The organism is Anabaena sp. FACHB-83, from assembly GCF_014697485.1.
Lineage (GTDB): Bacteria > Cyanobacteriota > Cyanobacteriia > Cyanobacteriales > Nostocaceae > Nostoc_B.
In genome coordinates this window covers 1-57,671 of the sequence record NZ_JACJRY010000035.1, presented here as the reverse complement: position 1 = coordinate 57,671, position 57,671 = coordinate 1, and the positions used below count along the sequence as shown (strand labels likewise).

Genomic DNA, 57,671 nt, shown 5'->3' with positions numbered 1-57,671 from the left:
CTAATACGATTTTGGATTATATTGGTAAGCTTTTGGGCAATCCATCTGTTGCGATCATTTTTTAAATTCCTATAAGTCAGGACTTACGCAAAATCATGAAAAAACGAACCGCAAAGGGCGCATAGACGCGATAGCGGCTTCCCGCAGGGTAGGACACGAAGTTAAGAGGATTTGATAGGGTTCTTGCGTAAGTCCTATAAGTGTTAAAGTATCTTAAATTAACTGATTCATCCAAGCCATTCCATAGGGTTGATTTGATAATAGCGTTGCAACAACTCATAAAGCTGTGAGTGCTTCTCTAACAATTGCTGTGGCTTTTCAAAAAAAGTCTCTGTAGCTACGGCAAAAAATTCGGCGGGATTGGTCGCCCCATAACTATCAATTACAGTTTTGATATCTTGTTGCATATCGTTGCAGAGTTGTTGATATTCTGCTGTCATTACCTGCGTCCAAACAAGATAATCTGATTTGTTAGGCAAAATCGGCACACCTTCAGCTTTACCATCTTCTTGGTCTAATTGATGGGCAAATTCATGCAGCACAACATTATGTCCATCACTCCAATTTTTGGTGTCTCTTTGCACCTGTTCCCAAGATAAAATTACTTGGTCTTTAACCCAAGATTCTCCTAGCCGAGCATCACGTCTTTCTTCGACAACATAATCACTTACTGCTACAGTTTGATTAACAAAATAAGTACTGGGATAAATCAAAATTGACCGCAGTTTAGGAAAGTATTCACCGCGTTCATTTAACAGGAGTAAACAAGCAACAGCCGCAATCGTAATTTTCATTTCTGCTGTGACTTGCAAGCCTTGACAGCCAATAAATTGTTTTTCGGCTAAAAATACTTGAATATGTCCTTGAAGTCGTCGGCGTTCTTGGGGAGTTAGGCGTAAGTAAATCGGGAGATTATTTTCAATAACGGCACTCCAAAGGGGCGGAAAAGGACGCTTTTTAATGCGATTGCGCCGCCGTTTAGTCAAAATGGGACTGATAAAAATTGCGGTGACAATCAATCCCAGGATGAGAAAAATAATAATTGCTGCACCCATTGATTTTGTATGATGCTGTGCCACTGTTAGTTAGTATAGCGATCGCACCAGCGAAAAGATCCGCGACTTCTCAACAATTCGGAAATCTGAGTACACAACTGCCGTAAAATTAACATCTATCTGGCATCTGCTAACCTTTGACACCCATGCTTTGCGACTATCTAGTACAAATCCTGACCGCCCGTGTGTATGATGTTGCCCAAGAAAGCCCTTTGGAGTCTGCCCCGAATCTTTCCCAAAGACTGAATAACAAGCTGTTATTAAAGCGGGAAGATATGCAGTCGGTGTTTTCTTTCAAGCTGCGGGGCGCATACAACAAAATGGCAAATTTACCGCCAGATTTGTTAGCACAGGGTGTCATTGCAGCTTCGGCGGGAAATCATGCCCAAGGTGTGGCTTTAGCTGCTAGTCGCTTGGGAACAACTGCGATTATTGTGATGCCTGTAACCACACCCCAAGTGAAAGTGAATGCAGTTAAAGCTAGGGGTGGACAAGTTGTTTTGCATGGCAATACCTACGATGACGCATACACTTATGCGCGACAATTAGAAGCAGAAAAAGGTTTAACTTTTATTCATCCTTTTGATGACCCTGATGTCATTGCTGGTCAGGGAACCATCGGCATGGAAATTTTACGACAATATCAGCAACCCATTCACGCAATTTTTGTGGCTATTGGTGGCGGTGGTTTGATTTCGGGAATTGGGGCTTATGTTAAACGGTTGCGTCCCGAAATTAAAATTATTGGTGTGGAACCTATTGATGCTGATGCCATGAACCAATCTTTAAAAGCCGGAAAACGGGTGCGGCTGTCGCAAGTTGGTTTGTTTGCAGATGGGGTAGCAGTGCGGGAAGTTGGGGAAGAAACCTTCCGTCTGTGTCAAGAATATGTAGATGAAATTATTTTGGTGGATACAGATGATACCTGTGCCGCAATTAAAGATGTTTTTGAAGATACCCGTTCTATTTTAGAACCTGCGGGGGCATTGGCGATCGCAGCTGCTAAAGCCTACGTCGAACGCGAACAAATTCAAGGACAAACCTTAGTGGCTGTGGCTTGCGGTGCAAATATGAATTTTGACCGTTTGCGGTTTGTTGCTGAACGCGCCGAATTAGGCGAACGCCGCGAAGCCATATTTGCAGTCGCCATTCCTGAAGAACAGGGTAGTCTGCGGAAGTTTTGCGAATGTATTGGTCAACGCAACTTAACTGAGTTTAATTATCGCATCGCCGATGAGAAAGAAGCCCATATTTTTGTCGGTGTGCAGATTCAAAACCGCGCCGACAAAGCCAAAATGATCGAAACCTTTGAAAATTGTGGCTTTAAAACCATCGATTTAACCGATGATGAACTCACCAAATTACACTTACGCCACATGGTAGGCGGACATTCGCCCCTCGCCCACAATGAATTACTTTATCGCTTTGAGTTTCCTGAACGTCCCGGTGCATTGATGAAATTTGTCGGTTCTATGAGTCCCAACTGGAATATTAGTATGTTCCACTATCGCAACAACGGCGCAGACTATGGACGCATTGTTGTGGGGATGCAAGTACCACCCCACGAAATGCAAGAATGGCAAGCCTTTCTCGATACTCTTGGTTATCAGTACTGGGATGAAAGCCAGAACTTAGCATATAAATTATTTTTGGGATAGTACTACAAGGCAAAAGTAAAAAGTTAAAAGGCAAAATTAACAAGGCAGTTTTCCTGTCGTCTGTTTGTCCCGATAAACTAAACTTTCGCTAAAATCAGGGTGTTTACTTATTTGTGGTTAAGTTGTGGCTACTGTATCTTGTCCTCGTTGCCATCAACTCGTTGAGAGTCAGGCTATTACCTGTCCTTATTGCCGAACAACACTTAAAGCTTTTGGTCATCCCGGTATTCCCTTACATCGCGCTACCGGGGACGAATATTTGTGTGATAGCTGCACCTATCACGCTGACGACACTTGCAACTTTCCCCAGCGTCCCTACGCCAAAGACTGTACCCTTTATCAAAATCTGTCCGAATACCAATTACAGCAAGAACAACAGCGTCAAGACAACGGTTTTTCTACAACTTTTCAAAGTTGGATAAAACGCAATCAAACTTGGCTATTATTACTGGGTTTATTAATTATTTGTTTATTGATAGCTTTGTCAACATCTTAAGAGTTTGATGAAACTATTTTTTTACTATCAACAATTTTCACCCCAATGAGCTAAATTAATCTAGCCCCTATAGGACTCATATTTGATTTCTGAAAAAAATCAGTACACCTACAAAATGCTCTTTTCTACTCCCTACTCCCCACTCCCTACTCCCTGCCTTTACAGATAATTTCAACAATCAAAGCGGATTCCTCTAGCCCCTATCAACTTGTACTACACTCAACCGAAAAACGCTGTATCAGTAATTTAGCAATTTCATCTGGTGAATGAACAATAAAGTCTGCACCATGATTTTTTAATTCTTGCTCAGTTCCATAGCCATAAGTAACGCCAATGGTGGTTAAATTATTAACCTTAGCTCCGATGATATCATGTTTGCGATCGCCCACCATAATTGTACTCTCAGGCAACAGATTTTCCTGAACCAAAATATAGTGAATTAAATCAGATTTTACACTCCGCGTTCCATCCAGTTCACTACCATAAACCTGCTCAAATAATGTCGATAAACCAAAATATTCAATAATGCGCGTTGCATAAATATTAGGTTTAGAAGTCGCCACAAAAGTTTGATAACCAGCCAAGCGAATTGCCTTCAGAGTTTCTATAGTCTGCGGATACAGAGTATTTTCAAATAACCCAATTGTGGAAAACCGACTACGATACAAAGTAATTGCTTGTGTAAGTATTGTCTCATCTGAGGTCTGTAATAACTGAGAAAAACTATCTTTTATTGGCGGGCCAATACACCAATTTAATTCATCAGCTTGTGGTGGTTGATAACCAAGTTCAGATAAGGCAAACTGAATACAACTAGTAATTCCTAACTTCGGGTCTGTCAATGTTCCGTCTAAATCAAATAAAATAGTATTAGCAAGCATATTTTTTCTTTATTGAGGATATATTTCAGAGGTGCAAAACTCATGATGCACTATGTTTTTCTGCACTTAGTAACGCAATTCCTAATGTCACCACACCAATTCCTAAACTCTGAATTACAGTTAAAGTTTCGCTAATTGTTGCCCATGCGACTAATGCTGTCAAAGCTGGACTACTAGCACCAATCATTGCAGCTTTAGTAGCACTAATCATCCGAATACCCAAATTATTCAAAGTATGTCCAGCAAAGCTGACGATACCCGAAAAAATACTACCAATCCACATTGGTGTCCAATCAAGTTGACTACTAGAAATAGGCCAAAACAGTAAGCTAAGACCAGAAAGCACTAAAGTAGAAGCAAAACTAATCCAAGTGAAGGGAACTGGATGAAATTTTTCTAAACATTTTTGGGCGATAACACCATAGAAAGCGTAAACAATTCCAGCACCCACACTGGTGAGAATTCCTAAAGTAATAGCAGAACTACTATAACTATTAGAAGATGGCGGAATAGTTAGAACACTACCTACTAAAATAATACCCATCACCAGCCAACGAAAACTTGTCGGGCGATCGCCAAAAAATTTCCAAGCCAAAAGAGCAGTAAACACAGGATAAGAAAAAAACAAAGTAATAGCAATTCCCGTCGGAATCAAACCGATCGCAATGTAGAGTAAGGCAATATACACAAACATTAATACTCCACAGCCAAAGGCTTGGCGCAAAATATCAGTACGATGATATTTAAAGGCATCTTGTAATTCTTTCAATGCCGATGGATATAACTTGAACGCTACAATTGCCATCAGTGGAACCACTAGCAGCATCCGCATAAACATCAGCAAAAATGAATTTGGCAAGTCTGGTTTAACATATCCACCAAGTAAAAATAAGCCGAGTACGAGATGTTCTGAGAATAAAACTCGCACAGTCACGTTGTGAAACGCTAAAACAAAAGCAGATAAAATAACTGTCAGGATGCCTAGCACGCTCAAAAGGTTCCTCAATGACAATCTGATTGTAGTGCTGAAGCCGCTATTTTGCTTGACTGACAAATTCCCAGGCATAATTCCGAGAATTGATGAGGGTGCGATCGCTTATTTTTTGCATTAACCTTGATACACTCCTCGTTTTTTTGTCAATCTCAAGTTATAATCCAGTGTCAGAAATTTAGGAAGTCGCCAAGGACTCCCGAAGATAAGAGTCTATCCGCACTTAACAGATTTGGATCTTGTCAAAGTTGACTTGTCAAAACCCTGAATCTCAGTTTGGTGTTAGCTTTGGCAAATTAGCCATTAATAGAGATTAACTTCTTCCTTAAGAGCCTAAACTGCGATTGTCTTCATAAAACCACGCTGTTAAACTAATTTTACTTTAGTGAAACAAGCATGAATTTAAAAAACCTCATTAATTATGCTCGGTACTGTAATTAATATATAGTTTGATTAAGTGGTTTTTGCATAAATAATTACTAATCATTCAATTGACTTATCCTGGTATTAATTTTTTGTAAGAGTTCAGAAACCAGAATTAATGATTCAGAATACTGCATTCTTACATTTTTTGCGCTTTTAATGAGAAACATACAATAAAATAACAAATGTATATCATGGCTAGTTCACTACAGTTTCACTGTATAATTAACAGTCGTTGTGATGTACCTTTAAAGCTGAAAGAAACTTATCATCGTTCAGGAAGATGGTATCCAGAAGAAACTAATCAACCAAAAGATGTACCAGCAAAACAAGTTATTAAAGCATTTGCTTCATCTGGTCGTATAGCTTCTTCGTCAGGCACAGAAGGATATGTAATTTACCAATTGGGAAATGACTCAAATTCCTGGATAAAAATCTATTGGGATGTACCTTGGCTGACTGGCTCAAACAACAAATTTAAAGTAGAAACATCTCATGAAGACATCATAGTTCAGACCGATGGTTTTATCGGCTCTGGTTCAGTAGAAAATATTCTCTTAAAAGTAGTTGATTTAAGAGATTAAGCAAAGATAGCTAACAACTAGTTATTGCAAATATCAAAAATAATTTCTAATGTCGCCATAAATTACCTATCTCTTATTGATGAGAGCTAAGAACTTAAATATGCAACTCCAAGAACTAACGACGAATAATATCAGTCCTCTGAATAATTGGGATGTAATTAGTAGAGGCTACAATATTTTAGAAGTTGACCCATTACATTTAGTTGATAATTCAGGTTTGAGAATGGTATTCGATTTAGAAGCTACTGTTCCAATCCTAGACGGTAGTGGAATCAAGTCCTCGGAAGTTTTGCATATTTCCGAAAGTAGTGGCTTATTAGATGCTACAACAACAGTAATCTTTTCTGCTTATGATATTCAATCTTTCTTACACCAAAATATCAACTTTAATATTAATGATTCCATAGGAGAATTATTTGCTTATAGCCGCAGTAGTACCTATGAAAATATCATTCAAGAAACAGAATATAACGATAATATTTTAATTTACACTAAAGTAAGTATCAATAATTATAGGCTTCAGATTGATAACGCTAAAACTCAAAAATTAAACAGCTATTTTCAGAAAATAGTAGCAGATATTTATCATAAATCATCTTTACTAATTAAAGAGTTTGGTACCCACTATGCCCATACAGTTTTTTATGGTGGACAAGCATATCATAAATTAATTTTTGCAAAAGAAGACTACATCTCAATGGTTGGGAATCATATCAATATCAAAGATGAAGCCCAATCTACTTTTGAGATTTTAAAAGCTGGAAAGTTGATTGCAACCGCCTCAAATTTAAATCAATTTTTTCGTAATCAAATTGAAAATCAAGATGAGCAAATAAATTATAGTAGTAGGACGCAATCTCAAAATTTTTATGATTGGGTTAAATCTGTAAAAACTGCTCCTGTACCAATTAAATTAGAATTATTACCCATCTATAATTTATTAACAAAAGAATATTTTCCTGAAGATAAAAATATTGAACAAAAACAAATATATCTCAAAAACGAAATAGATAAATACATCATCAATAATGGCCATAATCCATCACAATCCGTCATCCGATATGGTGATGAAATTGAAATGAGTATTACATCTGAAGGTCAGCCTCACTATCTCTGTCATACAGATAAAGTTCAATATACTAAGACTGAATCTGAGTTGCAATATCTCAGTGGTAATCACTTACAAAAATATAGATGGAAGATTCTTGCAACTAAGCAAGAAGATTTTAATCAACCAGTAAAAAATAATGATTTAGTTGTCCTGCAAAACCAAGCCTCGAACCTTTATTTAGATGCTAAATCAGGCAAAGATGAAATATACTTTCCAGGTGAGGGTTTAACTTCTGCCAATCAAAATAATCCTCAAGTAGTTAGTGCTAAATGGAAAGTTGATCAGCTGAATTTAGCTGAACGGCGAGAAGTAGTAGATGGAGATTATTTAAGATTACAAACTCAATGGAAAAATGATGACGATGAATATGGTTATTTAAAAGGAGAAACTAGCCTCACTACTGATGAAGAACAAAAAGAAAGAGTATTTTCTTTTGGCAAAGGTCGTCATCAAAGTGGTTGTTATTGGAAAATCAATAAAGTTGGGCATTGTAACAAATATACAGCAGCAACATCTAACAAAAATAAAAATCACAGAATTACTAAATCATTACAGTTATACTGCACAATTAATAACCGTTGTGATTTACCATTAAAACTGCAAGAATATCATTATGCGGAACAATGTTACCCAAATCATAAGTCTAGTCCACCAAAAGATGTCCCAGCAAAACAAGTAGTTCAAGTATTGGCGATGTCAGGTACAGAAGGCTATGTGATTTACCAACTGGGAAATGACCCAAATGCCTGGATAAAGATTTTTTGGGATCAAATTAGTGGATTTCAAGTAGAAACATTCCATGAAAATATTGTTGTTCAGTGTGATGGCTTTATTGGTTCAGCTTTGGTAGAAAACGTACTTCTGAAAATAGCTGATGTTAGATAGTATATTTACATAACATTTGCTCTATCCAATCAGCATTAAAGACAAATTGATAAATCCGGTTATGAATTCGCAGATTTCCTTGCTGCTTGACTACTAAACCTGATAAAAGCAGTTCTCTTTCTTCTAGGCTATCAACTGCAACAATTGTTCCTTGATGCCAAATTTCTCGATATATGGTTAATCGGGTAACAGTTTGTGATTCAATATTAAGCAGGCGATCGCGGATAGTTTTTAAATGCTCAGGTTCGTCTTGAGCCTCCCAATTCTCAATCACTTGTGTTTGGACTAAGTTTTCTATCCAACTAGCTTCACTACCTTGGGGAATACTGGTTGAAGAATTACGAATGAGTTTACAGAGTTTTTGCGTCAGAAACGGTTGTCCACCTGTCCAAGCTAAAACTTCCTTTAGGACATTCTGAGCATTACCCACTCGTTCTGTTAATCCTTGTAGTAATGGTTGCGCTTCATGTAATTGAAAGCCACTTAATTGAATAGCTTGACCAATATTAAAGGGGGTGCGCTTCTTATCCAGAATTAATTGCGAAGGATGTGCTACTCCCAGCAACACAAAAGTCAGGCGTTGATATCTTGGCAAATCAGCTCGTTTATTATAAAAACTTCGCAATAGAATAAAGAAGTCATCGATCGCAAAATTCAAATTGAGCAGACTGTCAATTTCATCGATGAAAATCACTATGTTTTGTTGAATATTCTCCAATACTATTTCATCAATAAACTTACTCAAATGCTGTACTGGTGATAACAATTCATGTTCCCGCCACCAACTACGAATATTCACCTGAGCTAAAATATTTAAACTACTGGCTAACATATAGACAAAACCTGCATACCACTGCTCTAAAGTTAGCTGCTGATTTCCAATTTCGGAAATATCCATAGCCGCACAAGCAAAATTTTCTGCTTGTAGCCTTTTCATAATTTGGACTCGCAAGCTAGATTTACCCATCTGTCGAGCATTGAAAATATAACAAAACTCTCCTTGTTTCAAAGCTTTGTAAAGATGTCTATCAGCTTGGCGGACAACATAAGTGGGCGCATCTATGGGTAAACTTCCGCCTACTTGATATTCATAAGTAAGAGTTTGTTCTGTACTCCTTAATAAAGCATTTTCAATGACTAATTCAGCTTGAGTAGCTTTGAGAATATCTAAAGTTTGACTTAACTCCTTAGTTCGCTCCTGCACTTTAGCTTCTAAGTTACGGTTAGACTCTGCTAATTGTTCTGTGGCTTGTTGCAAAGCTGTATTTTTCTGAGCCAGTTCTTGGGTGAATTTAGCTCGCTCGGCTTCTGCCTGCTGGCGTTGTGTGATATCTTGAAAAGCTGCGATCGCATAAATAATTTCACCTTTATTATCAAAAATTGGCGTTGCTAACACCTCCAAAGGAACAACTTTATTCCCCTGCTCCAATTTCAGATCATCAATCACAATACTTTCACCATGTAAAGCTCTGATAATTGGCTGCGTCTCCGTCGGATAATGTTTGGCTGTACCTTGGAGATAAGCTTGATATATCTCAGTTAATTCTGTAGTTGGAGATTGATCAACAGCTAAAATTTTTCGTGCAGTTTGATTTGCATAATCAGCCTCTCCTTGGGGATCAACTACAAATATACCCACTGGAACAGCTTCCAAAATCTGGGTTAACTTTTTCTCACTCTCCCGTAACGCTTCTTCTGCTTGTTGACGCTCTTGAATTTCTTGCTTGAGATTTTGATAAAGTTGAGCATTTTGAATCGAAATTGCCGCTTGAGAAGATAAAATTTTCAATACTTCTAATCTTTCGGCAGTGAAAGCACCAACAGCCAAATTATTTTCCAAATACAATAAACCAAAAAGCTCACCTTGATGCAGAATTGGTGTGCATAATACAGATTTTGGTTGGTTTTGCAGTATATAAGTATCTGTAGTAAATATTCCCTCATGAACTGCATCAGTTAAAATCACATCCTCTTGAGTTCTCACTACATAATTAATTAAAGAATGCGGTAATTGTTGACTTGTTTCTGCCAGCAAAGATTCATAAACTACTACCTTGGAATTATCTACAACACCCTTCGCTTGAATTAATAGCTTTTCTTGCTGCTTTAAAATCAAAAACCCAGTTTGAGCGCCAGCATTCTCAATTACAATATTCATTAACTTTTCTAGTAAATTTTCTAAAATAATTTCACTAGCAAGTGTTTGAGAAGCTTTAATAATTGTTGTAGCATCTAATAATTGTGAACTACTACTAGTAGTAGAAGAAGTAGAAATATGATTTTTAGCTGATGTTAATTTTTTTTGGGAAACAAAGAGTATCTGTGAATATTTTGCTTCTAAATCTTTAACCTTAGCAATTGCACCCCAGCAGATATAACTATAGTGGGCTTTTGTCATATAAGTCCGGGCAATTTCTTGTCTGCCTAACCCTAAATAAAACTTAGCGGCTAATTCATAAGTCAGAGCTTCATCTTGAAGATATCCATTATGTGTAGCACCTGCAATAGCTAAATCATAAAGTTCCATTGCCGACAATGTTTTTCCCAATACCCTAGCTTTTTCTGCCTCGACTAATTGATATTTATGTAGATGATTCATCGGGGCATGTTCCGCCCAATATTTCATGATTTCTTGGTTTTTTTCTACTTGAATAATGTATGTTTCTTGTTCATGTATTTCCTGTTTTTGAGCCAATAACGCTAAAGAATAAAACCAGTTATGATATCTAAATAACACACTTGTTTGCATGAATAGACTATATTGGAATGTCAATTCTACAAACTCTAAACACTCGTCATATTTTTCAAATAAATAACATAGCCATACTTTATAAGCATAAACATCAAATAATGGCAAAGTATTTTTAGTAGATTTAACAGAATTAATAAATTCATCTTCATCTAAAATATCGCCAGTTAATTGCGTTTTGACCACAGATGAATTGCGTAAATTGTCTACTGTCTGAGCGCAGGTTTTAATGAGTCCTAGTTGATGTTTTTGTTCAAATTTACTGACAAACTCTATATATTCATTTTGAGTTTGGGCAACAGTATCTAAATGTTGTGCAGCAAAAAAGATATGACAACAATAAAAGTTAGCCGCATGGCAAGCATATTCAATATCTCCCACTTCTAAACCACTTTCAATTGCTTCATATATCGGATTGATAGTTGCTTGAATATGCTCTTTATGATGAGTCAAACTAATTGCAACTGTTAACAAAGATTGAGATTTATATTTTTTAGCATTTAATTGATCTAAGAGTTGCAGAGCCAACTGTCCCATCTGATAGCCTAAATTAATATCCGGCACTGACCAAGCCATCAATTGACCATAGGCGGCATAAGCAAATATACATGGTGGAGAATTGCCGTATTGTATCGAAAGCTCAATCATTGTGTGCAGAATGGGAATTGTGATGCTGCTTTCGGCAAAACAAGCAGGAGGCCAAAGCAACATTAAAATTTCCATTGCTGCTAATTTATATTTATCAGTCATCAGTGACAGGTGAGATAACTGCTCAATATCAATTGCTGGTGATGATTTTACTAAAGTAACACCCAGCATTTCTAAAAGTTGCTGACCAATATCTAAAACAATATCTACTTGATTTTTAGCTAAATAAATTTTAATTTTTAGTTGATAAAATTTCACCCCATCAAGAAGATGACTAATTTTTTTGATGGCTTGATTGCATAAAAATAAGGCTTGCTCTAAATTAATATTGATGTATTCTGCCTCTGCTGTTTCTAGATAAAAATTCCAAGTTAAGGTATATTGACTTGTCCAACTATCAGGACTTAGCAGTTGTAGACCAATATTTAAGTATTTCACAGCCGCTTCATAGGCTGTAGCGGCTTTTGCCTTTTGTCCAGCTAGGAGATTTAGTTGCGCTAATTCATCTTTTTCGATTTGTGTTTGTAGTAAATCAATGCCAAAATTCAATTGATTGACTAGGGCAAATATATTATCTTTTTGGGTTTCTGGTGAAGTATTTTTAAGGAGTAGTTTCCCAATTCTTAAATGAGTAGTTTTTCTTTTGGTTTCAGGAATTAGAGAATAAGCAGCCTGTTGCACTCGGTCATGTAAGAATTTATAATTAATTTTCGTATTGCTCAATTTCAGGAGATTTGATTCTTTCTCTTCAAAGACCAAAGGAATTTTATAATTGGAAGATAAGGGCAGAATCAAACCTGCTTGCAAAGCACTCCATAAATGATTAGCGGTGATAATCTCTGAATTGTCATGGACTGCTGATAAAACTTTTAAATTAAATTGATTACCAATACAAGCTGCCAACTGCAACAGTTTCTGTGTTTCTAATGGTAATTTACGAATATTTCTGGCAATTAATTCGACAATATTATAGTCAGTAATGCCTACTGTTTGAATTTCCTGAATATCCCAATGCCAACTGTCTGTAGCTACATGATATACCAAGAGATTTTCGCTATATAAACTTTTGAGTAATTGAGTTAAGAAAAATGGATTACCTTGAGTTTTATGAAAAACCAATTCGGCTAATAACTCAATTTTGTTAGTTATGCTCCCTTGATTTAATGTATCTTCTATCAGTTTTTGGATATGAGTCAGCAACAGAGGTTTTACCGTGATAGTATGCACCACAGTATTTTTTTGCCGGATTTTTTGTAGCGTTTGAATAAATTTATGAGTCGGGCTAACTTCGTTATCGCGGTACGCACCGATTAAGAATAAATATCGGCTACTGTCATCTGTCATCAACAGCTTCAGTAATTTTAATGATGCAGAATCTGCCCATTGTAAATCATCTAAAAAAATGACTAATGGATGTTCTGGTTGACAGAAAACATTGACAAATTGTTGGAAAACGCGGTTAAATCGATTTTGAGATTCAATGGTACCCAATTTAGGGACATCTGGTTGTGAACCAACAATTAATGCGACTTCGGGAATCACATCAATCAGCACTTTACCATTAGCACCAAAAGCCGCTAATAACTTCTGTTGCCAAATTGCTATTTGCCGTTCATTTTCTGTTAAGAGTTGACGAATTAATTCTTGAAAAGCTTGAATGAAAGCTGCATAAGGAATATCTTGTTTAAACTGGTCAAATTTACCTGCAATAAAATACCCTCTGGCTGCAACAATAGGTTTGTGAACTTCATTGACAATCGATGTTTTTCCAATACCCGAATAACCAGAAACTAGCATCATTTCTGTTGCGCCTTGGCTAACTCGCTCGAAAGCATCCATCAATGTGCTAACTTCTGTTTCTCTACCATAAAGCTTTTGCGGAATTAACAGTTGATTACCGCGATCGCGCTGACCAGGTGTAAAATCTTTAATGTCTCCACCTGCTTGCAACTGTCTAAGACAAGTTTCTAAATCAAATTTCAACCCCTCTGGACTTTGATATCTATCCTCAGCGTTTTTCGCTAACAGTTTCATCACAATATCCGACACAGCCTGCGGAATGTGCTGATATTGCTTGGGTGGGATGGGTTTTTTGGCAATGTGACAATGAACTAACTCTAGTGGATCATGATTGGTAAATGGTAATTTACCTGTCAGCATTTCATATAAAGTCACACCCAAAGAATAAAAATCGCTACGATAGTCAATCGAGCGATTCATTCTCCCTGTTTGTTCTGGTGCGATATAGGCTAAAGTACCTTCTAATAAGTTAGGGTTGCCGATAGTCGGCTTTTCTAAAAATAGTCGGGAAGATAAACCAAAGTCAGTTAATTTTACCTGTTCACTTGCTACATTGATAATAATATTACTGGGCTTAATATCTTTATGAATAATTGCCGCTTTCTCTAAATCAATTAATGTTTCTGCTAAAGCGATCGCTATTTGTAAACACTCTGTAACTGTTAATTGCTTAGATATCAAAATTTGACTTAAAGATTGACCACCAAAATCTTCTAAAATCAGCGCAAAAGCATTTTGATATTTTTCTAATTTGTAAGCTTTAACAACCCGCTCACTTACAAAATCTTTGAGAATTCTATATTCATGGCGTAAGCGAGTAATTTCTTCTAATGTAGGATATTCCGACTTGAACAGTTTAATAATTACTGGCTGCTGTTGTCGTTTTTTTCTACCTCGATAAACAACTGTAGCTGTACCTTCATGGATTTTGTCTACAATGTCATATCCTGCTATCTGAATCATGATTTTGAGTTAAAATAAAAATATAATATAAGTATATATCTATAAATATTTTGCCTTTAGCCCCGACGAATGGAATTCGCGGCTATAAAACAATACAGTTCAGTTAAGGCAAAAACTTAGACTTGTGTAGGTTGGGTGGAGGAACGGAACCCAACATTCACGCATACTTTGTTGGGTTCCGCTATCGCTCCACCCAACCTACTATTCTCTTAACTGAACTAAAAACTATTTACCCAAATACGCTTCTAAAACTTGGGGGTTGGATTGAATTTCTGTGGGAGTTCCATCAGCTAAATTCTGCCCTTCAGCCAATACCCAAACCCGATCGCACAAGGACATAATCACGTCCATATTGTGTTCAATAATTAAAAATGTCAAACCTTCTTGGCGGTTCCAGTTAACAATGCGATCGCATATATCATCAATTAACCTGGGATTCACCCCGGCGGCTGGTTCATCCAACAAAATTAACTTGGGATTCGTCATCAACGCCCTCCCCATTTCTAATAGCTTGCGTTGTCCACCAGACAAACCCCCCGCATAGTCTTGGGCTTTATGCGCCAACCCCACAGACTCTAACAAAACCATTGCCCTCTCTTGCAATTCCTTTTCTTCTTTAGCGACTACGTGGGGTTGGAGTTGCACTTGCCAAAAACTTTCGCCTGTTTGTTTTTGCGCCGCCAATAGCATATTTTCTAACACCGACAGCCGCGAGAGAGTCCGCGCTACTTGGAAAGTCCGCACTAGTCCTTGCTGGGCGATTTGGTATGGTTGCAACTGCTGAATTTGTTCACCATCAAAAATTACTCTTCCTTTATCTGGGCGGATAAAGTTAGAAAGTAAATTGAATAAAGTAGTTTTACCCGCACCATTGGGGCCAATCAACCCAGTAATGCTACCTTTGAGAACTTCAATTTGTGCCTCATTCACTGCTTTGATACCGCCAAAGCTTTTGCAAAGTCCAGAGGCTGCTAATAGGGGAAGTGGCGGTGATTGGTTATTTACCAAGGGTGAGTTCCTCCTTTTTCCCTAAAATACCTTGAGGTCGCCAAATCATTAGCACCATTAAAATTAAACCAATGACCATAATCCGAAATGCACCCAGCCGCGCTTCATCTAAGGGAATGATTCTGGGTAGAACTTCTCTGGTAATGGAATCGTAGGCAAAGTAAATAACTGCACCTAAGATTGTGCCGATGTTATTCCCAGAACCGCCTAAAATTACCATAATCCAAGCGTCGAAAGTGAGTTGGGGCTGGAAGTTATCAGGATAAATGGCGCTTAACTGCCAAGCAAAGAACGCACCCGCCACACCTGCGATCGCACCGCCTAACATCAGAGATTGAATTTTGTACCAAAAAACATTTTTACCTAAAGCCTTTGGTACTTCTTCATCTTCGCGGATTGCTTTTAATACGCGACCCCAAGGCGATCGCAATAAAATTTCTAACCGCCAAAAAACAAACGCCAACACCAACAGCGACAACAACATCAAACCTGCTTTGGGGTTGTAGTTATACAAACCAATCACACCAGAAATATAAATTGCGGCTGTCAACAAACCCAAAACAATCCCCACACCTAAACGCGATGCTAATTCCTGCTTACTGCTGGTTTTTTTAGCAGTATCCGCCACCAATAATCTTTGGGCTGTGCGAATCCATCGCCACAATGTGAAAAAAGTTACAGCCGCCAATAAAGTCAGCAACCCAATCATCATCAAACGAACTACTAAATTAGGTGCTGTCGAGAATGGGATAACATAACTCTGCACCCCAAACGCCCCAGATACCCAAGTATCACCCACAGGTAACTCTTGGTTATTCACCACCAAGCGAATCAGTTCCCCGGTACCAATAGTGACAATCGACAGATAATCTTCCCGCAGGCGCAGAGTCGCAAAACCAATAATTAAACCCAACAAAGCCGCTACGATCGCACCAATAACTGCTGATATCAGTAAAGGAACGCCTTTTAAACTTAACAATACTGTTGTGTAAGCTCCCAAGGTCATAAAAGCAATATGACCAAAGTTAATCAACCCCGTAAAGCCCCACTGTAAATTCAGCCCCAAACCAAACAGGGCAAAAATTGCCGTCGAAATCGCCAAAAAAATTAAATAATCAACCATAACAGTTAACAGTTAACAGTTAACAGTTAACAGTAAACGCTGAACAGTAGACAGGGAAAGGTAAACACTTTTCCACTGATTACTGATCACTGTCTACTGATTACTGTCTCAAGATACTACCTCTTCCCGTTCACCATTGCCAATTTTTGGGAACAATAGCCTTGACTTTTGGAACATAGTTTATTGATATATGAACTTGCTGCGTATAAGAATCCATCATTTAATCGAACAATTGAGTGACGAAGAACTCCAAAGCGTCTGGGAGAGTGTTCACGCTTTACATTGTGACTTTTATATGCTCAAAGCCATACAAAAAGTCAAGCGATCGCAGCAACCTTGGGATATTTTGACTCAGGAAGAAGCGATACAAATTTTAATGTTTTACTGATGCAGTGATAAAAAAGGGATTAGAGGCCAGAGATTAGTCCCTAGCTAACATCTTATTCCCCTAAACCCCTACACCCCTATCCCCTTATACCCTCAAAAGAGGTGATGCCTAGTGAGTGTGGAAATGCGCTATGCCAGGTCTTTTTTAATGGATCTGAAGAGTTTAGAACCTGCTGCTTATCAGCGAGTGTACGATTTTGTGTTTTTTGAATTTGGAGAAAAGTGGCAGTTGCATGGTCTTCCTGAACTGCGACAGCTAGACCATGAAGGCATTTTTCACCGTTTTACCTTGGATGATTATTTAATTGGGATTGAGATTCGGGGAGAAATTGTCAAGTTTCTGCGAGTCATACCTATGCCAGATGTTTAGGGCAGAGCATTGGCTCAACACTTAAAACTGTATAAGGCTAGGCAGGGATGCACCTGAGCTTACATTAAACTTGTCATGGAAAAACAACTTACCTGAGATTTCCCTATGGATGCGATAGCACTTTGGCAAAGATACCAAGATTGGTTATATTTCCACGAGGGATTGGGACTATATGTAGATGTAAGCCGGATGGGTTTTGATGATGCCTTCGTGGAGTCATTGCGTCCGAAATTTGACAAAGCATTTGCTGATATGGCGGAATTAGAAAAGGGTGCGATCGCCAATCCCGATGAAAACCGTATGGTTGGACATTACTGGCTGCGAAACCCTGATTTAGCACCCACGCCAGAACTCACCCAAGAAATTGTCCAAACACTCGAACAAATTGAAGCCTTCGCCGAAAAAATCCAAACCGGCGCAATTCATCCGCCCAAAGCTAATCGTTTCACTGATATCATCTCCATTGGTATTGGTGGTTCTGCCCTCGGCCCCGAATTTGTCGCCGAAGCCCTCGCCGCCGACTTTCCTCCCCTCAAAATTCACTTTATTGACAATACCGACCCCGCAGGTATTGACCGCGTTCTTAACCAATTACGCAACAACCTTGCCAGCACCTTAGTTTTGGTCATCTCCAAATCAGGCGGTACACCAGAACCCCGCAACGGCATGATTGAAGTTAAAAAAGCCTACGCTGGCCACAATCTCGATTTTGCTCAATATGCTGTAGCCATTACCAGTCCTGGCAGTAACTTAGATAAAGTTGCCCAGTCTGAAGGTTGGTTAGCCACATTCCCCATGTATGACTGGGTAGGCGGTCGTACCTCCGAAATGTCTACAGTGGGTTTAGTCCCAGCCGCACTGCAAGGCATCGATATACGTGCCATCCTCGACGGTGCTAAAGAAATGGATGATGCTACCCGCGTTGCTGATATCAAAAAGAATCCAGCCGCGTTATTAGCATTGTCTTGGTACTACGCTGGCAATGGTAAAGGCGAAAAAGACATGGTTGTTCTGCCTTACAAAGACAGCTTGGCACTGTTCAGCCGCTATTTACAGCAGCTAGTAATGGAATCTTTGGGTAAAGAAAAAGACTTAGACGGTAATATTGTCCATCAAGGTATTGCCGTTTACGGTAACAAAGGTTCCACAGACCAACATGCTTACGTCCAACAATTGCGTGATGGTGTACCAAACTTCTTTGCTACTTTGATTGAAGTTTTAGAAGACCGTCAAGGTCAATCCCCAGAAATCGATCCTGGCGTGACATCTGGCGATTATCTGGCTGGTTTCCTCCAAGGAACACGCAAAGCCCTTTATGAAAATCAGCGCGATTCAATTACTATAACGATTCCTCAAGTTAATGCCCGCACAGTCGGCGCTTTAATTGCCTTGTATGACCGTGCCGTTGGTTTTTATGGCAACTTAGTAAACATTAACGCTTATCACCAACCAGGAGTAGAAGCAGGTAAAAAAGCCGCCGCCGCTATTCTGGATTTGCAAACTAAAGTAGTTACTGTTTTACAAAGTGAAAAAACACCCCTTTCCTTGTCAGAAATTGCCGAAAAAGTGGGTGCTAAAGAAGAAGTAGAAGCAATTTACAAAATTCTGCGTCACTTACACGCCAATCAACGGGGCGTAGTGTTGCAAGGCGATTTTGCTCAACCAAACAGTTTAAAAGCTTCTATTAGCTAATTTGTTCTAAAATTTCTAGCTCAACTACAATCAAGCATCCTGATCTGAAGTCATACCTTCAACGATCAGGATGCTTAATTGTATGGCAAATAATGAGTAATGAGTGATGAGTCGGAAATTTACTTATTACTCACTACTTATTACTCATTACTTACTTCAAAAGTGCTGAATCAAAAAGTACAAATTCCTAACCTCTAGCCTCTACTCCCTCGCCCCTTTCCTCACACCACACTCATCAACCTTTGAGTAAAGTAGCTCTTAGGTAAAAAGCAGCGATCTAGGAAAAATGGATTGAGGATATTTTCACTGACAAGATTATCAGATTTATGCACATGACAGAATGGTGGTACTATTCCCCAATCTTCGGCTAACCAAATCCAATATCCGATTTCAATTCTGCCGTAATTTGAAGCTGTGAAAATTTCTCCCACACTATTATTGAGAGATACTAATTCTGGCGAACATTTAACTTCAGTTAATAGCCATGCTAATTCTTCAATAGAAAAATGAAACCGATGCTCGGTAGCTATTTTAATAAACTGTTGTGGATTTTTAGCAGCTAGTAATTGTTCTTTTAAAGATGGGATTTTCTGTGCAGTATCCAACAAATCCCAAATTTGTTTTCTGGTAATTACAAACCATGCAACTGCTTCTTGAGTCAATTTGTACCCATTTTCTTTAGCCAATATCAGAAACTCTTCAATGCTATCGATTTTTTCTAGTTGAGTACTGAGAAAAAAATTCTGCTCTACTAGTGATAAAAAATCAATAATTTTCTGCCATGTAAAATGGTCAAATCTTGGCAGTAATTTGACCTTCTCCTTCCAATAGAAATACTTATCCTCGCTCAAGAATAAATTCCAGAGTTGATAATACATAATGTTATTGGTTTTAGTTTTAATAATTGTTAGGGATAATTACCAGTGTAATAAGTATAAGTTGAGTTTATCGACAGTATTAACAAAACTAATTTCTGTAAATGAAGTTACACAGTAGCTAAGTATAAATTTTTTGTAAATTTTAGAACAAGTTAACTTCATATTTACGGACACTACAATTTTTTGGGGACAGGCGATCGCTCTCCCCTCCATCCCTAATAACCTAAAAAAACCCAAAATTCCGTCTTTATCGAAGAATATAGACGTGTCAAACCCTGATATCCCTACACCATTTCTTAAAAGACCCTCTAGGCGGGTAAATCCGATTAATAGCAAGCAATGTAATTTTTTAGCCTATGAACAGAACTTAAATACGCAGAGATAATTGATTATTTTAAGGTAAATTCATATACAGGTATACTATAACTCTGTCATCTGCCATAACAACATTAGGACTTACGCATCAAAACGAAAAATCAAGGGTTTTGGTGAGGGTGTAGAGGTACAGGGGTATAGGGGTGTACTGATTCAAAATCCTTACACCCCAAACCCCACCCAATCTCCACAGATAATCTTTGTGCGTAAATCATGAACATATTTCTAGAGAGTGAGTGCTATTTCTCTCAAAGGCAGGAGTAAATACTGCAAAGATTCCTTGATAATTTTTACTATGAGCTTTTAATAAGCAAGTTAACAAATCTATTTAGTAAAAAATATAGGAGAGTCATTATTATGGTAAACGGCTTTTTTCAAAGAGCGAAAGAGTTTTTCACAGGCTCAAATAATAATGAGTTTGACCAAGAGACAGATAAAAGTAATGTGCGTCCAGATAGCGAAGATGATTATCTTGAGCCAGAAGACCAAATTTATGAAGGCTTAAGTCCAGCTAATCAAGAACCCTCTAGCGACACGCCTGATGAGTACAGCAATATTAGTCCAACTAGTGCAGACCCTTTTGGCGATCCGGCTGATGAATATGGACGCAAGTAATAACTAATGTCGTGACGATAGATTAAACTGGTGTTGATTTTAGGCGGTGGTATTGATTATCACTGCCTATTTTTTTGCACCACAGAGGCGCAGAGAACGCAGAGTTTTAATATTACTTGGGGTTGAGAAGAAAGTAGAGGCGATCGCCCTTACTTTTTTATAATAGGAAATGAATACATCATCCTATTAATATGGCTGAATCAACCGCAAAACAACCTGCACGCCAAGGCCGAATATTTCCCGAACGAACTTTATCACCTGAAGAATTAGCTAGACGCAAAGCAGAAGATGAAGCATTTTATCAGCGTTGTCGAGCAATTTTTGAGCGCGTGCGTCCTGAGTTGATTAAGGAACATTACGGTTGGTATATTGCAATTGAGCCAAATAGTGGTGATTATTTCATTGACCCTGAAAATATACAAGCGCATAAAAAAGCATTAGAAAATTACCCAAATGCTGACCACTGTGTTTTTTGCATAAACGAAACAGGAAGCACTGGCAGAATATGATTCAGGGCAGCTTTGGAGAAAATGGGCAACTATTTTTTGTGATTGAGTTAATTACTGAAGATGGGTTAAATTTACCTGTAGATACCATGTTAGATACTGGCTTCACAGGCTTTTTAGCTCTAAACCAGCAAGATATAGAGAGTTTAGGCTGGTCTTATCTTGGTAGAGATACTTTACGAACTGCACAAGGCGAAACCTCATTCAAGGTATATTTAGGAAAGTTAATATTAGACGAAAAAGAGTATGAAATCCCTGTGTATGCAGGGGATGAGATTACAGAATTTTTGTTAGGTTCAGAGTGGTTAAAAATCTTGCCATTGCTTGTTAATTATCAAGCCGGCATTTTGACCTTGGGATAAAAGAGATGTTTGAAAGATAATGGTTACTATAGCAATCTTATTTGATTGGTGAGAATCGAGAGGCTCAGATCCCCGACTTCTTGAAGAAGTCGGGGATCTTTGGGTTCACAAATGATTTAGCAATGCTATATAGCATTTAGCTATCTTGAGTATATTTGTAACTCACGCAGAAAATAAAAGCGATCGCTCCTCCAATCCGTTCCTTTTTCTCTACCTAAATAGCCTGTTAACGGTGAAGAAAGTTCTATCAAAATTTCGTGCATTTCTTCGGTTTTGATTGGACGTGGTGGATTCGAGCCAAAATAAGCACCATGTAAAGCGTCTACACCTGCGGATTCTGTGCCTGAATTGTGTAAATAGTTTTTAACTAAGTTAACTAAGTGCGATCGCAATTTTATGGATTGTTCTACTTTTTCAAGATAATTATTGACTTTTTCTTCTGCTAAACCAAAAGGAGCTTGTTGTAAACATAGTTTTAGCTCTAATAAATTAATAGAGTTTTTATAATATGTTTGCAGTTCAACTAATTTTTGTAGAGTCTCAGGACTAATAACGTTCATATGATTTTCGGTTGCTGTTCTCAATGCGTAACTATTTAGTTCTCCAGCCGCTACGATTAATTTAATAGAATTATCATACTGAAATTTACCTAAATGGTTCATACCTATTTTGAGCAATTGAGCCGGAGTACCATCAGGAACTTTCTCAGTTTTAGTTGCTTTACACTCTCCTACCATTGAGAAAGGGTTTTCAGTGTAAAAATCCATTCCTCCAGCTCCACCAGTTGCATCTGGATTAAGCCCTAAACCAGTAAAACCTAATTTTATCAGTCCACGACGTACTAGCTTTTCAAATTGATGACCATCACTAGAATTACCAACTTCAGCAATTTTTTTAATCCAAGTTAAGTCCGTATCTAAAATCTGATGAGATTGATAAATATTCCACCCTAAAAATACTTTAATCTCATCATCTAAATTTTTCGCGGCTGGGTTAGTAATTGCTATTGAAGCTAATGCACTTTGCAATTCTTGTAATTCAGGGTGTAGAGGTGGTTCTAATTTTTCTAGTTGCTGTTTGCGTTGGGTAAAAGTGCGATCGCTTAATACTGGTAATTCTTCAGTTACAGTTATAGAAGATTGTGAACTAACAAATTTACCTAGTTTATCTTGAATATTTGAGTTAACTGCAAATTCTTGATAACTAGCTAAATTATACACACGTAAATAAGCTAGAAAAATATGCTGCTGCTGTTTAATTATCTCCTTTAAAGCTTCTGGAGAAAAGATGGTTAATTGAGACAAAATATCTAATGGCTTAGTTTCATCTAAAATTTGGCAAAATTCACATTTTGCCCAAGATTTAATATTAGATGTATGAGTAGCATCGAGATTACTAACAGGTAAGATATTGACCCGATAGTATTTCTCAAATGGTAATGCAATAGATAAACTTTGTGCTGGATAAAGAGCAAATCTCTGCCCAGGACGAATAAATATCTTGGGCATAGCTGCTATTGTTTGCCCCTGTATTAAAGCTTCAATTTCAGGGGCAGGTAAACACAAAGCTGTTGGCAGTGAAAACAGCTTATTCATGCTTTATTAGTTATAGAGTTAGTTGTATATTATCAGCGATAGAAATGCTTTGAGGTATTCTCATAGGTAATTCATCATCAGTCAAATTATCTGGTTCTTGACCAGAAGGATCACTGAGTATTTCTCGAATCAAAGGATTGTTGATTGCTAATTGTTGCTGCTCAATAAAATCAAATACTTGTTCTTCTGTTAGTTCGTAGCTTTCGCTGTTGTACCAAACAAAATAGATAGCTAATAGAGCTTTAACATCTTGACTTTGAAAGCCTACCCATTCTCCACCTTTATCTTGTAAAAGTACTCTCAAACGTTCTCTAGCTAATGCAGCATTTGGGCTAATTGTTTTAGAACGAACTAGGCAACCGCGAGTTAGGTCAAATCTTTTGTAGTCGATTAGTCTATCTAATGCAGCACCTATAAACCTACCATCTTTCTGAACTACACTTACTCCAATTCTCACTTTCCTATTATTACCGATAACTTTGAAATCAATAAACCTGTCACCTGATGCACCAGTTTCAATACCAGATAAGTCCTCAATGGCTTCAATGGCAATTTCTTCTACAGTTTTATCAACCAAGCTCACAAAAGCCAACCAGATAGCATCACTAATAGTTGTAGCTTCTTCCATTAATGAATCAATAGAAGCTTCTACGTTCGATAATTCATTATCGAAATATGCTTTAACTGGGTGTGGAGTGATTATTGGCTCGGATTCTGTATCTATAGAATTTTTATCTATTTTTCCACCATTATTAATAATAGGTGTATTAATTACAAAATTGTCTGCACACCATTTTAAAACTGACCTTAAAGTTGGTCTTCCTTTCCCAAGTTCTTTAAGTTTATTTTCATCAAATGGATAAAGAGGATGTGGTGGATTTTCTTGATTATCTTGGTAAAAATCTTTTAGCCATGCTTGGACAAGAGCAAGCACATTATCAGAATTAAGATAATTTAATGCTATCGGTTGCCTGTCAGATTTTTCACTTGCCAATCTATCAATTACTGCATCAGCCTGTGGTAGTGTTCTAATTTGCTCATTCCATGTTTCGGGATACATTGATAGTAATAAAACACCTCTTTTGAGACTGTTGTACAAGTCCTTGACTAAGTTAGCGACAATTTGAGGTGCGGTAAATCCTGTGTCGGAAATATCTGCAATATCTAATTCATCGAAACAGATTACGGGAACTTTATAATTGCTAGTTATATCTAATATTTGGCGTACATTACTTAAAGCCTCAGCTTCTTTATCATCATTTTTGGAGTTTGGCAGACCTAGAGAATCAGCTTGTATTTGTGTAATTTCTAAACCTGATAACCAATAAGTTGCATACTGAGCATGTGGATTAGAAAGTGTCTACAGAATAGCTCGAATAATATAGGGGTTAGTAATCTCAGGCTTAATTTTCAGAACTGCTTCTGTTAAATCATCAATTATCCTTGGTGAATTTTTTAACAAATTTGGGTAGCCATTGATGTATTGCCGTGGGGTATAGTTACATTTCTTCGCTTCATTAATTAAAGCTGCTGCTATTTCTTGCCACTGCATCAAATCTTGACTGCCAAAAGCTCTCAGGCTAGAAGCAACAGTTTGCAAAAATTGAGATTTAATCTGATTCAGATTGTCATACTTACCCATGTAGATAAATAAAGCTGTATTTTCTGCTTGTAAGCGATGGCGAATGCGACTAATAATATGGCTCTTACCCAATCCTTTTTCAGCAGTTATAGTAATGCCTACAGTCTCACGTTTTCCTTGGCGGATCTGTTCAACTGCATTAAACACTGCATCAGAAGCATGAGCATTAATTGAGGTAACATCGGGATAACTTTTTCCCCATATTTGTTGCGGTCTGACAACAATATGTCCGGCGAATGGATTTTTATTTCTAATCAGTTCATCAATGGTAGATGTGGTAGCAATCATAGTTTTTGAGATGATATTTATTGAGTGAGGAGTACAAAAAATTTATGCTTTCAACAGTCTGGCGTAACAGCGTAATCCATCTAAGACTGTGGTGATAGAATCTTCTATCTTGTCTGGTGCGCTATCTTCTACACTTCCGCCTTGTAGTTGCAAAATATCGTCAGCTTGCATTTCTAGCAGCCAATCATTAAATTCTGTACGGCTTAAGCGATCGCCTACTTGTCTTCTAATCCGATAAATTGGAACTAGATGATTGAAGTTGTATTCATAATTCAATTTGTCGTAGACTTCCAGCACGACTAACTTAAATTCTTCGTAGGAAGCGATCGCACCCTTGTTAGGTTTTTCTGGTGCGGGTGTACTAGTAACTGTGCTATTAATTCCACCAATCCATTTAACTAGTGCATTTGCAGTCCAACTCCCAACAATAGTTCCGTCAAATCTAAACTCGGAACTTCTCAAACCCTCACCTAGAACTTCTAAACCCTTGGGAGAAGCAAGAGAATAGCCCGTTTTGGAAATTGCGATCGCGCCTTGCTTCCGTAATTCCTCGAATACACTTTGGTAATCTGCTGCTTTTTTACCTTTGGAAACAATACGCTTAGTCAATAAGCCTTTTTTTACTTCCTGCTGCACTCCTCCCAAATCCCACAAAGCCAAAAGGAGGCGAGTTTTCGTCTGAGCTATATTTTTGGTTGGCATATTGAGTATTTTTTCTGACAAAAAACATCGTAGCGACTGTTTCTTTTTAAATGATTCCGAGAGTAAAAAATAACCGCGTAATTGCTGAATATTGACACAGAATATCGCTGACTTATAAAAAAAGTCGGGGTTCTGAGCAAGATTTTTATAAATTAAATAATATTGTTATATATGTCAATCAAATGACACTTCTTAAAAGTTACTCATAGAATAAATACTTTTGAAAAATCTATCAGCAATAAATATGAAGCAAAATTATGAAATTCCAGCTATAGCGTTTTCCAGTCTGCCGAGTTACAAATTTATCTGCGTCCATCGGCGGTTAATTATTCTTGCTCGGACTTCACTACAACGAGAAAACCTATAATATCTCTTGCGATCGCAATATTATTTGTCTTATTGTTGAGATAAAATTGTGAAATAAGTTCACGTATAAATTGTTTTTTCTAGGGAAGATATCTAAATCATGAACTACCAAAATATTATTACTATCGAACCCGGAAAGCGGAGCGGTAAACCCTGTATTCGGGGAATGCGAATCACCGTATATGATATTCTCGAATATCTTGCAGGAGGTATGACAGAAGCAGAAATTTTAGAAGATTTTTCAGAACTGACATCTGAAGATATTAAAGCCTGTCTTGCGTTTGCTGCTGACCGTGAGGAAAAGTTATTTGTGGCATCATTGTGAAAATGAAATAAGCGATTGCTATTCTTATTTCACTGCTAAAATTTCTTGCGATCGCTCGATATTTTTCCGCACAGATTTAGCAGAATTATGCAACGCTGCTATTTCACTTTCACTTAAACTTAATTCTAAAATACTTTCAATTCCACCGTAGCCTAAGCGACAAGGCACACCAATTACTACATCTTTTAAACCATATTCGCCTTCTAAATAAACCGCAATTGGCAATAGCCGCGATTGATTTAATAAGATTGACTCAACCATCATACTTGTCGCCGATGCAGGGGCGAAAAATGCGCCACCTGTTTGAATTAATTCAACAATTTCTGCACCACCATTGCGGGTTCTTGCTATTAAACTTTCAATGGTAGCTGCGTCTAATAATTCTGTAATGGGAATGCCGTTAACGGTGGCATAACGAGACAATGGAACCATTAAATCGCCGTGGCTACCTAATACCATCGCCTTCACATCCGCAGGTAAAACACCCAATTCTAAAGCGATGAAAGTTTCAAAGCGGGCTGAGTCTAACACGCCAGCCATACCCATAATGCGATCGCGTGGTAAACCTGTGGCTTGCCAAGCTAAATAAGTCATTACGTCTAAAGGGTTGGTGACGACAATAAAAATTGCATTGGGCGAATGTGCGATCGCATTTTTCGCGGCTTCGACGACAATCTTGGCATTAGTTCTCAGCAAATCATCCCGACTCATTCCCGGTTTACGCGGTAACCCAGCCGTAATCACCACAATTTCAGAATTAGCCGTATCAGCATAATTATTCGTCCCGATAATCTGACGGTTATGCAGTTCTATTCCTCTAGCTTCCATTAAATCCAGTGCTAAACCCTGCGGCATACCCTCAATAATATCGAGTAACACCACATCTGCTAAATTCTTCTCAGCAATACGTTGGGCGAGAGTACTACCAACTCTACCAGCACCAACAATGGTGACACGCGGTAAATGGCAAGGAATCGGAGAAAACATAATTAATTTGTAATTTTAGGTTTTAGGTAATCCAAAAATACTTTCCTCTCCCTCACTCCTGGATAAACTGCGATCGCCAGTTTGTCACACCCAGTATTTTGGCAATATTTTAGCGCAGAAGTTCTGTAAAAATTCAAAAGTCAGAACTGATGATTCTCAATTCTGACTTCTGGATGATATGTAGTAATCTTCAATGATTTATCAACATCTTGACCAATTTCTGCACGAGCAGAGTGTCTGCCTAAACAGGACTTACACACCACAATTGTCTGTGGGGATTGGGTGTAAGGGTTTTGAATACTTACACCCTTATACCCTCATACCCCTGCACCCTTTACTAAAACCTTATTTTTTTGTTTTTTTAGATAGATTAGTTCCAGTTCCAGCTTTTGGGACGGGGTTTTAGACCTAAAATATCGATAAAAAAAGAGGTCTTTTTTGACCTCTTGGGAACTCCCTACAATAAAGTTCTATTTGTATAGATGAATTAGGACAGCCCAGCGTTGGTACCTTGCTTGCCAGTTGCCAGTTCCACTTTAACGATTTTGCCACCCATTTTTTGAATCCGTTGCTGTTCGCGGAACCAATTTTCGTAAGGAACCAATTTGGTGAAATAGGTATTTTGTAGTTCGCGTTGAGTACGAATCCGGGTTTGGCTTGGAACGCAAGCAGTAATTTTAAACAACCGCGCCATGTTATGAATCTCCTGTGGTGAGTGTGAAAACTTTTTTTATCTCAAAATGAAGCGGGAGTATATTTTTTAGACAAATCTTTAATTAATCTTTCCAAGGCTGGAAATCAAACATCAATACTAGACCACTAACACTCATCATAATCTATGCAATTGCAATAAGCGACAAGACGTTCTAGCACTCACAGTTGATTTCCAGACCTTAATAAAGCTGCACCTAATGACTTAGATGCCAACTAGCTCTTAGCTCAAGCCAGAGGAGATGTAGTCTAAGTAAACGCCCATTTCTTTACCAGCGTCGGGGCCGACTAAGCTGGCGGTTACTTCTTTGATTGCTTGGATAGCTTGTACAGTAGCGCCTACGGGTACACCCAAGGAGTTGTAGGTTTCTTTCAAGCCGTTTAATACACGCTCATCCAGGATGGAAGGATCGCCAGCTAACATAGCGTAGGTAGCGTAGCGGAGGTAGTAATCCAAGTCACGGATACAAGCAGCGTAACGACGGGTGGTGTACATGTTACCACCGGGACGGGTGATATCAGAGTACAACAGAGATTTAGCAACAGCTTCTTTAACGATCGCAGCTGCGTTTGCGCTGATGGTGGTAGCTGCACGAACGCGCAGTTCACCAGTTGCAAAGTAGGCTTTTAACTTTTCTAAAGCACCTGTATCGAGGTATTTACCTTGAACGTCCGCAGAGTTAATGACAGCGGTAATTGCGTCTTGAGCCATTTTGTTAATTCCTTATTTTCAACCGTATTGCAACAGTTTGTGTCAGCAGGGAAAAAGCTTTACCCTACGCCAATGAACCTACTACGTAGTCAAAGTAAGAGCCAGCTTCAGAAGCGTCTTCAGCAGACAACAGGGTAGAAGCAGCATTTTTCAGTGCAGCAACACCTGCGGAAACAGCATCAATAGGAGTACCTAAAGACTTGTACATTTCACGAACGCCGATGATACCGATTTCTTCGATGGGTGTAACGTCACCAGCAACGATTCCGTAGGTGATGAGGCGTAGGTAGTAGTCTAGGTCGCGTAAGCAGGTAGCTGTCAATTCTTGACCGTAAGCGTTACCACCAGGAGATACAACATCAGGACGCTTTTGGAACAAGCTGTCGCCAGCTTGCTTAACTAGACGCTCACGGTTGTCGGTTAAAACTTGAGCGATGCGGAGGCGTTGTGCGCCACCAGAAACAAAAGCCTTGATGCGATCTAATTCGCCAGGGCTGAGGTAGCGAGCTTCTGCATCAGCATTCACGATGGACTTCGTGACGATACTCATTAATGGATTCCTCCAGTACTAATGAAACCAGGATATGAAACTGGTGCGATTTTAATTTCGGTTGAATGGTAGCTACGTTCTCTCGTTGTTTTTTAGATACAACAGTTGAGTCGCTGCTGTAGCTAATACTTTACGAGTTTGCTGGTGTTAATTTCAACTACACGAGCTGTAAAACTCAGCTACCTTCCGCAAAATATTCTCCGGCATTCTGTTGAGCATTTATGACTGCTCTTAATATTTTGTAATATTCCTTTTCAGATTTACACCTGAACACACAATCTGAGAGGAGTGTTGCTAAAGGTAAAGTGTCAATAGTTTATAGCCATGAGTCAATAGTCAAGAGTGTTAACCTCTTGACTATTGAACCTGGACTATTGACTAAGTATTAGCGATCGCTTGGACGACCAGTTAATACAGCCGGAGACAAGCTAGACCAAGATTGTTTCACCAGGTCAGCAGCAGCCTGAACACTACCGAGGTAGTTACCAGCAGGTAGAGATGGGAAGCGTGGGTATGGAACCACATCTTCACCAAAGTAGCGAGCGTATTCTGGGCTATCTATAATTGCTTCTACAGCTGCTCTCAAACCGCTATCAGCCAATAGTTTGTTATATTGACGGATTTCGCCTTGAGTAGCTGGTGCGCGACCCAACAGATGACGGAATAGGTATTCAATCACCTTGGTGTTGGGATAAGGAGTATAGAAGCGTTTGCGATAGATTTCGGAGCTGGCGAGTTCTCGGACAAACTCGCGCACTGAGATTTCACCATTCCGCAGTCTGCTGTCGAGTTCGCTACGACGGTAATAATCAGGAACTTGACCGCTAAACACATCCAATACCTGACAGTAAGCAGCGTTAATTACTAGCTGCCTTTCGGTTTGGCTACTACCATCTGTTAAGCGGAAAATCCGTGCAGGCTTACGGCGGCTGGTACCCACACCCACTTCGACAGATTGACCGCGACCATCGTTGTAAGAACGACCCAACTCGATAAACAACGGCTTGGTCTTGTCGATTTGCCGTGCTTGGGCTGCCAAATCTGCGATCGCTTTTGCCAAAATTGGTGTCTTGGCAGACTCCATCCTTGCTTTGACTGGCTTAAAGCTAGGCACAACCACATCATCGTTTTGTTTAGTGAGTTGGTTGTAAAGCTTCTCGGTGTTGGGGAAGTTAGCCGCAGGTAAAGTTGGGAAGCGACGGTAAGGAACTGTATCTTCTCCAAATACTTGGCGATACTCTGCACTATTTAACAACGCAGCAATAAACGCCTTCAGACCTTGGGTAGCCAAAATCTGGTTATACTTGCGGATTTCTGCTTGGTCAACAGGCGCACGTCCTAAGAAGTGCTTGGTTCCCAACTCAATTACTTTAGTGTTGGGATAAGGTGTGTAGAACTCCTTCAGGTAGAGGTTAGAGTAACCCAAACCTTCAATAAATTCTTTCACGGTGATTTCACCGTTACCCAGCTTACTTTCTAGGCTGGTGAATTCGTTTTTAGCGATGTAAGGTGCAATGTCGCGCTCAAAAATCTGGCGGTAAGCAGCACTAATTAAAGTTTGCACTGCAACTTTATCAGATGTATTTGCTACCAGCTTGAAGACTTTTGTTTGTTCCCGTTGCTTGCTAACACCTTGATTAATCCGGAACTGAATATCTGGTTCTGTGCGATTTTGGCTCACAGCACCCAATTCCACAAAGCGGGGTGTTTCTTGCTTATCAACTTTGGTGGCGACCACATCCTCGCGGATAGTACCAACACGCAGTTGTCGCAATGACACACCAGCCGGAGTTAGATAGCGTTCGTAAGGAACTGTATCTTCTCCAAAGGCTTCGCTGTACTCCACGCTATCTAAGATGGCATCAACAACAGCGTAAAAACCTTTCTTAGAAGCAAGGTCAAAGTATTTATTATTTTCTTGGCGACCGTAGGTCGGACGACCTAACAAGCGACGGTGGATGTATTCGATCGCTTTACAAACATACAACGGTGTCCAGTACAAACCACGGAACAAGTCAGACTTAGCCAAAGCTCTGACAAATTCCCGTACAGAAATATCGCCGTTTTCCAGCTTAATTTCTTGGACTTTCAGCCGTTGACCTTCGTAAACATCACGACCGATAACTTGCAAGTAAATTGCTCTAATTACTGCCTGGGTGGAGCTTTCAGAGAACTTAACACTTGCACCCTTGGCGGCTTTCTTACCAATAGTGCCAGGAAGTTGATCCAGCTTGAATACTTTTGGCCCCAGGCTACCAGGCGCTACACCTCGCGCTCTTGGGTTACTCAGTTGGTTATTAATTCCCGGCCCTTGGTGAATCAAGATCCGTCTTGTATCTTTACCAAATGGCGCTGGACGGGTGCTGGGGTTGCGAGTTTCTTTCGGGAAAATCGCCCCAAATTGAATTTCTAATGGGTCGTTACCAGAACCATAAGGGTGTTGATCTGGTAATGGTTGTTCGTAAGCTGCGAATGTGGTAATGAACTGTGGTACTTTGCGGAAAGGCGCACTGTAGTTAAACAGGTCTTGCTGCGGCCCCCAGTTCCGACATTCTTGGGCTTCTTGACCCAAACCGCGAATGTAGGGTACTGTCTCTTCACCAAAGTAATCAGCGTATTCGTCAGAATCTACCAGCGCATCCACTAATTTAGCCAGACCACCATTAGAAATGATAGAGAAGTATTTTTGGACTTCTTCCCGGCTACTTGGCCCCCGTCCCAAAATGTGACGGAAAGCAAGTTCAATGACGCGGCTGTTAATAAAAGGCTGATAAAACTGTTTTTGGTAAAGCGGAGATTTTGCCAAACGGCGGACAAACTCTTTCATGGAGATGTCGCCATTTTTTACCTTGGATTCCAAATCAGAAATCGACAAGCTGTAAGCACGGGTAATATCGCGCTCAAAAATTTGCCGATATGCTGCTTTGACTACCTCATTTTTTTCGGTAGCTGATAACCCAGGCTTCATCACATACTTGGGACGGCGTTCTGCGGCATTAAAATAAATTTGCGGCAGTTGTAAACCTTGTTGGTCGCCAGAAGGACGTTGACGTACTTTGGTCGAAGGTGTGGGTGCTTTAAATTCTGTCAGCAACACATCCATGTACTGAGACACAATTTCTGTAGCCTCAGCATCTTTGCGGAAGTAAGACAGGGATGCTGACTTAATTTCCTGCAAAGCCACAATAGTTGCTTCACCAGAACAAGCATTTTCAATAATTTCCCGCAGACCCCTGGTGTTTACAGCAATAATGTTGGGGTCGCCAGCTACGATCGCATAAGTAGCATAGCGCAAGAACCAGGACAAGTCCCGCAAGCTCTTGGCCATGTTGCTTGGTCCGTAACGAGAAACGTTTATTGGTCTGAACCCTGGAGGTGTTGGGCCACCAGGAGAAGTATTGAAGATAGAACGCAAGTTTTCTAAGAACCCACCACGGCTTTCAACGTAGGTGACTGTTCCCAGTTTCATGCCTTCTGTGATATCACCAGCGCCAACAGCAGCGCCAGCAGTCACTAATTCTGGTTCTTGGGGCTTTTCTAAGAAAGCCATTGGCGAACCACCGACAAATATCCGGTTAGCTGCACGAGATACGATAATCTCGGAATTTTCTGTGAGAATCTGGGCAATTTCTAAACGTTTTGCACCAGATGCAAAATAGCTTGCCAGTTCATTTAATTCACCAGTTCCTAAAAAGCGGTCTTGCTGTTCCGCTTGAGAAATGGTTGCTACAGCTAGGGTTTGATATAGTTGCGGACGCGCAACTGAGCTTCCACCACTCGCCTTAACACTCATCGGATTTGTAAAACTCCCATCATAATCGTTTATGTGTTAAGTCTGGGTCGCTTTGAGGCTTGACACATTGATGTGTTTATGCCTTCAGAGTACCGCCTTCAAAACTGCCAGTAAAATTAACCCAGTCAGCTTTTAGATTAGAACGTTTTGCGTTTTTCCTGGTAATTTATTAAGAAGTATGTAGATTCTGTAGCCTTGTTTAAGCAAAACTAAGAATAAATACTTCCTGCGACATGAGACAAAATCTAAGTTTTGTATCTGAAAGTTAAAAACTTTACAAAAACATTTTACTGGAGTCGCAACTGAGATTTTCTTTAGCTCCGACAAAAATATACAAATGTTTGCTTTTAGCTTAATTCAGTCAGCTTCGTTTGAGGAACTAGTTGCCGGATAGGCAATTGAATTACAAATTTACTGCCTTCCCCAAGGGTGGAAAAACATTGTAATTTCCCACTATGCTTTTCTGTAATGATTTGGTAGCTGATTGCCATACCCATACCTGTTCCTTTGCCTACAGGTTTGGTGGTGAAAAATGGATCGAATATCCTCTTTTGAATAGATTCTGGCATTCCTTGGGCATTATCAGCGATCGCAATTTCTAGCAATTTGGCATCAACGACTGAAGTGCGGATAGTAATTTGGCTAGGATTTTCTTGTATCTGTTGATAAGTGCGCTTGATATCTACCTCATCAAGGGCATCCACTGCATTTACCAGAATATTCATCAATACTTGATTGAGTTGACCAGGATAGCATTCTACCTGGGGCAATTTGCCATAATCTCGAATAACTTCAATTCCTGGGCGGTCTGGTTTGTCTTTGAGGCGGTGTTGCAAAATTAATAACGTACTTTCGATGCCTTCATGAATATCAACTGTTTTAAATTCCGCCTCATCCATCCGCGAAAAATTCCGCAGAGACAGTACAATGCTCCGAATCCTCTCAGTCCCAACTTTCATCGAAGACAAAATTTTGTGTAAATCTTCGATGAGAAATTCTAGATCCATTTCCTTTGCTAATACTTGAATTTCTGGGTCATTGCTAGAATGGCGTTCTTGGCAAAGATAAATCATCTGCAACAAGTTTTGAGTATATTCATCTAGGTGAGCGAGATTAGCGTGAATAAAGTTGACCGGGTTATTGATTTCATGGGCGATGCCTGCTACCAATTGGCCTAGGCTAGACATTTTTTCACTTTGAACTATTTGTGCTTGGGTACGCTGCAATTCACTCAAGGCTGTTTGAAGTTCACAAGTCCGTGCTTCCACTCGCTCTTCTAGTTCGGCATTACTATTTTCTAAAGCAATAAAGGATTCGCGCAGTTGCCCTGCCATATAATTAAACGAGTCAGCAAGGATATTGAGTTCATGGATATTGCCCTGTTGGAGTGTCTGTTGTAAATCACCGAATGCTATTGCTTGGGTAGTTTGATTCAAACGCAAAATTGGACTGGCAATCCAGCGCGAAGTAAATATGCCAATCGTCGTTGTTAATATTAAGGCCCCAAAACACAGCAGAATGCTAGATTGGGTGTTGGCATTGATTTGTGCCATGTAAGTTTTTTCGGGAATACCAACTACCACCAACCAGTCCAAACCATATTCATCATGCCAAGGCACAATATGGAGATTCAAATATTCTCCTTGAACATTGACTGTCAGTTTTTGGGTATTGGTAATCGAGTGGAAATCGGGAATCTGCTGCTGAAGTTGCTTGGCGATGCCCTTGACCATAGGATTAGGGCTGTCGATTGCTTTGAGGCGCTTAATTTGGTTATTCTCTACGGTAAAAGGTTTTTCTTGAGCAGAATTGGCGACTAACATACCATCACGCTCAATAATAAAAACTTCTCCAAAACGACTAATATCCAGTTTTTGCAAAAATTCGCTGAGTTTCAACAGGTGGATTTCAGCCCCCACAACACCAATCAGTTTTTTACCAGCATCATAAACCGGACGGCCTGCTGATGCCACAATATATGGAGGATATGCGGGGTCATAGTAAGTATAAATGCGAACCCAGATAGGTTTTCCCGCTTTTACCGGTTCAGTATACGCAGGCTCATTGAGGGTATCCCATGTACTGGTCGTCATCACTTGGGTGGGATTACCATCTTTGTCCGTTAAGTAAGTTTTCGTATTTTTTGGTCGGTCTGGTGTTTTGATGGCATTATCATCGATTGTCACAGTCTTACCATCGTAACGACCAGCACCAGCCCCTTCGCCAGTGGCTAGATTTAAGCTGATAAAGGTTAGGTCATAGGCTTGCATTTCATGCCAGAAATACTTGCCAACTTTAAGGCGATCGCGCACATCAAGCAATCCCATACGAATTGCTTCCGCATTTAATTGAATAACTCTATGGGGGATTGACAGGTAAGCATCTAAATGTTGATTTACCTCACTACTAGTTCGCTCCATCAATTTATCGGCTAGATTGTTGACCGCTTTTTCGCCGTTTTTATATGACAGATATCCAACTAACCCCACAATACCAAAAACTTGCAACACGAAAGGAACGATCAGAACAAGCTGTAACGAAAATGCGCGGACTTTGCTAGATCGATGTATTTTCATGAGTTGTAAATCTTGGTAAGAGAAGTTATTTGCTTAACCTAGATTACCCATGAGCAACTTCAGACTATCAAAATAAAATGTTATTTTATAAAAACTTTATTAATTAATAGGAAATATCTCTATTTACATATTTTCAATATATTGCTACGCAATCTATTTTTTAATAAAAAATATAATTAAAATAAATAAAACATTAATTCTTTATATTTGTTTGATAAAAACACTAGTTTAAATCTATTTGATATTTTATAAAACCTCAGCGCATTCACTCAGGAAACATAATTTTTAAAAAGCTAGTATAGTCAGACAATAATGTTAGATACACGTCAAATATTGGCAAAATTAAGGCTTAAATGTTATTTAAAAAATCTGTAGTAATGACTAACCATTTGATAGATTTTCATCACTTAACGAAGCATCTTAATCAACTTATTTCTCAGGATTATTTAGCATTTAGCATTACGGAAAATCCTGTTTTCCGAATAGTGAATGAGAGGAGCTTTGCTCAAATTATTTATGTGATACAGCAATATTCTATTTTTCCAAAAGAATTGGTGAGTTTCACAGAGTTAGCAAGACAGAAAGCACTTACAGCAGGTTGGAATAGTGTAGTTGAGGAACTCACAGAAAATATAGCTGAGGAAATGGGTAGCACTACCCAAGGAGTTTCTCATTACAGGCTTTTAGCAGAAGGACTAGAAGAAGGGCTGGGTGTTCCTGTGAAAAACACTATGCCCTCAATCGCTACATCCAAACTACTGACAACTGTGCAATTGATATTTGAGCAACAACTACTCTACGTACTTGGGGCAACTTATGCGATCGAAGCAACTGCAATTCCTGAATTAACTTTGATTATGCAACTGGTAGAATGCTTGTTGGAAAATCCTATGCCCACAAATTTGCACTATTTCTTTAGCAAGCATTTAAACGAATGGGAACTTGAACATGAAGCTGGTTTACGAACATCCGTAGCAGAATATATACGACCCGAACAATTTGAAGAGTTTACAACAGGGTTTCGGCAAATGATAGATGCAATGGAGGTTTGGTGGCAGGAGTTAGCACAAGAGGCAATTGTATTTGAGGTTGATTTCAGCCCTGCGATCGCTCAAAAATATTAATTTAAATATAACTGAACATGATGAATATCTTCTCCCATCCTTCATTGGTTGATGAAACTACTAGTAGTCATCAAGCAAAAGTTGGACTACCTGGTAATTACTACTTTAGTGAGCAAATTTTTGCTTATGAGCAGCAAACTATCTGGCGTAAAACTTGGCAGTTTGTAGGACGTGAATCTGATTTAGCAAATCCTGGGGATTATCTCACTTGCCAAGTTGGAGATCAGCCTATGTTCGTAATTAGAGATAATCATGGCAAATTGCGAACGATGCACAATGTTTGTCCGCATCGAGGAGCGCGGATGTTGGAAGGACAAGGTAATTGTCAACGGGTGCGTTGCCCTTATCATGGTTGGAACTTCAATTATGAAGGGAATCTCAAAGGTTTGCCTCGTGCTGAATGTTTTCCCAATTTAGATCAGTCAGCTGTCTATCTAGCCAAAGGACGCGTCGAGATATGGGGCGGCTTTATCTTTGTTCACCCAGAATCACAAGGGGAATCGTTAGTCAGTTATTTGGCTGGATTCTCAGACTATTTAAATCAGTATAAGCATTCTTGGGAGGAACTTCAACAGGTTGATCACTGGTTTTATGAAGAGCCAGCTAACTGGAAATTTCCCATTGAGAATTATTTAGAATGCTATCATTTGTCTGTTGTTCATGCCCAAAGTTTAAAGTGTTTTGACCCCAAGAATATTATTTATACTCCAACTGGCAGACACTATCAAATATTTGTTCCTTTCACAGATGATGAATTTGTCAAAAATCACCCTGCTTTTTCAGGAGAGCCAAAAGGACAATCATATCAGGGCTTTATCTTTCCTAATATGATGGTCAATACGGCAAAAGACAAAGTTTCAGTTTTTAAACTGACTCCTTTATCTCCCACAAGAACTAAGTTTGAGGTTTTTATTTATCAAACAAAAGCACAGATTGAAGAATTTCCTTACCAGATTGAGAAATTTCGGACTGAATTTGAACGGGTGTTAAATGAAGACTTTAGGGTAGTGCGATCGCTCCAAGCAAGTGTTCATTCCCAAGCTTATGGTGTGCTTCAGCTTGCAGACATTGAATATGGTATTTCTCACTTCCATCAAGTTTTGTCAGGGTATTACCAACCATAATTTCGATATGGAAGATGAATTAGCCCTCGACATAGGGGTTTCTGAATCGTATAGAGCTAAAAAAATTTTGAGTGTTGGTTGACAAGTGCGATCGCTTGATTTTGGCTTTTGTCCACAAAAATTAACACTCTCTCAGTTGCTTCCTGCAAGATGACCCCGAAATGATCATCGGCTATGCTGTAGCAACCAGCATTACTACAGGGAAGAACTATGAAAAACAGTAATAAATTTAACTTCATTACCTTAGCAGCCTTGTCATCTTTAGCGGTTGTATGGGCGACTAAACCTGCTAATGCACTGCCAGGACAAAACATTAACACTGTAATTAAATGGGCAAAAACTAAAACTCAATTACCAAGACTTACCTATAGTAGCGAAGCACATGGTTATTCAGGTAATAAAGGTAATTTATATTTCTATGTTGATGTTCCGGCAGAGAATGGCATAGTCACCAAAGAAGGAATCACCATTAGCGGCGACTCTAGTATCAAATTCACCAGCAAAAATCCCAAGGCAGTGAAGTTAATTCAAAGCATTTATAACGCGAATATTGCTAATGACTTTAGCCAATCTCGCCGTGTTACTAAAGTTGGTCGAGACCATTATTATAGAGGTCAAAAATATGCTTATATTCTGGCTGAGGTGCAAGGCGGTTCAGCTTTTCAAATTATTAAATTAAATCAATTGCAAAACGAGATTGATAGTGCAAAATATTGCCAAACTCATCAATGTGACTTGTAAATAGGAGGCAGTGGTTCGGCTTCGCGGTAATCGAGCGAAGTCGAGATTCACCAACCGGAGGCAGAAGGTAGTCCCGATGAAACAAGTTTCATAGCCAAGCATGAAAGTGGAACTAGCATTTTTACTCAGCACTCAGCACTTTCAAGTCAGGAGGAAAACTTTTAAGATAAGCGTTTTTATCCACATCTTGTAGCAGTTGGGTTATTGCGATTAAGGTAAGGTGGGCAATGCTAAAAACTGGCTCAAACCTTGATTTTTAAGTTGTAAGCATTGCCTACCCTACGGTTGAAAATGGTGCTGTTTTGCATTTAATTGCCTAAATTAACTGTTTTCTATAGGCGTTATCAGTAAATAAAGGTACGCAACTGCTGATGTTAAAAGCTGCGGCTAATTCAACATCAGAGGCGAAATCTTTAGCAATTAACTCCTTACCAGAACTACATTTTTGTAGGTAACTCAGTAAATCTTGGCGAACAGCTTGAAATGACTGGAGAGCGATCGCCGCTTCTGGTGATAAACTGCCATCTAAATAGCTCAAAATAGCCCCAGCACCAATCAAATCTTCAAAAGCTGGTCTGAGGCTACCATCTTCCTGCCATCGCTCACCAGATGGAATCACAGCAATTTTACTTCCATATTTTTGGGCAAACCGCGCTACAGCTTCGCAATTTCGCAAACAACCCGCCAAAGTAGGTGTACTTCCAGTTAGCAAAGTCAGAGTCGAACCATTAAGTGAAGGCAAAACTAGCCGAGTACCAGATGGGATGTTCATCAGTGATACTGGCGAGAGAGAATATTTATTTATAGACCCTTGTTGTCTGTGAGTTGCTAATTCAGCCTGTATCGAATTTGCATAATCTTGAGTTGATTCATCACCAAATATATATGGAAAAATTATCGCTCCGTTGTTAGTAGCAATCTCTACACAGGTAGAAAAAGAAAGCACATCAACTATAACAACGACATCACTAATAGGAGCAAGTTGAGCAATTCCTTGTGCGCCCCACTCACAACGCAAATCAAACTCTGATTGATTATAAATCATCGGTTGTTCACCTCTATTTCTGTTCGCCGAGCGTTCGCGCAGCGTCTCCGTCAGGAGAAGTCGAGGCGCTGCTTGCATATCTGTATCATTTTTAAAGTTAAATGGTATAAAAAAACGGCAGATAAAAACAGAATAAATATAATTGGTAAGACTATTAACCAACTTCTCAAAGCGTCTGTATTGTTTTCAGACATAAATAATTCAATATTTTGGCGCTGCTGATGATAATATCAAAAGTCCACGCAAAGGTGCAAAGGCGCAAAGTAATTTTTTACTGAGTTCACTGACCTTCAGTAATTGACAAATCGACAATTTTCAAATTAGGGATTTTCTGGAAATCCTTAAAGTTACGCGTTACAACTGTAGCATTTAAAGAAAGTGCAATAGCAGCAATTTTTAAATCTTGTGTACCAACGCGAATTTTTTGCTTTAATAATTCGTTATAGATATCAAATGCAGCTTCATTAAAATCAAGAATATTCGCTTGACACAACAGATTAAATGTTTCTCTGAATAAAACATAAGCTGTAACTAATTCTTGTTTTGATTTCCCGCGTTTAATTACATCCAAACGACCGTACATTTGCTCAACAATCGTGATTAATGTGATTGCAATTTCCGCAGGATTCACAGCAGCTACTTTATTAACAACTACTGGATGACCTCGTTGGAGTAGCGAAACATAGTCAGTATCAAGCACCCATTTTATCATCGGCTTTTTACCTAGACAATTACGCTCCTACTCTTGCAAAAAATAACTTTCTGTAGTCTCATCTAATTCATGTCGATACTTTTCTATAGCTTCAAGTACTTGTTCAAATTGTGGGTCATCTTGAAAAACTCCAGCCATTGCTAACCAGGGGTTTTTCTGCTCAGTGGAGGGCAGTTTTACAGATAAAGAAACAACTTCTGCACCAGCCAGATGGGTTTCTATACGTTGTTGAAGTTCAGTTAATGCAGTAGTGCGATCGCTTGCTTCTACTTGTAATTCTGGCAAGCCTGGAACAATGGCAAAATAGTTGCCATCCGCTTGTTGTTTAACAATAACATTTACGGAAACTTCGTTATTGTTTTGTCCATTTTGTGATGTCGCCGATGAAAAGGAATTCATCATAATTTTTGGGCTTGTTATTTTTGATTGTAAATTAACAGAAATATCCTAAATAAACTCAACTAAAAAACTTCTCCACGCAACGGATGAATATTTCCACACCCATTGGTAGGACAGTTTCATCAAAATCAAATCGTGGGTGATGATGGGGATAAGCTAAATCTTTGTCTGGGTTAGCAGAACCAAGGAAGAAGTAACAGCCGGGAACTTCTTGTAAGAAGAAAGACATATCTTCGCCGCCCATTGTTTGGCATTCTGGCACAATTCCTACAGGCGTTTCTACCACTTCTTCGGCAATTGATCGCACTAATTCTGCAATCCCCGCATCATTAATTACTGGGGGATACAAACTCCAATATTCTAAGTCATAGTTTGCGCCATGACTCTGGCAAACTCCAGCTATAATTTGCTCGATGCGTTGTTTAAAAAAGCCTGCAAATGCGGGGTTAAAATAGCGCACTGTGCCTTTCATATTTGCAGTATCAGCAATGACATTATGTGCTGTACCTGCGTGCAGTGCGCCAACAGTCACCACTGCGGAATCGATGGGGTTAACATTCCGGGCGACAATGGTTTGTAGGGCGTTGACAATCTGCGCTGCAACGACAATCGAATCAACGGTTTGATGGGGAATTGCACCATGTCCACCTTTGCCTAAAATTGTGCAGTTGAATAATTCCACCGCCGCCATCAACGCACCAGCACGAACACCGACAGTTCCCAAGGGGAGATTATTCCACAGGTGTAAACCAATAATGGCATCGACATCAGGATTTTTCAGCACCCCAGCCGCAATCATTGGTTCTGCACCTCCCGGCCCTTCTTCGGCTGGCTGGAAGATAATTTTTACAGTCCCTGCAAAGTCTTCTCGATGCTGCTGGAGATAGTATGCTGTACCTAGTGCGATCGCTGTATGTCCATCATGTCCACAAGCGTGCATAATGCCATCATGCTGCGATTTATACGGTACTTCGTTCAATTCTTGAATGGGCAAAGCATCCATATCCGCCCGAATTGCTAGTACTTTCTCAGTGCTGAGTGCTGAGTGCTGTACACTGATCGGACTTGTACTGAGCGCAGCCGAAGTAGTCGAAGTGTGAGTGCTGAGTTTAGTCCCCTTAATAGTGGCAACAATACCAGTTTTTGCAATACCAGTTTGATGTTCAATTCCCCAGGCTTGCAACTTACTAGCGACAAACTCAGCCGTCAGTTTTTCTTGAAAGCCTAATTCTGGTTGTTGATGTAGTCGCCGCCGCCACTCTACTAATTGTGGTTGCAATGTGCGAATAGAAAGTCGCACACGGGATAAATCAACAGAATAAGAACTGGGGAATGTGGAAACCATTTTGACAACAAACTGCTAGAAGAGGGCTGAGATTGGGCTATGTTCTCAGTTTAATAGTTCACTTTAGATTGTTACTAGTGAATTTTCAACTCCCCGTTAGGGGAGTAGTAGGTTTATGATACTGTCTGTACAGCTTTCTTCAACTCTTTAAACATCAGCCGTAGAGCGTAAGCAGCAGTTTGTGAGATGACTAAATTACCAAAACCTTTTTTAACCTCACGCTGTTTCACACTGGGGGCAATGTCACCAACTGCCATTCATGTAGTTAGACTCATCTGCATGGTTTGAAGTGTGAGGTTAAGTGTAGCTTCCATCTGTGGCTGTAACTCTTTTGACACCATAGGAAGTAAGTTTAACTTCAGCGATCGCACCACTATTCTGCCAGACTACCTCGAATATCCCAAACATTGGCAATAACATTTACATAAAACTTGTTTCGGGTAAATGACAGACAAACGTCAAACCCAAAAAATATAGAGACGTTACACCTAACATCTCTACATTTTTCTACTAATTACCGTTGAGTTGTAAAAACTTCTGTAAAGCATTGCTTATTGATGGCTGCTGAAGATAGGCATTTGCAGCGTTCACCAAATTCTCCAGATTTTCAGTACTCACATCATCAATGTCATCACTCAATGGCTTACCAGTTAGTTCTCGGTCTAGCTTAAATTGCAAGCGTAAAATTTGGTGATCTGGTACTACCTGTTCTGTAATGTACTGGTGAACACCAGATGACGCATCAAATAATATACCGATGATTGGTTGCGCCCATTGTAACAAACCCCAACCCTCGGCTTTTTCAAATGGGATGATGCGTGTGCGATCGCCTGTACCGATGGAAAGAATGGTAATATCTTCTAGTCGGTTGCCTAATCTTAAAGCTTCAGCTACAGCACAGGCTGATGGATTATTAGCCGCAACTCCACCATCAACCGCAGAGTAGATACATTTAATAGAATACTTTGCCGTATTATCTGGTACGGTTTCCCAAGGCGAATCTAACAAAGCTTCTCTTTTACCACCTTTATATTGTGTGATGGTGCGAGTTTGACCTTTGCCTAAACCATCCGTAATGGTAATTTGGGTATTGTTATAAATATTTTCTGTATAGGAAGCAGTACCATCTAGAAAAACACTACTTTGTTTAGCTTCTACCACTGGCCCTTTGATGATTCTATCTAATTTATGGGCAGGAAAATAAGTAGGAGCAGAGGCAGAAGAAACGCAGATTTCCCATAAAGGAAAGTTATCGTAATCTTTATCTGGTCGCCAACTTTTAAATATTATTGGCTCTCTAGAAATCGTGTCATAAGACGTAATTAATAACTTTGGTTCGTTAACATCAAATAATCTTGTATCACCTAAGTTTTCTTTGAGGACTTGAATTAAACCACTATCAGAAAACTTAGGTGCAGATAAACCATATTTCAGGATGAGGGGAATCCTCTGGGAAGAAAAACGACTTGTATAAGGGAAAATTCTTGAGCTTTTTTGTTGATATAAATCAATGATAGTTTGACTTTTTTTACCTGTGGCGATCGCTGCTGCTAAAATTGACCCTGTAGAAGTGCCTGCAATTAAGTTAAAATACTCGTGTAAAGGTTTATTAATTTGCTGCTCGATAGCCTTCAACATCGTTGCAGACATAATTCCCCTAATACCGCCACCATCCAAGCTTAAAATCCGAAAAGGCATATTCCTCCGAATCTTTATTAGTATTGTTGGTCAGTTCAGTAAATCTAAACAAATTTGATATTAAAAATATAAATGATAAATGTTTGAAAAGTTATTTGCTTAACATTTAAAATCAAAAATTATTTTAGTTTAATTCTGTAAATCTCAATTCTTAATTTATTTCATCAAATAAAAATAGATGGCAAAAACTGAAAAACAAAAAATGTTAGCTGGTGAGTTATACATAGCAGAAGATCCAGAATTAGTCGCGGAGAATCGACGAGCCAGCCAGCTTTTACAAAGGTATAACAGTAGCATTCCTGAACAGCAGGAGCAAAGACAACAAATACTACAAGAACTATTCGCCAAGGTAGGAGAAAAAACTACCATTGTGCCACCATTTCACTGTGACTATGGCAGTAATATTTATGCTGGGGATAAATTATATATGAATTACGGCTGCGTAATTTTAGACTGCAATATAGTTGAAATTGGTAATAATGTTTTGTGTGCGCCCTACGTGCAGATTTATACTGCGTATCATCCCGTAGAACCAGAAATTCGGCTGACTGGTCAAGAACTAGCTGCACCAGTGAAAATCGGTAACAATGTCTGGATAGGTGGAAATGCGATTATTTGTCCAGGGGTCACAATTGGCGACAACACAACAATTGGTGCTGGTAGTGTAGTGGTGAAAGATATACCAGCAAATGTTGTTGCGGCTGGAAACCCCTGTCGAATTATTCGCTATTTATCGGATAATTAAGGAGGTGAAGAGCGATATTCTAGAATTTGTAGCCTCTCGCCAGCCAATAATGCCAATCTGCGATCGCTTGTTCAGTGCTATCATCTGCATCAATAGGCTTAATGTCTGATAATTTTGCCGAATAGACATCATCATCCTTACCCTTAAGGTCAGCTACTTCCACATACATATCTTTTAAACACTCATCATCAGGAGCCATTCCCAGCACCTCAACAGTTTTTTCCTCTATTGTCGAGGTTTTGCGGGATTTTTTCGCCCATTTAGCCATAAACGGACAATTCAAGGCTTCTTCTAAGTAATAATACCAGCCCATTGCCCGATCTTCTTTATCTTCCGCATCTACAATAATTTCTGTGGCGATGCGATTTTCTCTGGTTTCGTCGCGTTCAACACTAGACATAACAATAAAAAACTTACGTATATTGCACCTTGATATGGTATAACGTTTTAGTTATTGACTGTCAATTTTTTTGCTGCTGTCTCACCCAAGCACGAAATGAGCGAATCATAGGAATTTCTCCATTGTTCAAGCTTTCTTGCAAGAAACGGGGAATCTCTGTAGTTAAAGGAAGATTGAAAAAACTTGGTGATACATCACAAGGAATGTACGTACCTTCCTGTAAGCAATAAATTTGCATTACAGGTTCGTCATAACGCCAAACTTCTGGAACACCCAACGCTAAATAAATTGATAATCGATCAACAGAAGCACTGGTGTAGTCTACTTCAATTACTAAATCAGGTGGTGGGTCTTGAGTCAAGTCGAGATTTTGCTTTTGCCGCATCAATGGTTCATTTTGAATGTAAAATGCAGAATCTGGTTCTACGCCACGCAGTAAGTCTGGACGTTTACAAGTTGTAGAACCAATACTTTTGATATTCAGGTTGAGTTCTTCCGCTAAGGTAAAAACTAAGTGTTCTAGTAGCCTATTGTTATATTCATGAGGCATCAACGGTGTCATAATTTCTAGGGTTCCTTGATCATAGGTCAGTCGTGTGGTGCGATTATTACCCATTTCTGCCAACATAATTTCAAAAGTATGCCAACTAATATTTGGGAGAATCCCTCTTTGAGTACTGCTGACTTGTGTAGTTACCATAAAATTTATCCTCCGGTTTTCTCTAACGATATCAAGAAATTTCCTGAATAAAACAGGAGTCATATTAACAGGACTTACGCACCATAATTGTCTGTGGGGATTGGGTGTGGGGGTGTAAGGGATATCTTGTTTGATTAATTTGTTCTACTAATTGTGGAAAGTTTTTTTAAATTCATCAACAGCATTTGGGTCTTTTTTGGATGAGTTGGTCTTGGGACAATAAATACAAATAAAAATGGGCAAGGTTTTACACCCTACCCATTTCTAGAAATATCGTTTAGTAATTACAGTTGCGGTACATACTGTTGTTTTTCAGGAACATCAGTGTATTCAGCAACAATTTGGCGGAATTCTTCACCATCGATGGTTTCTTTTTCAATGAGTAAATCAACGATGCGGTCTGTTACAGTGCGATGTTCACGCATAATTTTCTTGGCGTGTTCATAGCATTGTTCAACGATCACCCGTACTTGAGCATCAATGCGAGAAGCGATCGCTTCGGAATATTCAGATCGGGTTGTCCAGTCACGACCGAGGAATACTTCGCCTTGTTGGCTTTCTAAGGAAAGTGGCCCTAAGTCAGACATCCCGAACCGAGTCACCATTTGACGCGCCATTCCGGTTACTTGCTGCAAGTCGCCACCAGCACCAGTTGTCACTTCCGCCGAACCAAAAATGACTTCTTCAGCCGCACGTCCACCCAAAGCACCAGTAATTCTGGCTTTGAGTTGAGAACGAGAAATTAAACCTTGTTCTTCATTGGGAGTAAACCAAGTTAAACCCTGTGCTTGTCCTCGTGGAATCAAAGTTACTTTTTGTACTGGGTCATGGTCTTTGAGTAAAGTACCCACCAAAGCATGACCAATTTCGTGGTAAGCAATTAAACGCTTACTCTTGCTGTCTACTAAGGGTGTACCTTCCATCCCTGCAACTACGCGGTCAACTGCATCGTCGATTTCGCGCAGGGTGATGGCTTCTTTACGTCTTCTGGCGGTGAGAATTGCGGCTTCGTTGAGTAAGTTGGCTAAATCCGCGCCAGTAAACCCAGGAGTCCGGCGAGAGATGGCTTCTAGTGAAACGCTGGTGTCTAATTTCTTGTTACGTGCATGAACTTGTAGAATTTCCAACCGTCCTTTGATATCTGGCGCATCGACAGTTACTTGTCTGTCAAAACGACCGGGACGTAACAAGGCTGCGTCTAATACGTCGGGACGGTTGGTAGCAGCGATAATAATAATCCCTGTGTTACCTTCAAAACCGTCCATTTCGGTCAGCAACTGGTTGAGGGTTTGTTCTCGTTCATCGTTACCGCCACCGATACCTGCACCCCGTTGTCTACCAACAGCGTCAATTTCATCGATGAAGATGATACAGGGAGCGTTATCTTTGGCTTTTTTAAACAAGTCGCGGACGCGAGAAGCACCGACACCGACGAACATTTCCACAAATTCCGAACCGGAAATGCTGAAGAATGGTACACCAGCTTCACCAGCGATCGCTTTTGCTAGTAATGTTTTACCTGTACCTGGAGGGCCGACTAACAACACACCTTTAGGAATGCGTGCGCCAACAGCAGTAAATCTTTCTGGTTGTTTGAGGAAGGTGACAACTTCTTGTAATTCTTCTTTGGCTTCTTCGATACCAGCCACATCGTCAAATTTCACACCTGTTTTGGCTTCCATTTGAAAACGCGCTCTAGATTTACCAAAGTTCATTGCTTGTCCAGGGCCACCAGGAAGATTGCTGGAGCGGCGGAACAAAAAGAACAAACCAGTAATCAATAAAATTGGGAAAACAAGATTGCCTAATAATCCCCAAATTGCGCCATCATTACGCATGGGGTGAGCATCAAAACTAATTTGTTTTTCTTTAAGCTTGCTAATTAACTCAGGGGCGCTAATTGGCAGGTCTACCCGCCATCTTTGAATGCGATTTTCGATATCTGGATCAATAGCTTCGACAATTGCCGTTCTACCGCCTTCATACAAATCTACGCTAGTGACGCGATCGGCATCCAAGTATTCTAGAAAACGGCCATAAGTCATGCGGGTATTGGCAGCATTCTTACCCATATCCGCAGGAGCATTCGCAAATGCTCCTTGCCAGAAGAAAAAGCCAATTACCAAAGCAGGCAATGTCCAGAGTACTAGGACTCTCCAAGAAAATTTCATCTTAATTTGCCTCTGCCAATACGATTAATCATTTTTAGTTACTTTCTAGCTTGGCACTCATCTAGGGAATCATCTTCCGCAAGATATTGCCGCACTTGGTAACTAGATTTTGCAACGGATGTCTATAAATCCATTTTGTTTAATTTGATGTCTAGTCACACGTCACCACGAATGTGTGACGCTGAAAAGATTCTTAATTAAATTTAACTTAATTTTAATACAGCTTGGATGATGACAGCAAAATTTAAGATGTAGATATTTGGAGTCTCGTGCTGCGATCGCACAGCTTTGAAAGAATTTATCCCAAGTGGCAGTAAAAGTTGTAGAGACGTTGTATACAACGTCTCTACAAGAGTTTTATCGAATGCAGTTTCTATATGACTTACGGCAAAGCCCCTACAGCCATTCTTCACAGACAGCCTTTGTAACTAAATGCTGTTCTCATAGAATTGGGATGATTTCTGAGAAAAACACTAATCCCTAGCCTCTAACCCCTAGTACAGTTCGGCATAAATAAACAGACTATCTAGAATTGCTAAAAGGCTTGTGTTATCACTATTCTTTCTTTTTCCTTTTGCCCTTCGGGTCGCCATTTGACGACAGTTGCCTCAAGTCGGGAGACCCGCCCACGGCACTGTCTCCTTTATGCTGGGAAACCCGTCCACCGCAATGGCTCACTTTTTACTTTTGCCTTGTTGTACTAGTGACTACTTCACTTCAGTAATGGTCAATGTATAAGGATAATACTGACCTTGGTTGTATGAACCTACCCAAACTTGATAATTTCCCGGTAGCCATTCACCACTCATCCCAGCATTTTTCCCTTCAAAATCGTCATTACACCAAGTACCACCAGGGCCTTTCACAATCAGGGTGACATCTTGAGGGCTTTGCACTTGGAGTCTGAGATAATCGAATCTGGTTTTGAGTTCTAAGGTATGGTCTGGTGCTGCATCAACAAACCCATCACAAGGCCCAGTAATTGTTTCTCTTCTCCCAGCAACTTTATTTCCCGAAATTGACCCGCCACTCATTCCCCGCACGGTAATAGGGTCTGGGGAAAAGGGATGGTTAAGGGTCACATCTCCAAATATTGTTGGTGCTTCTTGAGCATGAGTGATGGTATTAGTTGTGGATGCGACACAAAATGCCAACATTGCTAAAGATAATTGTATCCCTCTATTTAAAGATGTTTGCGACATTGCAATTACACAGGTTTCTCAGTGCTTAGAAAGACATGAATTTTACATCCTAAGTTCCCAAAGTGAGAGGAATTGACTAAGGGACTTGCAATTAAAAAAATATCCCATTATTCAGAAGGGGGACAAGGAGGACAAGGGAGACCAGGGGGACAAGGGAGACAAGGGAGACAAGGGAGATAGAGGTTTTGTTGAGTAAACAAATGGGATAATTTATTTTTTGGAATACTCTAAACTAATTCGTAATTCGTAATTAAGTCTTTACGAATTACGAATTATGAATTACGAACTAATTGCTTGATTCAATCTTGCCTTGTCTAAACCAAGATGATTCAGCAGTAACCAAGATTGGATGAGGTCTGGGCCATGAACATCGCCGGTTAAAGCGACACGGAGCGATCGCATCACTAAGCCTTTCTTGACGTTTTGTTGTTTCACCACCTGTTTAATAATTTCTTGAGCAGTGGGTTCTGTGAATTCGGGTTGGTTTTCTAAGGCTGCAAGTATGGCACTCAACACAGCAGAAGCACCTTCTTGTTGCAGTTGTTTACTGCCCTCTTCGGTCAATTCTATGGTGTCGCTGAAAAAGAGTTTGCTCATCTCTACAGCTTCTACCAAACGAGTCAGGCTAGGGCCGATTAAACCAACTAACTGCTCTAACCAAGGACGTTCTCGCCCCTCTACGTTATATCCAGCCTCTTGCCAAACAGGTATGAGCAAATCTGTCAGCTTATCCACTGGCAGATTGTGGATATATTGACTGTTGAGCCAATCTAGTTTCGCCCAGTCAAATTTAGCTCCGGCTTTATTCACCCGCTCAAAGCTAAATTCTTTAGCAGCACCCTCTAGGGTGAAGATTTCTTGAGTAGAATCTGGTGGCGACCAACCCAATAAAGTCATGTAATTGACCAAGGCCTCGGCGGTGAAACCCAATTTCTGAAAGTCGGAAATCGAAGTCACACCATCCCGCTTGGATAGTTTGCGCCCATCCATATTTAAAATTAGGGGTGAGTGGGCAAATACTGGGGCTGCTGCACCCAAAGCTTCATATAACAGAATTTGCTTGGCGGTGTTGGCTATGTGGTCTTCGCCGCGAATGACATGGGTAATTTGCATATCAATGTCGTCAACTACGACCACAAAGTTGTAAAGTGGTTGACCAATGCCATCTGCGGAAGCACGGGCGATTACCATATCACCGCCAAGGTCACTCCCGCGCCACACCATTTTGTCTCGTACCAAGTCATTCCAGACAATTTCGCGGTCATCATCGATTTTGAACCGGATGACAAAGCTACGTCCCTCGGCTTGGAATGCGGCTTCTTGTTCTGGGGTGAGGTTGCGATGACGGTTGTCGTAGCGGGGTGCTTCACCTTTGGCTTTTTGGGCTTCGCGCAACGCCTCTAATTCTTCTGGGGTGGTGTAGCAGCGATAAGCTAATCCTTGATCTAACAGTTTTTTGACTGCTGTTTTGTACAAATCTAGGCGCTGGGATTGGAAAAACGGGCCTTCGTCCCAGTTGAGTCCCAGCCAGCGTAATCCCGCTAAGATATTGTCTGTGTATTCGGGACGCGATCGCTCTAGGTCTGTGTCTTCAATACGTAAAATAAACTTACCCCCGTGGTGGTGGGCAAATAACCAGTTAAATACAGCAGTTCTGGCTGTACCAATATGTAAGTTGCCAGTTGGGCTTGGTGCAATACGGACTCTAACAGTCACAGTTAATTCTCTCTTTCACAAAGCATGATTAATTTAAAGCAAAATTCAGCATCAATATATAGTGGCGGAAAAAGACCCGCAACTAATTTTAGACTGCTTTATTGATTGCTAAATTTTCAATTTAGCGTGGTGTTTCACCACTGATAACACGCTGAGACTGAGCAAGTTTCGCTCTAGCGGTATAGGTTTATAAAATTACGACTTCATTTTGCTAATAATCTGATGATGATTTATCCTTTACATCAGCATTCAGCAGCTTGGTTTTGAACGGGACTGACGGGGCTCGAACCCGCAACTTCCGCCGTGACAGGGCGGTGCTCTAACCAATTGAACTACAGTCCCTTAATTTGCAACTTTATTAGTATCGCTCTTTTTTCGAGCTTTGTCAAGTTACTTTTTTGCTTTGGCTTTTGGGGCGGCTGCATTTTCACTCAACGATTTCCTATTATAACGTTTAAAATAATTTTGGCAAGGGGTTGCTGATTTAAGTTTTTAAGTTGAGGAAGCCGCCACCTGTAGTTGAGAAGATAGATGTTCTAGTATCTGAGATTGGATTTGCTTGTACTGCTGCTTGAGCAAATTCTTGCTTGTCTGGGCTTGATCAGAGTGTGGCAAGATTTTACTTTGTTCGAGCCACTGTGTTAATCTTTGGCGCTGGGTATTAGTGATGTGGGTGTTCAGCACTGTAACACAGCTATGGGGTAGTTCCAAGGTAAAGCAAATCAAGGAATAGCGCCTATATTCGATCAAAGCCGAAACCAGTTCTTGGTTTTGGGGATTCTGCATATCTAAATAGCAAGGTAGCCATTTCGGGCCGAGTTCGGAATCGTAAAGCAGCGTGATCCATAGCAGCATCGGGTAAGGCGTTGTGATGAATACAAAATGGTTGTAACGCTGACACAGAACTCGTTTTTTGATTTCTTGTTTAGGTAACATCAGCCACAAAGCTGCAAAATTCCCTTGGGGTGTGGGGAAAATTTGGGGAAAGACAATTTCTTGAATGGGTTTATTGGATGGCCAGACAAGTTTAGCCAAATTGGTTTTTAGGGTTGGAGGTAAATCAGCAGCAACATTTAAATGAGGATTGTATGTGGAAGTTAAAGGTGTGGGTAAATTCTGACAGCTTGATTTTTCTAGACTATCTAAGACTTGTAGAATTTCTGCCATGTTTTGCGGGCGATCGCCTGGTTTTTTCGCCAAGCAAGCCATGATTAAATTGTTGAGTTGTGGGGGTAATTCGAGGTCGGGGCTGACAGATGCGATCGCTCGTGGTGGTTCAAAGTTATGGGCTTTATACCAAGCACCAAATAAATCTGTTTCCGGCTGCCAAGGTTTAGCCCCTGTCAGCATTTCATACATTATCACACCCAAGCTATAAATATCGGAACGACTATCAATATCTACACCTTCTAATTGTTCAGGAGAACAATAGGGTAAAGTACCGTTAAAGCCTCTGTTAGTATTAACTGTATTTGTATAATTAATAAATTTAGCAATACCAAAATCGAGGATTTTGACTAACTTTCCTAAAATTGGGTCTGGCAGGACTAATATATTAGCTGGTTTAACATCTCGATGCACTAAGGCATAAACTTTGCCATCAATATTAATTCCTTGGTGGGCGCATTGTAAGCCTAAACAAATCTGACGTATCAAAATTAAAAACTTAGGTAATGGTATCGGTATTAAATCTTTTAAACTTTTACCATTGAGATATTCCATAACATAAAATGGCTTACCTTCCGCACTCACTCCATAATCATAAGCCCGCACAATATGAAGACTTTTTTGACTTAAAGCAGCACTCAACATTGCTTCTCGTGCAAAGTCTTGCTGCATTTTTTCACTACAAAATTTTTGAGTTAAAAACTTGACGGCAACAGGTGTTCCACCTAATAAAATATCATCGGCTAAAAAAACTTCACCCATACCACCACTGCCAATCAACTGTTTTAGCTGATAGCGATTGGCCAGCAATCCTGTAACCCGTGGAGAGATGAATGCACTGTGATTCACTTTTACAACCTCTAATATTGCCGCAATTAAATAATTAAAAATTTATTTCATATTTTTTAAGGCCTTGATAAAATTTGGCGAATTTTATCAAAGATTTGAGACAGCCAAGCTCTAAAACCTAGCTTGGCAATTTGTTGTCTTTCTACTAATTTTTGTAAAATTTCGGACTTTAACTTTTGGTATTCTGCTTTTAAAACTGTTTTAGCTTGTTCCGAGGCGATCGCTTCATTATATTTCTGCTCTAGTTCTAACCAATCTGTTAGTTGCTGTCTTTGTTTTGCTGTCAGAGTTAGTGTCATGACATTAGCACATTGAGTTGGTTCTTCCAGTGCAAAAAAAAGTAAGTGATAATAGCCTCTGTCAGCTAAAAGTTGAGCAATTTTTTGGCCTCTGTTATCTTTTAAATCTAAAAAATAAGATAGCCATTTTGTCAGGGAAGATTGAGCATTATATAACACTGTTACCCACAACAGCATCGGGTATAAGTTCATTTTGTCGATAAACTCTGTACTGTGATATTTATCACAAAAATTAACAATTTCTTGCTTGGGTAACATTGCCCAAAAAGTAGGAATTACCCCTTGGGTAGTATGTAGTAAATGGGGAAACCCGATTGAGGAAATTGGTTTATTTTTCGGCCATGTTTTTTGTAAACACTCTTTCTCTGAGATTGAAGTGACTGGAACTAAGTTTACGGGAGATTCCAATTTATCGCTATCAATTTCTAGGGCTATATCTCTCGCCACCTGTCGCTTAATTTTTTCTAGAACCACTAAAATTTGACTAATAGTTTGCGGACGTTCAGTTACTTCTTTAGCAAGACAAGTTAATAATAATTTTTTTAATGCTTTGGGAATTTTGACATCAGGGTTAATTTGTTCTGGTGTTGGTGGCGCTTGGAAACGATGAGCTTGATACCAACTGCCAAAAGTATTACTATCTGTTTTAAATGGGTGTTTTCCTGTTAACATTTCAAACATTAAGACACCCAAACTGTAAATATCAGAGCGAACATCTAATAGTTTGCGCCCTTCCATGTGTTCTGGAGAACAATAAGGTAAACTCCCAATAAAAGAATCAGTCAGCGTCATACCGCTACGTTCTGTTAAAAATTTAGCAATGCCAAAATCAAGGATTTTCACTACCTCACCTTGTTGAGCATCATCAATAATGAAGATATTTTCTGGCTTAATATCTCGATGCACAATTGGATAAATTTCACCTTTTAGACTAATGCCTTGATGGGCGCACTGTAAGCCTAAGCAAATTTGCTGACAAATATCAATAAATTTTCCCAGGGTTAATGGTTGTACCTTCAAAATCTGCTTGAGATTTTTACCTTGAAGATATTCCATGACATAAAACGGCGTTTTATCATCCGTCATGCCATAGCTTAAGACTTGAACGATATTTTTACTTTTACGACCCAACTGAGCGCCAATAAAAATTTCTCTGGCAAAGCGTTGCGATATTTGCTGGTTTCCTAAACTTAGCATTAAAATTTTGACAGCGACTAAAAGACCACCTTTCGCTGCATCTTCTGCTAAATAAACTCTACCCATCCCGCCTTTGCCAATCAAATCCTTTATTAAATAGCGATTATTTAAAAACTTTCCAATATAAATATCGATGTCGGTTTTAGGCACTACCATATTTGGAAATGTCACGCTATAAAATTTGAAAATCAATATTGCTCAAGCTTTTATTGTAACCATTAATAAGTTTACTTACTTTAGAGAATCAATTATAAGTTATAAAACTCACTTTAAGAGGAAATAAAGGTTTAATAAAACACTAATTGATTGTTCTGCAAAATCGCTTAAACATTATGTAACATATTCATTAAGAAAATAAATGAGAAAATCCACTGAACCCAAGGATACTTGGAAGATATCTGGGTTCTAATAACAGTAAATCCACGGTTAAAAATAATCATCACTCCAAGTAGTTCCCAGGGAGTCTGAAGGCGTATTTCCAGATAATCACCAACGGAAAAAACTTAGCATCCGACGGAACCATCTGAGAATAGGTGGTTCGATTTTAAGTTGAAAAGCTAAAAACTGAGTACGCTGTAGAGAATTAAAATTATTATCGCTGACTAGAATTAATGAACGTTGTCCATTAGGTAGCCAAGGGCCGAGTGTTAACCCTTCCAGATTGTCTAGAGCTACGTCTAGGGTTCGCAAATCGAACAAAAGTTTTTTCCTTACTGGATGAATATTTCTGGAGGTGCTAAGAAGGCTGTCAATATTGTGAATATCATCAGCATCAGCTAGAGAAACTTGAAATAAAAAAATCGCAAATCCTAACCCTGTAAAAGACCTTTCTAAACTTACAAAGTGTCCTTGATTATCTAAGGCGAGTAAATCTGGTAAGCCACTAGCAAACTTACCAGTTATATCTAGCAACGGTGCGACTGGCTCAGTTTGGTACAAAAATTCACTTTCTGGCTGCTGGGTGAAGAGATTATATTGCAAAATTCGGCAAAGTGTACCAATATTTGGTTTAGCCACTGAACCATCTTGAATTAAGGCATTTTCAGTTGCGGTGAATAAATACTGATGATTGGGGGTAATAGTCAGACTTTCAAAAGCTAAATTATTGCGAATACCTATTTTAGCTTTTTGATCTGGTAAGAATTTTTTGGGTATTTTGAGTGTTGTCATACTTCTACCAGAAGCTAAGGAAAACTCTTGTATAAAAGGGTTAATTGATTTTTCCCTATCTCCTTCAGAGGAGATAAAAACAGTATCTTGATTAGTTAAAGCAATTCCTTCGGTATCGGTGGTTCCAGGGAGAAAGTTTTTTCCATCTTGATTTAATAGCATTGTTACGCCGACAGGCACAACATCATCATTTTCTAGCAAACCTTTGCTCAAATCGATTTTAAAAGTATAGAAACGTGTGGGGGCTTTTTGCCCTCTATCGTCGGAAATAGCATAATAAAGGTCATTTTTGACATCGTAGGTAATGCCTGATAAACCACCGACTTCAGTTTTTTGAAAAGATAAATTTTTGGTTAATGTTGCTTCTCCAATAAAATCTACACTGCTGATTTCAACAGTATTGGAGGTGGAATTAATCATTAAAATTGTGACAATTAAAATCCCAATTCCTAAATAAATAATTTTGGGTAATTGCCAAATTTTTTTAACTATTTTCATGTTGATGACCTTACAAGAGCAGGCGATCGCAGATAGCCATTTAATTCACCCATAGTAAACGAGCAGGTGATTTTACTAACATAACAAGTGGGACTGAGTGAAAACTTTGGTGAGACTAATTAGAATTGAGTACCTGGTTGATGGTTTGGATTAGTTCCTGGGGTTGAAACGGTTTGCTGATGTAGGCGATCGCACCCATCTTTAGCCCCCAGTAGTGATCAGACATACCAGCATTAGAAGAACAGAAGATGACAGGCACTGCCTGAGTTTCAGGATTACGTTTGATTTTGCGGCAGACTTCATAACCATTCAACCGGGGCATAACTATATCAAGAATGATAATGTCTGGGCAATCAAATTGAATTTGCTCCAGAGCTTCTATGCCATCGCAGGCAGTCTTAACATCAAAGGCGTTTGCTTTCAGTAATTCTTCTAAGAGATGACGTTGAGTGTAGCTATCTTCGACAACCAGGACGGTACTCATTTGATTTACTCCATTCAATGAGTTCATCCTAAAAAAACTAGATGCAGAAAACATGAGACATCCGTCCCCATTTCAGCTAGGTCTAAAGTCCTAGTAACAAATAGGACAGCAGAATCTTGCGACTGAAAGAAGAAAAGGTTAGGGTTGAGGGAATCATCCGAATTGAAATTGGTAAGCTATTAAGCGTGCAGTTTAAATGACGATTAGCTAATAGCTTTCAAATCCAGGTATATTGTCCGGTTTATTTTTTCAGTCATTTTTCTTAACCCATGCCGCCCATTCGTGTGCTGATTGTTGATGACCAAACCCTAATCCGTCGGGCGTTGTCCTTATTGCTGGTCGAAGATCCCCGACTGGAATTGGTGGGGGAAGCGGAAAGCGCAGAAGTGGCGATCGCTCAGATGGAAATTCTGAAACCAGACGTAATTCTCATGGATATTGTCATGCCAGGAATGGGAGGCGTTGAAGCTACCAGAGTGATTTACCAACAATTTCCAGAGACAAAAATTTTAGTACTTAGCATTGATGATGATGATGAGAATATTGCTCAGGCAATGCGGTATGGAGCAGCAGGTTATCTGTTAAAAAACACCCCTGTAGAAGAATTGTCTCTAGCGATTCAGGCAGTTCACAAAGGCTATACCCAATTAGGGCCGGGCGTAGGACGAAAGTTAATTCAGCGTATCCCCGATCCTGGGATTAATCTGGATGTCGAGTGGAAAAAACTCACCCGCCGCGAACAGGAAATTGTGCGCTTGATTGCTCAAGGGGCGAATAATCGTGAAATTGCAGAGGTGCTGTTTATTTCTGAGAAGACGGTAAAAAACCACATTACCAATATCTTGAGTCGTTTGAATTTACGCGATCGCCTCCAGATTGCTTTATTTGCCACATCAAATCCCACCCATATCACCAGCAAAGCCTGATATTAACATTCGACCAAAAGCAGACAAAACCACAACCATTACAGCACTTGCGTCTGTTATGAGGTACAATAAATTAAAATATAAATACCTCTAAATGAAGTCATACTCTGTCGATCTTCGAGAAAAAATAGTTGCAGCACATCTTCAAAAAA

The 57,671-nt window shown here is 39.5% G+C and carries 49 protein-coding genes, 1 tRNA gene and 1 pseudogene (1 of these 51 running past the window's edge); 18 read left to right on the top strand and 33 right to left on the bottom strand.

Annotated features, from left to right (window positions below; genetic code table 11):
* Positions 1–4, top strand: the 3' end of a protein-coding gene (locus tag H6G79_RS27535; RefSeq protein WP_190593232.1) for an EVE domain-containing protein. It extends 452 nt beyond the left edge of the window; 4 of the gene's 456 nt are visible here — the last part of the coding sequence; the start codon falls outside the window, past its left edge; it ends in the stop codon at positions 2–4.
* Positions 5–227: 223 nt separating this feature from the next.
* Here the strand turns inward: H6G79_RS27535 and H6G79_RS27530 are convergent, their stop codons facing one another.
* The gene (locus H6G79_RS27530; RefSeq protein WP_190593239.1) at positions 228–1,055 is read right to left on the bottom strand and encodes a M90 family metallopeptidase; all 828 of its coding nucleotides are present in this window, start codon (positions 1,053–1,055) and stop codon (positions 228–230) included.
* 146 nt (positions 1,056–1,201) lie between these two features.
* Between H6G79_RS27530 and ilvA the strand changes: the two genes are divergently transcribed.
* Together ilvA and H6G79_RS27520 are read left to right on the top strand one after the other, a co-directional pair.
* Entirely contained in the window at positions 1,202–2,713 is a 1,512-nt protein-coding gene (ilvA, locus tag H6G79_RS27525; protein WP_190593231.1) for a threonine ammonia-lyase, biosynthetic, read from the top strand.
* A 124-nt stretch (positions 2,714–2,837) separates the two neighbouring features.
* On the top strand, positions 2,838–3,209 hold the full coding sequence (locus H6G79_RS27520) for a zinc ribbon domain-containing protein (protein ID WP_190593230.1): 372 nt from the start codon (positions 2,838–2,840) through the stop codon (positions 3,207–3,209).
* A 203-nt stretch (positions 3,210–3,412) separates the two neighbouring features.
* On the opposite strand, the gene H6G79_RS27515 is transcribed toward H6G79_RS27520, so the two are convergent.
* Positions 3,413–4,090 (bottom strand): HAD family hydrolase, encoded by a 678-nt coding sequence (locus H6G79_RS27515; protein ID WP_190593229.1) that lies wholly within the window; start codon positions 4,088–4,090, stop codon positions 3,413–3,415.
* A 40-nt stretch (positions 4,091–4,130) separates the two neighbouring features.
* Positions 4,131–5,078 (bottom strand): DMT family transporter, encoded by a 948-nt coding sequence (locus H6G79_RS27510; protein ID WP_190593228.1) that lies wholly within the window; start codon positions 5,076–5,078, stop codon positions 4,131–4,133.
* Positions 5,079–5,698: 620 nt separating this feature from the next.
* Between H6G79_RS27510 and H6G79_RS27505 the strand changes: the two genes are divergently transcribed.
* Positions 5,699–6,088: an aegerolysin family protein gene (locus H6G79_RS27505; protein WP_190593227.1), complete on the top strand. Its 390-nt coding sequence runs from the start codon at positions 5,699–5,701 to the stop codon at positions 6,086–6,088.
* Between the two features lie 100 nt (positions 6,089–6,188).
* On the top strand, positions 6,189–8,084 hold the full coding sequence (locus H6G79_RS27500) for an MAC/perforin domain-containing protein (protein WP_190593226.1): 1,896 nt from the start codon (positions 6,189–6,191) through the stop codon (positions 8,082–8,084).
* Here H6G79_RS27500 and H6G79_RS27495 read toward each other — a convergent pair.
* The 3 genes from H6G79_RS27495 to H6G79_RS27485 all read right to left on the bottom strand — a co-directional run bounded on the left by H6G79_RS27495 (position 8,077) and on the right by H6G79_RS27485 (position 16,375).
* The gene (locus H6G79_RS27495; protein WP_190593225.1) at positions 8,077–14,244 is read right to left on the bottom strand and encodes an AAA family ATPase; all 6,168 of its coding nucleotides are present in this window, start codon (positions 14,242–14,244) and stop codon (positions 8,077–8,079) included. The genes H6G79_RS27500 and H6G79_RS27495 overlap by 8 nt on opposite strands.
* Positions 14,245–14,469: 225 nt before the next feature.
* Positions 14,470–15,252, bottom strand: coding sequence for an ABC transporter ATP-binding protein (locus H6G79_RS27490; RefSeq protein WP_190593224.1), 783 nt, complete (start codon positions 15,250–15,252; stop codon positions 14,470–14,472).
* Positions 15,242–16,375, bottom strand: coding sequence for a branched-chain amino acid ABC transporter permease (locus H6G79_RS27485; protein ID WP_190593223.1), 1,134 nt, complete (start codon positions 16,373–16,375; stop codon positions 15,242–15,244). Before H6G79_RS27485 ends, H6G79_RS27490 begins: the two co-directional genes overlap by 11 nt.
* A 190-nt stretch (positions 16,376–16,565) precedes the next feature.
* On the opposite strand from H6G79_RS27485, the gene H6G79_RS27480 reads away from it, so the two are divergent.
* The 3 genes from H6G79_RS27480 (at position 16,566) to H6G79_RS27470 (ending at position 18,824) form a co-directional block, all read left to right on the top strand.
* A complete protein-coding gene (locus tag H6G79_RS27480) occupies positions 16,566–16,763 on the top strand; it encodes a hypothetical protein (RefSeq protein ID WP_190593222.1) in 198 nt (65 codons plus the stop codon).
* 111 nt (positions 16,764–16,874) lie between these two features.
* The gene (locus H6G79_RS27475) at positions 16,875–17,132 is read left to right on the top strand and encodes a hypothetical protein (protein ID WP_062296559.1); all 258 of its coding nucleotides are present in this window, start codon (positions 16,875–16,877) and stop codon (positions 17,130–17,132) included.
* A gap of 105 nt (positions 17,133–17,237) precedes the next feature.
* Positions 17,238–18,824 carry a glucose-6-phosphate isomerase gene (locus H6G79_RS27470; RefSeq protein ID WP_190593221.1) on the top strand — a complete coding sequence of 529 codons (1,587 nt, stop codon included), beginning with the start codon at positions 17,238–17,240 and terminating at the stop codon, positions 18,822–18,824.
* Positions 18,825–19,045: 221 nt separating this feature from the next.
* Here the strand turns inward: H6G79_RS27470 and H6G79_RS27465 are convergent, their stop codons facing one another.
* Entirely contained in the window at positions 19,046–19,702 is a 657-nt protein-coding gene (locus H6G79_RS27465) for a Nif11-like leader peptide family natural product precursor (RefSeq protein WP_190593220.1), read from the bottom strand.
* Positions 19,703–20,434: 732 nt separating this feature from the next.
* On the opposite strand from H6G79_RS27465, the gene H6G79_RS27460 reads away from it, so the two are divergent.
* The 3 genes from H6G79_RS27460 to H6G79_RS27450 all read left to right on the top strand — a co-directional run bounded on the left by H6G79_RS27460 (position 20,435) and on the right by H6G79_RS27450 (position 21,560).
* On the top strand, positions 20,435–20,692 hold the full coding sequence (locus tag H6G79_RS27460; RefSeq protein WP_190593219.1) for a translation initiation factor: 258 nt from the start codon (positions 20,435–20,437) through the stop codon (positions 20,690–20,692).
* A 191-nt stretch (positions 20,693–20,883) separates the two neighbouring features.
* Complete coding sequence (locus H6G79_RS27455) at positions 20,884–21,201, top strand: hypothetical protein (RefSeq protein ID WP_190593218.1); 318 nt, start codon at positions 20,884–20,886, stop codon at positions 21,199–21,201.
* Positions 21,198–21,560 (top strand): aspartyl protease, encoded by a 363-nt coding sequence (locus H6G79_RS27450; protein ID WP_190593217.1) that lies wholly within the window; start codon positions 21,198–21,200, stop codon positions 21,558–21,560. The genes H6G79_RS27455 and H6G79_RS27450 overlap by 4 nt, the downstream gene beginning before the upstream one ends.
* 140 nt (positions 21,561–21,700) lie before the next feature.
* On the opposite strand, the gene H6G79_RS27445 is transcribed toward H6G79_RS27450, so the two are convergent.
* The 3 genes and pseudogenes from H6G79_RS27445 to H6G79_RS27435 form a co-directional block, all read right to left on the bottom strand.
* Positions 21,701–23,155, bottom strand: a complete 1,455-nt coding sequence (locus H6G79_RS27445) for a DUF1802 family protein (RefSeq protein WP_190593216.1) — start codon at positions 23,153–23,155, stop codon at positions 21,701–21,703.
* A 10-nt stretch (positions 23,156–23,165) separates the two neighbouring features.
* A pseudogene (locus tag H6G79_RS27440) lies at positions 23,166–25,085 on the bottom strand (hypothetical protein).
* 42 nt (positions 25,086–25,127) lie between these two features.
* Complete coding sequence (locus H6G79_RS27435) at positions 25,128–25,787, bottom strand: hypothetical protein (protein WP_190593215.1); 660 nt, start codon at positions 25,785–25,787, stop codon at positions 25,128–25,130.
* Positions 25,788–26,031: 244 nt separating this feature from the next.
* On the opposite strand from H6G79_RS27435, the gene H6G79_RS37470 reads away from it, so the two are divergent.
* Entirely contained in the window at positions 26,032–26,154 is a 123-nt protein-coding gene (locus H6G79_RS37470) for a hypothetical protein (RefSeq protein ID WP_277877354.1), read from the top strand.
* A 99-nt stretch (positions 26,155–26,253) separates the two neighbouring features.
* Entirely contained in the window at positions 26,254–26,478 is a 225-nt protein-coding gene (locus H6G79_RS27430; protein WP_190593214.1) for a DUF433 domain-containing protein, read from the top strand.
* Positions 26,479–26,502: 24 nt separating this feature from the next.
* On the opposite strand, the gene mdh is transcribed toward H6G79_RS27430, so the two are convergent.
* The 6 genes from mdh to H6G79_RS27400 all read right to left on the bottom strand — a co-directional run bounded on the left by mdh (position 26,503) and on the right by H6G79_RS27400 (position 35,807).
* Entirely contained in the window at positions 26,503–27,465 is a 963-nt protein-coding gene (mdh, locus tag H6G79_RS27425; RefSeq protein WP_190593213.1) for a malate dehydrogenase, read from the bottom strand.
* A 487-nt stretch (positions 27,466–27,952) separates the two neighbouring features.
* Entirely contained in the window at positions 27,953–28,159 is a 207-nt protein-coding gene (locus tag H6G79_RS27420; protein ID WP_015114200.1) for a phycobilisome linker polypeptide, read from the bottom strand.
* 240 nt (positions 28,160–28,399) lie between these two features.
* Positions 28,400–28,888 carry an allophycocyanin subunit beta gene (apcB, locus tag H6G79_RS27415; RefSeq protein WP_190593212.1) on the bottom strand — a complete coding sequence of 163 codons (489 nt, stop codon included), beginning with the start codon at positions 28,886–28,888 and terminating at the stop codon, positions 28,400–28,402.
* Between the two features lie 64 nt (positions 28,889–28,952).
* On the bottom strand, positions 28,953–29,438 hold the full coding sequence (gene apcA / locus H6G79_RS27410; protein WP_190593211.1) for an allophycocyanin subunit alpha: 486 nt from the start codon (positions 29,436–29,438) through the stop codon (positions 28,953–28,955).
* A 385-nt stretch (positions 29,439–29,823) separates the two neighbouring features.
* Positions 29,824–33,231, bottom strand: coding sequence for a phycobilisome rod-core linker polypeptide (locus tag H6G79_RS27405; RefSeq protein WP_190593210.1), 3,408 nt, complete (start codon positions 33,229–33,231; stop codon positions 29,824–29,826).
* A 347-nt stretch (positions 33,232–33,578) separates the two neighbouring features.
* Complete coding sequence (locus tag H6G79_RS27400) at positions 33,579–35,807, bottom strand: ATP-binding protein (protein ID WP_190593209.1); 2,229 nt, start codon at positions 35,805–35,807, stop codon at positions 33,579–33,581.
* A 377-nt stretch (positions 35,808–36,184) separates the two neighbouring features.
* Between H6G79_RS27400 and H6G79_RS27395 the strand changes: the two genes are divergently transcribed.
* From H6G79_RS27395 to H6G79_RS27385, 3 genes are all read left to right on the top strand, one after another.
* Complete coding sequence (locus tag H6G79_RS27395) at positions 36,185–36,931, top strand: DUF3865 domain-containing protein (protein ID WP_190593208.1); 747 nt, start codon at positions 36,185–36,187, stop codon at positions 36,929–36,931.
* A gap of 17 nt (positions 36,932–36,948) precedes the next feature.
* A complete protein-coding gene (locus H6G79_RS27390) occupies positions 36,949–38,055 on the top strand; it encodes an aromatic ring-hydroxylating dioxygenase subunit alpha (RefSeq protein ID WP_242048576.1) in 1,107 nt (368 codons plus the stop codon).
* A 210-nt stretch (positions 38,056–38,265) separates the two neighbouring features.
* Positions 38,266–38,796, top strand: coding sequence for a hypothetical protein (locus tag H6G79_RS27385; protein WP_190593207.1), 531 nt, complete (start codon positions 38,266–38,268; stop codon positions 38,794–38,796).
* A 316-nt stretch (positions 38,797–39,112) separates the two neighbouring features.
* Here the strand turns inward: H6G79_RS27385 and H6G79_RS27380 are convergent, their stop codons facing one another.
* From H6G79_RS27380 to H6G79_RS27355, 7 genes are all read right to left on the bottom strand, one after another.
* Positions 39,113–39,919 carry a 2-phosphosulfolactate phosphatase gene (locus H6G79_RS27380; RefSeq protein ID WP_242048575.1) on the bottom strand — a complete coding sequence of 269 codons (807 nt, stop codon included), beginning with the start codon at positions 39,917–39,919 and terminating at the stop codon, positions 39,113–39,115.
* Positions 39,920–40,121: 202 nt separating this feature from the next.
* Positions 40,122–40,553 (bottom strand): type II toxin-antitoxin system VapC family toxin, encoded by a 432-nt coding sequence (locus H6G79_RS27375; RefSeq protein WP_190593206.1) that lies wholly within the window; start codon positions 40,551–40,553, stop codon positions 40,122–40,124.
* A 27-nt stretch (positions 40,554–40,580) separates the two neighbouring features.
* Positions 40,581–40,955, bottom strand: a complete 375-nt coding sequence (locus H6G79_RS27370; RefSeq protein ID WP_242048573.1) for a hypothetical protein — start codon at positions 40,953–40,955, stop codon at positions 40,581–40,583.
* Positions 40,956–41,010: 55 nt separating this feature from the next.
* Positions 41,011–42,297, bottom strand: a complete 1,287-nt coding sequence (locus H6G79_RS27365; protein WP_190593205.1) for a M20 family metallopeptidase — start codon at positions 42,295–42,297, stop codon at positions 41,011–41,013.
* A 113-nt stretch (positions 42,298–42,410) separates the two neighbouring features.
* Positions 42,411–42,554, bottom strand: a complete 144-nt coding sequence (locus H6G79_RS36995; RefSeq protein WP_242048571.1) for a hypothetical protein — start codon at positions 42,552–42,554, stop codon at positions 42,411–42,413.
* 40 nt (positions 42,555–42,594) lie between these two features.
* A complete protein-coding gene (locus H6G79_RS37465; protein ID WP_277877353.1) occupies positions 42,595–42,717 on the bottom strand; it encodes a hypothetical protein in 123 nt (40 codons plus the stop codon).
* A 90-nt stretch (positions 42,718–42,807) separates the two neighbouring features.
* The gene (locus tag H6G79_RS27355) at positions 42,808–43,995 is read right to left on the bottom strand and encodes a patatin-like phospholipase family protein (RefSeq protein WP_190593204.1); all 1,188 of its coding nucleotides are present in this window, start codon (positions 43,993–43,995) and stop codon (positions 42,808–42,810) included.
* A 178-nt stretch (positions 43,996–44,173) separates the two neighbouring features.
* On the opposite strand from H6G79_RS27355, the gene H6G79_RS27350 reads away from it, so the two are divergent.
* A complete protein-coding gene (locus H6G79_RS27350; protein ID WP_190593203.1) occupies positions 44,174–44,740 on the top strand; it encodes a sugar O-acetyltransferase in 567 nt (188 codons plus the stop codon).
* 19 nt (positions 44,741–44,759) lie between these two features.
* On the opposite strand, the gene H6G79_RS27345 is transcribed toward H6G79_RS27350, so the two are convergent.
* The 10 genes from H6G79_RS27345 to H6G79_RS27300 all read right to left on the bottom strand — a co-directional run bounded on the left by H6G79_RS27345 (position 44,760) and on the right by H6G79_RS27300 (position 56,593).
* Entirely contained in the window at positions 44,760–45,140 is a 381-nt protein-coding gene (locus tag H6G79_RS27345; protein WP_190593202.1) for a calcium-binding protein, read from the bottom strand.
* Positions 45,141–45,201: 61 nt separating this feature from the next.
* Positions 45,202–45,840: a Uma2 family endonuclease gene (locus H6G79_RS27340; protein WP_190593201.1), complete on the bottom strand. Its 639-nt coding sequence runs from the start codon at positions 45,838–45,840 to the stop codon at positions 45,202–45,204.
* 284 nt (positions 45,841–46,124) lie between these two features.
* On the bottom strand, positions 46,125–48,011 hold the full coding sequence (gene ftsH2, locus H6G79_RS27335) for an ATP-dependent zinc metalloprotease FtsH2 (protein ID WP_190593200.1): 1,887 nt from the start codon (positions 48,009–48,011) through the stop codon (positions 46,125–46,127).
* Positions 48,012–48,718: 707 nt separating this feature from the next.
* A complete protein-coding gene (locus H6G79_RS27330; protein ID WP_190593199.1) occupies positions 48,719–49,213 on the bottom strand; it encodes a hypothetical protein in 495 nt (164 codons plus the stop codon).
* A 279-nt stretch (positions 49,214–49,492) separates the two neighbouring features.
* A complete protein-coding gene (gene gltX, locus H6G79_RS27325; protein WP_190593198.1) occupies positions 49,493–50,929 on the bottom strand; it encodes a glutamate--tRNA ligase in 1,437 nt (478 codons plus the stop codon).
* 268 nt (positions 50,930–51,197) lie between these two features.
* Positions 51,198–51,271, bottom strand: a tRNA-Asp gene (locus tag H6G79_RS27320).
* Positions 51,272–51,421: 150 nt separating this feature from the next.
* Positions 51,422–52,945 carry a protein kinase domain-containing protein gene (locus H6G79_RS27315; protein WP_190593197.1) on the bottom strand — a complete coding sequence of 508 codons (1,524 nt, stop codon included), beginning with the start codon at positions 52,943–52,945 and terminating at the stop codon, positions 51,422–51,424.
* A 56-nt stretch (positions 52,946–53,001) separates the two neighbouring features.
* Positions 53,002–54,597: a serine/threonine-protein kinase gene (locus H6G79_RS27310; protein WP_190593235.1), complete on the bottom strand. Its 1,596-nt coding sequence runs from the start codon at positions 54,595–54,597 to the stop codon at positions 53,002–53,004.
* 330 nt (positions 54,598–54,927) lie between these two features.
* The gene (locus tag H6G79_RS27305) at positions 54,928–56,109 is read right to left on the bottom strand and encodes an esterase-like activity of phytase family protein (RefSeq protein ID WP_190593196.1); all 1,182 of its coding nucleotides are present in this window, start codon (positions 56,107–56,109) and stop codon (positions 54,928–54,930) included.
* Positions 56,110–56,224: 115 nt separating this feature from the next.
* A complete protein-coding gene (locus H6G79_RS27300) occupies positions 56,225–56,593 on the bottom strand; it encodes a PleD family two-component system response regulator (protein ID WP_190593195.1) in 369 nt (122 codons plus the stop codon).
* Between the two features lie 269 nt (positions 56,594–56,862).
* On the opposite strand from H6G79_RS27300, the gene H6G79_RS27295 reads away from it, so the two are divergent.
* Positions 56,863–57,519 (top strand): response regulator transcription factor, encoded by a 657-nt coding sequence (locus H6G79_RS27295; RefSeq protein WP_190593194.1) that lies wholly within the window; start codon positions 56,863–56,865, stop codon positions 57,517–57,519.
* Positions 57,520–57,671: the final 152 nt, after the last annotated feature.

Excerpts from the sequence above, each read along its gene's own strand:
- H6G79_RS27530 (WP_190593239.1), bottom strand. The coding sequence starts at position 1,055 with ATGGGTGCAGCAATTATTATTTTTCTCATCCTGGGATTGATTGTCACC.
- ilvA (WP_190593231.1), top strand. The coding sequence starts at position 1,202 with ATGCTTTGCGACTATCTAGTACAAATCCTGACCGCCCGTGTGTATGAT.
- H6G79_RS27515 (WP_190593229.1), bottom strand. The coding sequence starts at position 4,090 with ATGCTTGCTAATACTATTTTATTTGATTTAGACGGAACATTGACAGAC.
- H6G79_RS27505 (WP_190593227.1), top strand. The coding sequence starts at position 5,699 with ATGGCTAGTTCACTACAGTTTCACTGTATAATTAACAGTCGTTGTGAT.
- H6G79_RS27500 (WP_190593226.1), top strand. The coding sequence starts at position 6,189 with ATGCAACTCCAAGAACTAACGACGAATAATATCAGTCCTCTGAATAAT.
- H6G79_RS27495 (WP_190593225.1), bottom strand. The coding sequence starts at position 14,244 with ATGATTCAGATAGCAGGATATGACATTGTAGACAAAATCCATGAAGGT.
- H6G79_RS27485 (WP_190593223.1), bottom strand. The coding sequence starts at position 16,375 with ATGGTTGATTATTTAATTTTTTTGGCGATTTCGACGGCAATTTTTGCC.
- H6G79_RS27480 (WP_190593222.1), top strand. The coding sequence starts at position 16,566 with ATGAACTTGCTGCGTATAAGAATCCATCATTTAATCGAACAATTGAGT.
- H6G79_RS27470 (WP_190593221.1), top strand. The coding sequence starts at position 17,238 with ATGGATGCGATAGCACTTTGGCAAAGATACCAAGATTGGTTATATTTC.
- H6G79_RS27465 (WP_190593220.1), bottom strand. The coding sequence starts at position 19,702 with ATGTATTATCAACTCTGGAATTTATTCTTGAGCGAGGATAAGTATTTC.
- H6G79_RS27460 (WP_190593219.1), top strand. The coding sequence starts at position 20,435 with ATGGTAAACGGCTTTTTTCAAAGAGCGAAAGAGTTTTTCACAGGCTCA.
- H6G79_RS27455 (WP_190593218.1), top strand. The coding sequence starts at position 20,884 with ATGGCTGAATCAACCGCAAAACAACCTGCACGCCAAGGCCGAATATTT.
- H6G79_RS27450 (WP_190593217.1), top strand. The coding sequence starts at position 21,198 with ATGATTCAGGGCAGCTTTGGAGAAAATGGGCAACTATTTTTTGTGATT.
- H6G79_RS27445 (WP_190593216.1), bottom strand. The coding sequence starts at position 23,155 with ATGAATAAGCTGTTTTCACTGCCAACAGCTTTGTGTTTACCTGCCCCT.
- H6G79_RS27435 (WP_190593215.1), bottom strand. The coding sequence starts at position 25,787 with ATGCCAACCAAAAATATAGCTCAGACGAAAACTCGCCTCCTTTTGGCT.
- H6G79_RS37470 (WP_277877354.1), top strand. The coding sequence starts at position 26,032 with ATGAAGCAAAATTATGAAATTCCAGCTATAGCGTTTTCCAGTCTGCCG.
- H6G79_RS27430 (WP_190593214.1), top strand. The coding sequence starts at position 26,254 with ATGAACTACCAAAATATTATTACTATCGAACCCGGAAAGCGGAGCGGT.
- mdh (WP_190593213.1), bottom strand. The coding sequence starts at position 27,465 with ATGTTTTCTCCGATTCCTTGCCATTTACCGCGTGTCACCATTGTTGGT.
- H6G79_RS27420 (WP_015114200.1), bottom strand. The coding sequence starts at position 28,159 with ATGGCGCGGTTGTTTAAAATTACTGCTTGCGTTCCAAGCCAAACCCGG.
- apcB (WP_190593212.1), bottom strand. The coding sequence starts at position 28,888 with ATGGCTCAAGACGCAATTACCGCTGTCATTAACTCTGCGGACGTTCAA.
- apcA (WP_190593211.1), bottom strand. The coding sequence starts at position 29,438 with ATGAGTATCGTCACGAAGTCCATCGTGAATGCTGATGCAGAAGCTCGC.
- H6G79_RS27405 (WP_190593210.1), bottom strand. The coding sequence starts at position 33,231 with ATGAGTGTTAAGGCGAGTGGTGGAAGCTCAGTTGCGCGTCCGCAACTA.
- H6G79_RS27400 (WP_190593209.1), bottom strand. The coding sequence starts at position 35,807 with ATGAAAATACATCGATCTAGCAAAGTCCGCGCATTTTCGTTACAGCTT.
- H6G79_RS27395 (WP_190593208.1), top strand. The coding sequence starts at position 36,185 with ATGACTAACCATTTGATAGATTTTCATCACTTAACGAAGCATCTTAAT.
- H6G79_RS27390 (WP_242048576.1), top strand. The coding sequence starts at position 36,949 with ATGATGAATATCTTCTCCCATCCTTCATTGGTTGATGAAACTACTAGT.
- H6G79_RS27385 (WP_190593207.1), top strand. The coding sequence starts at position 38,266 with ATGAAAAACAGTAATAAATTTAACTTCATTACCTTAGCAGCCTTGTCA.
- H6G79_RS27380 (WP_242048575.1), bottom strand. The coding sequence starts at position 39,919 with ATGCAAGCAGCGCCTCGACTTCTCCTGACGGAGACGCTGCGCGAACGC.
- H6G79_RS27375 (WP_190593206.1), bottom strand. The coding sequence starts at position 40,553 with ATGATAAAATGGGTGCTTGATACTGACTATGTTTCGCTACTCCAACGA.
- H6G79_RS27370 (WP_242048573.1), bottom strand. The coding sequence starts at position 40,955 with ATGATGAATTCCTTTTCATCGGCGACATCACAAAATGGACAAAACAAT.
- H6G79_RS27365 (WP_190593205.1), bottom strand. The coding sequence starts at position 42,297 with ATGGTTTCCACATTCCCCAGTTCTTATTCTGTTGATTTATCCCGTGTG.
- H6G79_RS36995 (WP_242048571.1), bottom strand. The coding sequence starts at position 42,554 with ATGGCAGTTGGTGACATTGCCCCCAGTGTGAAACAGCGTGAGGTTAAA.
- H6G79_RS37465 (WP_277877353.1), bottom strand. The coding sequence starts at position 42,717 with ATGTTATTGCCAATGTTTGGGATATTCGAGGTAGTCTGGCAGAATAGT.
- H6G79_RS27355 (WP_190593204.1), bottom strand. The coding sequence starts at position 43,995 with ATGCCTTTTCGGATTTTAAGCTTGGATGGTGGCGGTATTAGGGGAATT.
- H6G79_RS27350 (WP_190593203.1), top strand. The coding sequence starts at position 44,174 with ATGGCAAAAACTGAAAAACAAAAAATGTTAGCTGGTGAGTTATACATA.
- H6G79_RS27345 (WP_190593202.1), bottom strand. The coding sequence starts at position 45,140 with ATGTCTAGTGTTGAACGCGACGAAACCAGAGAAAATCGCATCGCCACA.
- H6G79_RS27340 (WP_190593201.1), bottom strand. The coding sequence starts at position 45,840 with ATGGTAACTACACAAGTCAGCAGTACTCAAAGAGGGATTCTCCCAAAT.
- ftsH2 (WP_190593200.1), bottom strand. The coding sequence starts at position 48,011 with ATGAAATTTTCTTGGAGAGTCCTAGTACTCTGGACATTGCCTGCTTTG.
- H6G79_RS27330 (WP_190593199.1), bottom strand. The coding sequence starts at position 49,213 with ATGTCGCAAACATCTTTAAATAGAGGGATACAATTATCTTTAGCAATG.
- H6G79_RS27310 (WP_190593235.1), bottom strand. The coding sequence starts at position 54,597 with ATGGTAGTGCCTAAAACCGACATCGATATTTATATTGGAAAGTTTTTA.
- H6G79_RS27305 (WP_190593196.1), bottom strand. The coding sequence starts at position 56,109 with ATGAAAATAGTTAAAAAAATTTGGCAATTACCCAAAATTATTTATTTA.
- H6G79_RS27300 (WP_190593195.1), bottom strand. The coding sequence starts at position 56,593 with ATGAGTACCGTCCTGGTTGTCGAAGATAGCTACACTCAACGTCATCTC.
- H6G79_RS27295 (WP_190593194.1), top strand. The coding sequence starts at position 56,863 with ATGCCGCCCATTCGTGTGCTGATTGTTGATGACCAAACCCTAATCCGT.